General features: G+C 48.2%; 32 protein-coding genes, 2 tRNA genes and 1 pseudogene. 19 read left to right on the top strand and 16 right to left on the bottom strand.

The window, feature by feature from the left end; genetic code table 11:
• The 4 genes from BMW93_RS35220 to BMW93_RS20770 form a co-directional block, all read right to left on the bottom strand.
• A partial coding sequence (locus tag BMW93_RS35220; RefSeq protein ID WP_409013109.1) for a leucine-rich repeat domain-containing protein occupies positions 1-384 on the bottom strand: 384 nt, incomplete at its 3' end.
• 404 nt (positions 385-788) lie between these two features.
• Positions 789-2,879 (bottom strand): prolyl oligopeptidase family protein, encoded by a 2,091-nt coding sequence (locus BMW93_RS20780; RefSeq protein WP_090380829.1) that lies wholly within the window; start codon positions 2,877-2,879, stop codon positions 789-791.
• A gap of 32 nt (positions 2,880-2,911) precedes the next feature.
• Entirely contained in the window at positions 2,912-4,798 is a 1,887-nt protein-coding gene (locus tag BMW93_RS20775; protein WP_090380752.1) for a CocE/NonD family hydrolase, read from the bottom strand.
• A gap of 9 nt (positions 4,799-4,807) precedes the next feature.
• Positions 4,808-5,731, bottom strand: a complete 924-nt coding sequence (locus BMW93_RS20770; protein WP_090380749.1) for a PE-PGRS family protein — start codon at positions 5,729-5,731, stop codon at positions 4,808-4,810.
• Between the two features lie 92 nt (positions 5,732-5,823).
• Here BMW93_RS20770 and aspS point away from each other — a divergent pair, with 92 nt between their 5' ends.
• From aspS to BMW93_RS20705, 13 genes are all read left to right on the top strand, one after another.
• A complete protein-coding gene (gene aspS / locus BMW93_RS20765) occupies positions 5,824-7,593 on the top strand; it encodes an aspartate--tRNA ligase (protein WP_090380745.1) in 1,770 nt (589 codons plus the stop codon).
• 175 nt (positions 7,594-7,768) lie between these two features.
• Positions 7,769-10,144, top strand: coding sequence for an SLBB domain-containing protein (locus BMW93_RS20760; protein WP_229240623.1), 2,376 nt, complete (start codon positions 7,769-7,771; stop codon positions 10,142-10,144).
• Between the two features lie 6 nt (positions 10,145-10,150).
• Entirely contained in the window at positions 10,151-11,233 is a 1,083-nt protein-coding gene (locus tag BMW93_RS20755; RefSeq protein WP_090380739.1) for a Wzz/FepE/Etk N-terminal domain-containing protein, read from the top strand.
• Between the two features lie 123 nt (positions 11,234-11,356).
• Positions 11,357-12,814 carry a lipopolysaccharide biosynthesis protein gene (locus BMW93_RS20750; protein ID WP_090380735.1) on the top strand — a complete coding sequence of 486 codons (1,458 nt, stop codon included), beginning with the start codon at positions 11,357-11,359 and terminating at the stop codon, positions 12,812-12,814.
• Complete coding sequence (locus BMW93_RS20745; protein ID WP_090380732.1) at positions 12,811-13,962, top strand: glycosyltransferase family 4 protein; 1,152 nt, start codon at positions 12,811-12,813, stop codon at positions 13,960-13,962. Before BMW93_RS20750 ends, BMW93_RS20745 begins: the two co-directional genes overlap by 4 nt.
• Before the next feature lie 3 nt (positions 13,963-13,965).
• Entirely contained in the window at positions 13,966-14,697 is a 732-nt protein-coding gene (locus tag BMW93_RS20740; protein ID WP_090380729.1) for a glycosyltransferase family 2 protein, read from the top strand.
• Positions 14,687-15,994 carry a hypothetical protein gene (locus tag BMW93_RS20735; RefSeq protein ID WP_090380726.1) on the top strand — a complete coding sequence of 436 codons (1,308 nt, stop codon included), beginning with the start codon at positions 14,687-14,689 and terminating at the stop codon, positions 15,992-15,994. The genes BMW93_RS20740 and BMW93_RS20735 overlap by 11 nt, the downstream gene beginning before the upstream one ends.
• A complete protein-coding gene (locus BMW93_RS20730) occupies positions 15,987-17,063 on the top strand; it encodes a glycosyltransferase family 4 protein (RefSeq protein WP_090380722.1) in 1,077 nt (358 codons plus the stop codon). The genes BMW93_RS20735 and BMW93_RS20730 overlap by 8 nt, the downstream gene beginning before the upstream one ends.
• A 186-nt stretch (positions 17,064-17,249) precedes the next feature.
• Positions 17,250-18,317 (top strand): glycosyltransferase, encoded by a 1,068-nt coding sequence (locus tag BMW93_RS20725; protein ID WP_090380719.1) that lies wholly within the window; start codon positions 17,250-17,252, stop codon positions 18,315-18,317.
• 340 nt (positions 18,318-18,657) lie between these two features.
• Positions 18,658-19,659, top strand: coding sequence for a sugar transferase (locus BMW93_RS20720; protein WP_090380716.1), 1,002 nt, complete (start codon positions 18,658-18,660; stop codon positions 19,657-19,659).
• 37 nt (positions 19,660-19,696) lie between these two features.
• Positions 19,697-21,118, top strand: a complete 1,422-nt coding sequence (locus BMW93_RS20715) for a capsule assembly Wzi family protein (RefSeq protein WP_090380713.1) — start codon at positions 19,697-19,699, stop codon at positions 21,116-21,118.
• Positions 21,119-21,271: 153 nt separating this feature from the next.
• Positions 21,272-22,606: a capsule assembly Wzi family protein gene (locus BMW93_RS20710; protein ID WP_090380711.1), complete on the top strand. Its 1,335-nt coding sequence runs from the start codon at positions 21,272-21,274 to the stop codon at positions 22,604-22,606.
• Positions 22,607-22,713: 107 nt separating this feature from the next.
• Positions 22,714-24,198: a capsule assembly Wzi family protein gene (locus tag BMW93_RS20705; RefSeq protein ID WP_229240621.1), complete on the top strand. Its 1,485-nt coding sequence runs from the start codon at positions 22,714-22,716 to the stop codon at positions 24,196-24,198.
• Between the two features lie 3 nt (positions 24,199-24,201).
• On the opposite strand, the gene BMW93_RS20700 is transcribed toward BMW93_RS20705, so the two are convergent.
• A complete protein-coding gene (locus BMW93_RS20700) occupies positions 24,202-24,591 on the bottom strand; it encodes an HIT family protein (protein WP_090380708.1) in 390 nt (129 codons plus the stop codon).
• A gap of 126 nt (positions 24,592-24,717) precedes the next feature.
• Between BMW93_RS20700 and BMW93_RS20695 the strand changes: the two genes are divergently transcribed.
• On the top strand, positions 24,718-25,422 hold the full coding sequence (locus BMW93_RS20695) for a DUF1080 domain-containing protein (RefSeq protein WP_090380705.1): 705 nt from the start codon (positions 24,718-24,720) through the stop codon (positions 25,420-25,422).
• On the opposite strand, the gene BMW93_RS20690 is transcribed toward BMW93_RS20695, so the two are convergent.
• Both BMW93_RS20690 and BMW93_RS20685 read right to left on the bottom strand, forming a co-directional pair.
• Positions 25,417-29,415 (bottom strand): AAA domain-containing protein, encoded by a 3,999-nt coding sequence (locus BMW93_RS20690; RefSeq protein WP_090380702.1) that lies wholly within the window; start codon positions 29,413-29,415, stop codon positions 25,417-25,419. The two genes, BMW93_RS20695 and BMW93_RS20690, sit on opposite strands and share 6 nt — an antisense overlap.
• 25 nt (positions 29,416-29,440) lie before the next feature.
• Complete coding sequence (locus BMW93_RS20685) at positions 29,441-30,514, bottom strand: TerC/Alx family metal homeostasis membrane protein (RefSeq protein ID WP_090380698.1); 1,074 nt, start codon at positions 30,512-30,514, stop codon at positions 29,441-29,443.
• 380 nt (positions 30,515-30,894) lie between these two features.
• On the opposite strand from BMW93_RS20685, the gene BMW93_RS20680 reads away from it, so the two are divergent.
• Together BMW93_RS20680 and BMW93_RS20675 are read left to right on the top strand one after the other, a co-directional pair.
• Positions 30,895-30,967: transfer RNA gene (locus BMW93_RS20680), tRNA-Gly, on the top strand.
• A 64-nt stretch (positions 30,968-31,031) separates the two neighbouring features.
• Positions 31,032-31,117: transfer RNA gene (locus BMW93_RS20675), tRNA-Leu, on the top strand.
• Positions 31,118-31,913: 796 nt separating this feature from the next.
• Here the strand turns inward: BMW93_RS20675 and BMW93_RS35875 are convergent.
• From BMW93_RS35875 to BMW93_RS35870, 3 genes and pseudogenes are all read right to left on the bottom strand, one after another.
• A pseudogene (locus tag BMW93_RS35875) lies at positions 31,914-32,645 on the bottom strand (recombinase family protein); the annotation flags it as partial.
• 368 nt (positions 32,646-33,013) lie between these two features.
• Positions 33,014-33,571, bottom strand: coding sequence for an antirestriction protein ArdA (locus BMW93_RS20665; RefSeq protein WP_090380695.1), 558 nt, complete (start codon positions 33,569-33,571; stop codon positions 33,014-33,016).
• Between the two features lie 286 nt (positions 33,572-33,857).
• The gene (locus tag BMW93_RS35870) at positions 33,858-35,312 is read right to left on the bottom strand and encodes a HEPN domain-containing protein (protein ID WP_229240619.1); all 1,455 of its coding nucleotides are present in this window, start codon (positions 35,310-35,312) and stop codon (positions 33,858-33,860) included.
• 104 nt (positions 35,313-35,416) lie between these two features.
• Here BMW93_RS35870 and BMW93_RS20655 point away from each other — a divergent pair, with 104 nt between their 5' ends.
• On the top strand, positions 35,417-35,812 hold the full coding sequence (locus tag BMW93_RS20655) for a helix-turn-helix domain-containing protein (RefSeq protein ID WP_090380693.1): 396 nt from the start codon (positions 35,417-35,419) through the stop codon (positions 35,810-35,812).
• Positions 35,813-36,247: 435 nt separating this feature from the next.
• On the opposite strand, the gene BMW93_RS20645 is transcribed toward BMW93_RS20655, so the two are convergent.
• From BMW93_RS20645 to BMW93_RS20620, 6 genes are all read right to left on the bottom strand, one after another.
• Positions 36,248-36,514: a nucleotidyl transferase AbiEii/AbiGii toxin family protein gene (locus tag BMW93_RS20645; RefSeq protein WP_090380687.1), complete on the bottom strand. Its 267-nt coding sequence runs from the start codon at positions 36,512-36,514 to the stop codon at positions 36,248-36,250.
• Between the two features lie 107 nt (positions 36,515-36,621).
• Positions 36,622-36,783, bottom strand: a complete 162-nt coding sequence (locus BMW93_RS35715; protein ID WP_218147715.1) for a DUF6922 domain-containing protein — start codon at positions 36,781-36,783, stop codon at positions 36,622-36,624.
• Between the two features lie 104 nt (positions 36,784-36,887).
• Positions 36,888-37,361, bottom strand: coding sequence for a hypothetical protein (locus tag BMW93_RS20635; protein WP_090380684.1), 474 nt, complete (start codon positions 37,359-37,361; stop codon positions 36,888-36,890).
• Between the two features lie 54 nt (positions 37,362-37,415).
• Positions 37,416-38,261, bottom strand: coding sequence for a relaxase/mobilization nuclease domain-containing protein (locus BMW93_RS20630; RefSeq protein WP_090380681.1), 846 nt, complete (start codon positions 38,259-38,261; stop codon positions 37,416-37,418).
• Complete coding sequence (locus tag BMW93_RS20625; RefSeq protein WP_229240617.1) at positions 38,258-39,046, bottom strand: plasmid mobilization protein; 789 nt, start codon at positions 39,044-39,046, stop codon at positions 38,258-38,260. The genes BMW93_RS20630 and BMW93_RS20625 overlap by 4 nt, the downstream gene beginning before the upstream one ends.
• 153 nt (positions 39,047-39,199) lie before the next feature.
• Complete coding sequence (locus tag BMW93_RS20620) at positions 39,200-39,424, bottom strand: hypothetical protein (protein WP_090380677.1); 225 nt, start codon at positions 39,422-39,424, stop codon at positions 39,200-39,202.
• 115 nt (positions 39,425-39,539) lie between these two features.
• Between BMW93_RS20620 and BMW93_RS20615 the strand changes: the two genes are divergently transcribed.
• Both BMW93_RS20615 and BMW93_RS20610 read left to right on the top strand, forming a co-directional pair.
• Positions 39,540-39,827 (top strand): transposase, encoded by a 288-nt coding sequence (locus BMW93_RS20615; protein ID WP_090380675.1) that lies wholly within the window; start codon positions 39,540-39,542, stop codon positions 39,825-39,827.
• On the top strand, positions 39,824-40,669 hold the full coding sequence (locus BMW93_RS20610; protein WP_090380671.1) for an IS3 family transposase: 846 nt from the start codon (positions 39,824-39,826) through the stop codon (positions 40,667-40,669). The genes BMW93_RS20615 and BMW93_RS20610 overlap by 4 nt, the downstream gene beginning before the upstream one ends.
• Positions 40,670-40,951: the final 282 nt, after the last annotated feature.

The raw sequence follows: 40,951 nt of genomic DNA, 5'->3' as shown, positions 1-40,951 counted from the left end.
CAATGTTTTCAGCTTTGTAAATGTCCCGAAAAACGACGGAATCGAACCTAAATTTGTCGCAGTCGGAAAGGGATAGTCTTCTGCTGCCATCCGCAGATATTCCAGATTGATGAGGTTGGCAAAGCTTGCCGGCACGTTCCAGTAGGGCGTTATAGATAAATACTTAAGATTCGTGAGATTGCCTATAACTTGAATATTCGGCCCCGCTATCATGTTTTCGCTGATATCAAGGTATTCCAGGTTAGTTAGGTTACCCAGTTCCGCGGGCAGGTCTCCCTGGAACTGAGGGATCTCATCCCCTGCTCCCGAAAGGTCGAGATGCTTCAAAGCAGTCAGGCTTCCGACTGCTGCCGGTATCGGTCCATAAGCATCATTCTGTTCCATAATGAGACTGGTAACACGCCCGCCTTCACAACTAACGCCATACCATCCACATGGGTTATCCCCAGGGGTGCCGGGCACAACCCAACCTGTATTGTTATACCATTTACTACCACCAGTAGCCTGATAGTACGCCACCAGCGCCAGCCTATCGCTTTCCAGTGTCTGAGCGAATGAATTTATCGAAACAAAAAGGCAGACAAGCCCGAGTAGACATCTTGTCATAGCGTCGTGAAAAAAGAGTTGATAAAATCCTCGAAACGTTGAGCGGGTGCCGGGGCCGCAGCGTGATGCTGCCGGTACTGTAAGAATGTTGTATATACAAATGTAACCGAATGCACAATAAAATGTGCACCGGTTACAAAAAATTATTGAAGCTTAATATTGTAGAATTGGCTATCCGCTAATTACTTCCAGGTGAGGCCCATATTGCGGAAGAGGAATGCATAGATATCCGCCTGGGTTTCCAAAGCCTTTTTCGTGTTGCTCGCGCCGTGACCAGAGTTGGTGTCGATCCGGATCAGTAGTGGATTGGACGAGGTGCTGCCTGCTTTGGCCTGCAACTCAGCCGCGTATTTGAATGAATGTGCGGGAACGACGCGGTCGTCGTGGTCGGCGGTGGTGATCATCGTGGCGGGGTAATGGCCGCCTGCTTTGATATTATGCAACGGGGAATAGCCTCGTAAAACCTTGAATTCCTCCGCATTGTCGCTGCTGCCATAATCGGCGATCCAGTTCCAGCCGATGGTGAATTTGTGGAAACGGAGCATATCCATGACCCCCACGGCCGGGAATGCCACTTTAAAAAGCTCTGGACGCTGGTTCATCACCGCACCTACGAGCAGCCCACCATTGGAACCGCCCTGAATGGCCAGTCTTTCGGGTGATGTATATTTTTCACGGATTAAATACTCCGCCGCGGCGATGAAATCGTCGAACACATTCTGCTTTTTGAGCTTCATCCCCTGCTCATGCCATTTCTCTCCATACTCGCTTCCGCCGCGCAGGTTGGCTTGCACAAATACACCGCCCTGGTCGAAGAACGGAATACGGGTAGGGCTAAACGCAGGCGGCAGGCTTACGTTAAATCCGCCATAACCATAGAGAATAGTGGGATTGGTACCATCCAGTTTCAGTCCTTTTTTATAAGTAATGAATGCCGGAATGCGGGTGCCGTCCTTGCTCGGGTAAAATACCTGCTTCGTTTCGTAGTCCGACGGCTTGAATGCCACCTCGGGTTCGCGGAAAACATTGCTTTTTCCACTGGTAATGTCGTACCGGAATATCGTCGAAGGATAATTGAAAGAGGTAAACGTGTAAAACACGAAGGTATCTTCCCAATCCCCTCCAAAACCCGTCGCCGAACCAAGCCCCGGCATTTCGATCTCTCGTTCGAGCACGCCTTGCGGGCTATATACGTACGTGCGTGTGGTTACATCTTTCAAGTAGGATGCAAACAACTTCCCACCCGCCAGCTGCGCAGTTTCCAGTGGCTCCTCTCGCTCGGGCAGTACGGCGTCCCAGGTTTTTCCGGTCGTTTTGAAAAGCATTACCTTACCATTCGGCGCATTGTCGTTCGTTTCAATCAGGAAGTCGGCGCCGATGTTTTCGATGATGCGAAAGCTGGCGTCGGTGATCTCCTCGCGGATGGGTACGAAGCCGCTCTCGCCTTTTTTCAATACCCAAATCGCATTGCCATCCTTACCCTTCCCACGGTCGCTTACATTCAGGACTGCGTATTGCTCGTCTTCGGTAGTGCCCATAGTATGGAAACGTTGCGGGTTTGCAGGATCTTCGAATACCAGCTTGTCCTCCTCCTGTTTCGTGCCGATGCGATGAAAAAACACCTGGTGGTTTTCGTTTTTAGTCGCCAAAGCACTACCGTCCGGCTTCGGATAGCGACTATAATAAAAGCCGTCGCCCTGCCAGGAAGCGCCCGAAACTTTCACCCATTCCACTTTGTCCGCGAGCATGGAGAGGTCCTTCATATTCATGACCTGGTACTCCTGCCAGTCGGAGCCGCTTTTGGAAAAACCCAGCACCGCGTGAGCGCCATCTTTGGACAAGCTGAAAACGGTAAGCCGCGTGGTACCATCCGGTGAAAGCTTGTTCGGATCGATCACCACCTCGGGCGTGCCGTTCAGGCCTTTCTGGCGGTACAATACAGCCTGGTTTTGCAAACCATCGTTTTTATAGAAATAGAAATACTCCCCCTTCTTTTTAGGAGCCGAATATTTTGGATAGTTATAGGCTTTTTCGAGGTCTTCAAATATCTTTTCCCTGAACGGGATCGCATTCAGGTAACCGAATGTCACTTCGTTCTCGGCCTTCACCCAAGCCGCCGTTTCCTCGGAGCGATCGTCTTCAAGCCATCGATAGGGATCGGCGACTTTTGCGCCATGGTACTCGTCAAAATGCTCCTGCTTTCTTGTTTCAGGATATTTCAATTGCTGCGCATTACCTGGTCCCGACAATGCCGATGCGGTCATTAAAGTCATTATGAAAATTTTTGAATCCATGAAAACAGCCGTCATTTAATAATCTCCACTTCCAGAGAACTCGGTGCGTCGGCCTGGTGATAAATCGTGTGCTTGGCAGTGGTAAAATCCGAATCCTGCGCCTTGTAGATGTTTTCGACGTATTTCTGCGGGTTGCGGTCGAAAAGCGGGAATGCCGTGCTTTGTACCTGCACCATTATGCGGTGGCCCTTTTTGAAGGTATGCAGCACATCCTGCAAGCGGAATTTCAGGTCGGTCACCTTACCTGCCACTACGGGTTCAGGTTTTTCAAAACTGTTTCGGTAGCGGGCGCGCATTACCTCACTGCGCACCATTTGCTGGTAGCCCGCCAATACCACTTTCGGATCGGGCATGTAGGCGTGGTTCTTTTCGTCGTCGGGGTAGACATCGATCAGTTTTACGAAGAAATCGGCGTCCGTACCGGTCGTCGCAAATTTGAGCAATGCATTGATTTCGCCGCCAAGGGTAACGTCTTCGGTCAGAATTTCTGTTTCAAAAACGAGGACATCCGGGCGGGTAGCAGCGAAGCGCTGGTCTTCCGACATATATTCAAATGGCGTAAAGCCCGACATTTGTTTGTAATTCGCAGTATACGGCACCGGTTTCAACGGGTCGCTCACATATTCGGTTACCGATTTGCCTTCTTTCGGCGCTTCGAAATCCAGTTTGCCTTTTGAATGGAAATACAACTTGCGCTTCTCCGCATTGGCTACCGGCCATTTATCAAACGTCTTCCATTCCTTTTTACCCGTATCAAACAAATAAGCCTCCGGTAAGCCGGTCTTTCCATCGCCGGCTTCTTTCAAAAAGTGTTTGAAAAATTTAGCCTCGATATTGTTCTGGTAAAAAGTAGCGATACTGTCACCGAAATAAATATCGTTGTGCAAAGTATGCCCGGTTTCGCGGCTCCAACGACCGTGCCCGAATGGGCCCACCACCAGTGTATTGTACATGGAAGGGTTGTTCTTTTCCAATGTTTTGTAGGTATTCAAAGGACCATACAAATCCTCGGCATCGAACCAGCCGCCGACGGTCATGAATGCGTGCTTTACGCCTTTCAAATGCGGCAGGATATCGCGTTTTTTCCAGAACTCGTCTTTGTTGGGGTGGTTGACTGTCTCCTGCCAGTAAAAATTCTGAGAATAGTATTTATCAAAATTTTTCAAAGAACCCATTTCCAGGTTGAATGTATAGCCATCCGGCTTGGGCGTGAACATTTCGCCGGCAAACCACGAGTCTGTCGTAGGCTTGGGCGGCTTGATGCCGAACACCGGGAATGTGAGGTAATAGCCCTGCGTAAATGCGCCATTGTGATGGAAATCGTCGAAAAAGAAATCGGCGATCGGTGCCTGTGGCGACGAGGCTTTCAATGCGGGGTGCCCGGCCAAAGCACTGGCTGTCGTGTAAAAACCGGGATACGAAATACCCCATTGCCCCACCCTGCCATTGTTGTTCGCCACGTTTTTGAGCAGCCATTCGATGGTATCGTAAGTGTCCGATGCTTCATCGACGTCGTTCTTACCGTTTTTCTTGTCGATATGCGGGGTCATGTTCGTCCACGTTCCCTCGCTCAGGTAGCGGCCGCGCACATCCTGGTACACGAATATGAACTTGTCGCGCATCAATGCAGGGCTTGGGCCCAGGCGCGGCGGGTATTTGTCGGCGCCGTACGGAGCTACGCTATAACACGTGCGTTGCATTAAAAACGGATATTTTTTGTCCGTGGAAGCGTCTTTGGGCGAGTAAACAATAGTATGGAGCTTCACGCCGTCTCGCACCGGAATGTCGTACTCGGCTTTCGAATAATTTTCACGAATGTACTGTTCGTCGGAAGCAACTTGCCCATAAACGTGCTGGGCCAGCACGACGAGTGCTGCGCAGAGTAATTTTTTGATCATAGTTTGTGATTATTTTCTCTTATAGTAATTCAATGACACGCTGGCGGCGTTCCCCTTTTCGCTCAAAGTATAGAAACCCTTGCCTTCGCTTTCGAAACAGATCGCTTCGCCCTGCGGTTCAAGGGCCACTGTCAAAGTTTTGGTAGCGGATTTCACGAGCGTCTGCCCGATTGACGCTCCACTACTTCTTTTCCAATAATATACACCCAGATAGGTACGGACCACGATTTCAGTCCCGTCTTTGGAAATGCTTCCCGCAGTTGCCAGTACCACGCCCGGCACCGTCCCGATTTTTTCGGCCACGCTCACGTCCGAGGTCGATTGCGGAAATGCCAGCCGGTAAATATTAGTACCAGATACTTCCTTTGATAGCACAAAAATATCCTTCGTCACAGGGTCGACAATCAGCGCTTCCGCGTCCCGTGGACCATCAGGATAGCTGAAAGTGATCTTTTGCAATGCATTCTGGTTGAAAGAGCCATCGGTACCGCCGATTTCGGGAATGCGGTAAATGGTATTGGTGGCTGTTAAGGGCTGGTTGTTATTGCCGGTATCGGCAATGTAAATGTATGACATGCCATTATCCGGCCCCGGGCCTACCGCCACTTCTTCCCAATCGTGGTTCTGGGAGCCGGGTACATTATATTCTTTAATGTTTTTCCCATCCTTGCTGATCAGGTACACGGAATTCGGCTGGCCGGAATCCTGGATCGTCCAGAGGTAACCGGGCATCGATGCACTGGCCGCCAGGCCGGACGCTTCGTCGATAATGCCGGTAGCTATCGGGAATTGCTCGGGAGCTGTCTCAAACTGGTCGGACAGTCCGTTTCCCCCGGGTGCTGGCTCGGGGTCATTGCATGAACAGGTTACGCAAAAAACAAGTGAAGAAAGGACCAGGCTCACTCGTCCGCTCACGCTGTCATATATTTTCATAGAAAACACTTCATGTTAGATTTGCTAAAAATACGTACTTTTGCCGCATTTATTATCAGCGACTTTCATTATATCAGTATTAAAATAGTTATATGTTACGTACACATACCTGCGGGGAATTAAGCTTAGGACATGTAAATCAAGACGTTGTATTATGTGGTTGGGTTCAGCGCGTCCGCGACAAAGGAGGCATGATCTGGCTCGACCTGCGTGACCGTTACGGCATCACCCAGCTTCTTTTCGAAGAGGGCAAAACCCCCGCAAATGTGTTGGAAACTGCCCGTTCGCTGGGCCGCGAATTCGTGATTTCGGCCAAAGGTGCCGTGATCGAGCGTCTCTCGAAAAATGACAAAATCGCAACCGGCGACATCGAGATCCGCGTGGCCGAACTCAGCATTCTGAACCCGGCGAAACTGCCTCCGTTTCTGATCGAGGACGAGACCGACGGCGGCGACGATATCCGCATGAAATACCGCTACCTCGACCTTCGCAGGAATACGGTTCGTCAAAATCTGCAACTGCGCCACCAGGTAGCTCGCTATACCCGTGCTTACCTCGATAATTTGAATTTCATTGAAGTAGAAACCCCGGTACTGATCAAATCCACGCCGGAAGGCGCCCGCGATTTCGTGGTTCCGAGCCGCATGAACCCGGGCGAATTTTATGCATTACCCCAATCTCCGCAGACATTCAAACAATTGCTTATGGTAGCCGGCTTCGACCGTTACTACCAGATTGTGAAGTGTTTCCGCGACGAGGATCTGCGCGCCGACCGCCAGCCTGAATTTACTCAGATCGACTGTGAAATGTCGTTTGTGACGCAGGAAGACGTGCTGAATACGTTTGAAGGCATGATCCGTGAGCTTTTCGCAAAAGTGAAAAACATCGACCTGCCCGAAGTTCCCCGCATGACCTATGCGGACGCCATGCGCCTGTACGGTTCCGATAAGCCGGATATCCGTTTCGGAATGCAGTTCGTGGAACTGAAAGGCGATGACCGCGACCTTACGTCCGGAAAAGGCTTCGGCGTGTTCGACGATGCCGGATTGGTAGTGGGTATCAATGCCGCCGGTTGTGCAGGTTATACCAGAAAACAAGTCGACGAACTGACCGATTGGATCAAGCGCCCGCAAATCGGTGCCAAAGGCCTGGTATACGTTCGCTACAATACCGATGGGTCGATTAAATCGTCCGTAGACAAATTTTACACCGAAGAAGAGCTTAAAAAGTGGGTTGAAGCATTTGACGCCAAACCGGGAGATCTAATACTGATTTTATCGGGCCAGGGCGACAAAACACGTAAGCAGCTCAACGAGTTACGCCTCGAAATAGGTTCACGCCTGGGTCTGCGTAACCCTGACGAATACCGTGCATTATGGGTGATCGATTTCCCGTTGTTGGAATTTGGAGAAGAGGAAAACCGCTGGTTTGCGATGCATCACCCATTCACCAGTCCGAAACCAGAGGATATACACCTGCTGGATAAAAATCTGGGACTGGTAAGGGCCAATGCATACGATATGGTGATCAACGGCGTTGAAGTTGGCGGAGGTTCGGTAAGGATCTTCGAAAAAGAGCTTCAACGGAAAATGTTCGAGATCCTCGGATTCTCTGCCGAAGAAGCCCAGGAACAATTCGGCTTCCTTATGAATGCATTCGAATTCGGCGCTCCTCCTCATGCCGGAATCGCATTTGGTTTTGACAGGCTTTGCTCTATTTTCGGCGGCGCGGATTCGATCCGGGACTTCATTGCATTCCCGAAAAACAATTCCGGTCGCGACGTGATGATCGATTCTCCTTCGACAATCTCGGACGGGCAGCTTAAAGAGCTGGCGATCCGTGTGGAAGGCGCGAATTTGTAGTCAGAATTCGATCGATCAGACAGATCAATTAAATAAAATAAGATTTTGTAGATTTGCCCGGGCATAATTTAAACATAACCAAAGGACCGGCCGGAAATGGGCGGTCCTGATCACAATTCAACTACACTGCATGCATTATCAATCCTTTGCGAGAAATTATTTCAAAAATGCCTTCATGTTGTTGCTACTACTGGCCAGCATCGGGGGTTTTGCTCAAAACAATACTTCTCCTCAGCTTCCCACGGTAGATCCGACACAGCAGAAAATCGATCCCTCGCAGGTAACCAACCAGCAGGCAGTCGACTTCTATAACCAGGCCAAATCGGCGGGGATGTCCGACATGGACATCGAAAGGGCCGCTTTGCAAAGAGGCTATACACTGGATCAGATATCTGCCATGCGCAAACGGCTGCAACAGAAGCCGGACGAAAGAAAGGTGGAAGATCCTAACCGCGACGAACTGGATGAAACCAGGGAACAGGACGATACGGATGAACTGGATGACGAAGCCAACAACGAACGCGACTCCACCAGTGCGCGCCGTTCGCGGAACCGTCGGTTGAGCCGTACTTTCGGATACTCGTTCTTCTCCAGAGGCCGTTCCACCTTCGAGCCTAACCTGCGCATTGCCACGCCACGGAACTACGTTCTGGGACCGGAAGATGAAATCGTTGTGGATATCTATGGAAATGCGGTGGATAACTTCCGCATGAAGATCAGTCCCGAAGGAACCGTTAAAATGCTTAACCTGGCTCCGGTGTATGTCAACGGATTGACTATCGAGCAAGCCAGCGAGCGCATCATAAACCGCCTGCGCCAGGCCTATTCGACACTGAACCGTCCGGGCTCGGGAACGTATTCATCTATTACGCTCGGCAATGTACGCAGCATACACGTGATGATCACGGGCGAGGCGGCACGCCCCGGCACCTACACGGTTTCGTCGCTCGCTACGGCTTTCAATGCGCTTTCGATTTCCGGCGGGCCAAGCCTGAACGGTTCCTACCGTAATATCGAAGTGATCCGGAACAACAAGGTCATCCGCAAAATTGACCTTTACCGGTTCCTGGTCGATGCCGACCTGCGCGACAATATTGCTTTGCAGGACCAGGACATTATCCTTATCCGGCCATTTGAAACACGGATCGAATTAAACGGGCAATTGAAACGCCCGGGTATCTTTGAAGCGAAAACAGGTGAAAGCCTGGGGACGCTGATCCGTTATGCAGGCGGCTACACACCGGAAGCTTATACGAAGACATTCACTTACCAGCGCAACACCGGCACAAATTACATGATCGGTAGCATCGATTCCGTGCAGGTAGAAACTTTCGCTCCTAAAAACGGCGATATTTTTAATGTAAAACGAATACTGGATATCGTAGCTAACCAGGTGGAAGTGCGGGGCGCAGTTACATTGCCTGGCCCTTACGCATTGGAAGAACGCTGCAACTCGGTACTTAAACTGATCCAGGCGGCGCAGGGACTTAGCCCACGCGCGTTCCTGAACAGGGCTATCCTGGAAAGATCCAGCGGCGAAACACAGACGGGTATCGTAGCCATCGACCTCCGAAAACTCGTTAATGGCGAAATAGCCGATATTCCATTGCTCGCAGGCGATATCCTGACGATCAAATCGGTGGAAGACCTGAAAGAATTCACCTATCTGTCCGTTTCAGGCTCGGTCATCAACCCGGGTAACTATTACTATTACAAAGACATTACCATTGCCGACCTTATTTTCCAGGCCGGCGGCTATACCGAAGGTGGTATCCCCTACCGCATCGAAGTATCTCGCCGGGTGAAAAACGATACGCTCGACCTGCCTACATCGCAGAACGTCCGCATTTTCACAATCGACGTGGCCGATAACCTGGTACTTAATCCGGATGACCAGAAGTTCAAACTCCAACCACAGGATATCGTGGTGATACGCAAGTCGCCGAGGTATGAAGCCCAGAAATCGGTTACAATCATGGGCGAAGTGAGGTACCCGGGCAATTATACCATTATCAATAATTTCGAACGCATTTCCGACCTGTTCAGCAAAGTGGGCGGACTGCGGCCGGAAGCCTATCTGCCCGGCGCACGCTTTTACCGCGCCCAGGAGCTCATTGCGGTGGATATCGAAGCAATTGTGAACAAACCGTCGCTTGCATCCAACCTGTTGCTCATGCACGGCGATACGCTGATTATCCCCAGGCGGCTCGAAACCGTGCGGATACAAGGCGGTGTACACAATCCGTCGGTCATGAATTTCGATTCCAAGTTCGGCTACGACGACTATATTTCACAAGCCGGCGGTTACACCGAGCAGGGCTGGAAAAAGCGCGTATTTGTATCCTATCCCAATGGCCGGACGTACAGAACGAAGAGCTTCCTGTTTTTCAAATCTTTCCCTAAAATTGAACCTGGTGCGGTTGTGACCGTACCGGTGAAAGTAGCAGAGCCGGAGCGCCAGAGAACACCTGGTGAGCGTATTGCATTGTTCTCTTTCGTCGCATCCATTCTAAGTACGATCACCTTGGCGGCAATTAGCCTGAGCAGATAATTAATCATGATATCCCATCCAGAAAAAAAGCCGGAAGTAGGTGACAACAAGGAAAGTTCGTTCGATGCTTCGGAAATACGTTTTGCCGATATAATCCTGTTCGTAGGAAAGTATATCAAACTAATGATATTGGTCGCAATCGTATCTGTGATAGCCGGTGTAGCGTACAGTTTCCTGCTTCCCAGAAAGTATGAAGCCTCGGTAAGCCTGTTACCTGAATATGGCACTTCCAAAAGAGGGTCTTTCTCCCTGCTGGGCGCCGGACTTACCGGCGACGGTGCAGAGAAATTGCAACCAGAACTTTACCCGAACATCATGCAGAGCTCGCCCTTCGGCGAGTATTTGCTCAAACAGCCTGTGGTAGACCAGGACAACAAGCCGTATAAAACGCTACTGGATTTTCTGAAGGCGCAAGTGAAACCCGGGTTGCTGTCCGGGCTGTTCTCATCCAAGCCGGAAGCACCCAAAAAGGAAATTAAGCTGCAAAAAGACGGCATCCTCTCCTACTCGCGTCAGGAGCAATCCAATATTGCCAGCGCAATATCCCTGCTTTCGTCCGACGTAGACCAAAAAAGCGGTGTAATCCAGATCAGCGCGGAAACGATTGATCCTTTTGTCTCGGCAATCATCGTCGAAGCGGCCCAGAAATACCTGATCGATTACGTGGAAGATTACCGCTCGTCCAAAGCTGCGCAACGGGAAGGCTTGCTCGCCGATCGTGTAAAAGAGGCCAAAGCGAGGCTCCGCACGGCCGAGTACGCGCTCCAGAGCTACCGCGACCAGAACCGGAATATCTTTTCAAATACGGCAAAAATCGAAGAGCAACGATTGCAGGCTGAATATGTTTTGTCGGAATCGCTTTATAGCGACCTCGTGAGAAGGTATGAGCAGGCCAAAGTCACGGTGAAAGAAGAGCGCCCGGTTTTCAAGGTACTCGAACCGGTGAAAGTACCTCTGGCGAAAAGCAGTCCGAGACGGGTGCGTATCGGCTTGATCTGGGGCTTTCTCGGAGGCTTTTTTACCCTTTTATACATCTTGCTCGTTAAAGAAAAAGTAGTTCAGAAGATCGTTTCAGGCGCGAAAGAGTAAGTTACAGCGCGCCCATACTCAACCTTGCACACATGCATAGTATTTTGATTACCCCGCTGACCTCGCAGGTATCTGCACCACTCATTGCCACCAATCTGAAACTTCTTCAAATATAACTGGTCAATGAAAGTTCAGCAGGAAATCAAGAAAGGGGCGATCATCGTATTTATCACGAAGTACAGCGGAATATTACTGGGGCTGGTCGTAAACTCGGTACTGGCCAGATTGCTTTCCCCCGCCGAGTTCGGAATTGTTGGGGTTGTAACGGTTTTCATCACATTCTTCAATATCCTGAGTGACATCGGGCTGGGCTCGGCCATCATTCAGAAACAAGACTTTACCAACAAAGACTTTTCCGACATATTCAAGGTCAGCGTGCTGCTCAGCGTGGCGCTAGCAGTCGCATTCGCACTGCTTTCTTTCGCCATCGCATCGTTTTACGACGACCCGGTTTATGTACCAATCAGCCAATTACTCGCTATCCAGGTATTTTTCAGTGCCCTGTCGATCGTTCCCAAAAACATGCTCATTAAGGCTCAGGCGTTTAAAACCATCGGGTTTATAGACGTCGGGAGCGCATTTCTGACGGGTTCGCTGGCTATCGTACTGGCCTACCAGGATTTCAGTTTCTACTCCATTGTATGGCGTTCGATTGCCTTCAGCGTGCTCGTCTTTCTGATGTATTTCATCAAATCCGGATTAAAGATCCAGCCGGGCATTTCGTTCTCCGGCATCCGGGGAATCGCCAAATATTCTTCCTACCAGTTCGCATTCAACTGTATCAACTACTTTTCGCGCAACCTGGACAACATATTGGTCGGCAAGTTTATCGGCAATGCGGGTCTGGGCCTTTACAACCAGGCCTACCAGCTGATGATGTACCCGGTATCGAACCTCACACACGTGATCACGCCAGTGATCCACCCGATATTGGCCAAATACCAGCACGACAAAGCGGTTATTTTTCAGGAGTATATCAAAATAGTGAAAATACTGGCCATTCTGGGCTTGCCGATATCGATATTCATTTATTTCTCCTCATCGGAGCTCATCTACATATTCCTGGGTGAAAAATGGATGGAAGTAGTGCCCATTCTCAGGATATTGAGCATTTCCATCTGGATTCAAATGATCATGTCGAGCAGCGGTTCTATTTACCAGGCGGCCGGACGTACTGATCTCCTGTTTACTTCCGGGCTTCTCTGCGGCGCTATTATGATCCTGTCGATCCTGTTTGGTGTTTTGTATTTCAAATCATTGGAGCAAACTGCCATTCTGCTGGTCATCGCCTTTTACCTTAACTTCGTGGTCATATTTTACGTGCTGATCAACAAGGTATTGCAACAGAGTGTGCTCAAACTTTACGCATTGCTTGCGCGGCAGATCCCTTCGGTAATCGTTCTGACACTCGCCTACCTGGCCGAAGCGAACATGTCGAAGGATTGGGCTCCCGGGCCTTCCATGCTGATTATTTCGCTGGGTGTCAAACTTTGCATTATGGGATTGGTAACCGGTATTTTCAACTTCCCTCTGATTGAACCTTATGTCAAAAAGCTGAGCCATTTGAAAAGTAAGTCATGAGGACCGATAAGAAGCCCAAAATATTGTCATTCAGCCATTACGGCACACTTTACGGTGCGAACAGGTCCCTTTTAACATTACTCATCGCCACCCGCGACCAGATCGACTGGTGGGTAATATGCCTGGAAGACGGCGACTTTGTAAAAGAGCTGGCCAACAACGGCATTGAGTACAAGGTCGTTACATTTGCCAACGACATCCATAAAATCCCACGAAACCCGCAATGGTTTCACAGCATTAAGAGGTTCATATTCAATATCCTGACTGCATTGTACATTGCGTCACTGGTTATCAGAAGGCGAATCGACCTGATTCACACCAACTCGTCGGTGATCTTCTTCGGTGCGCTCGTTGCGCTCTTTTCGGGCCGCAAGCACCTGTGGCATATCCGCGAGTTCGTATACGAGGATTACCATTTAAAATACAACTTTGGTAAATCGTCGTTCCGGTTTTTTGCCAACAAAGCGGCACGCATTATTTGCATTTCAAAAAGCATTGCCCAAAAAAGGGTTATCGAAGCGGGCGTTACCGCGCCGCACGTGGTAATCTACAACGGGCTCGTTGATGAACTTCCGGCGAACCCCGCCCGCACGCCGGGAGAAACGCCTTTGACGGGCATCGTAGGCATCATCGACCCAGCCAAAGGCCAGATGACAGCCGTAAAAGCGGTGAATGCACTCGTTAAAAAAGGCGTTGCCATAAAATTGGAAATTGTAGGCGAAATTGGCGATCCAACTTATTATGAGGAAATTGCAGCCTATATAAAGGAGCAGGGAATAGGCGAACATATTCAGTTCACGGGGTTTACCAAAGACATTCAAAGCATTTACCGCCGCCTCGACGTGCTGCTCATGTGCTCGCCCAACGAGGCGCTGGGGCGCGTAACCATCGAAGGGATGATGTATGGTGTCCCGGTGGTAGCTTTCGATTCGGCCGGTACCAGCGAGATCGTCCGGCACGAGCAGACAGGCCTGCTGTTCCGGTCCGACGAGCATAGTCTTGCCGTTCAACTGGAAAGGTTACTCAATGATCGTTCCCTGTACACGGGCATAGCCGAACGTGGACGGGAGCATGTTTTCCAAAATTTCACGATTACAAAATATCGCGACAACTTTGTAAGGGAAGTAGAAAGTTGCCGCCAAATCTAAGTTATGCAGTATCCCAAAATCTCGATTATCACAGTTGTAAGGAACGGCGAAAAGGACCTGGAAAGTGCCATTAAAAGTGTCGTCAACCAAAGTTACGGCAATATTGAGTACATCATTCTGGACGGCCTTTCGACCGATGGGACACTGGATATCATCCGGAAATACGAGCATGAGATCGCCCTCTGGAAAAGCGAGGCCGACCGCGGGATATATGACGCCATGAACAGGGGACTTGATCTCGCAACGGGTGACTGGGCTTATTTCCTCGGCTGCGACGATGTGCTGGCTTCGCCGACGATCATCGAAGAAGTAGCCGCCCAGTTTACAGAGGCCGACAACATCTACTACGGAAATACTTATCTCAAAAAAAGGAACCGGCTTTATACAGGCAAGGCGAGCAAATGGAACATCTGCCTGCGGAACATTTCGCATCAGGCCATTTTCTACCCCAAGTCCGTTTATAAGGAAAAGAAATATAACTTACATTACAAACTGGCTGCCGACCATGTTTATAACGTGGAGCTATTCGGCCGCTTCGGGCCGCGTTTTACTTATATGCCCAAACTGATTTCAATATACAACGACCTGGGAATGAGCTCGACAAATGTTGATCAGGAACATAAGAAGGACATCGTCGGCATTGTTTATAATAATCTGGGCGGTGCGGTTGGCTCTTACTTCTGGTTGCGGGTGAAGGTTGCGAATTTTAAAAACAGCTTGATAGGTGGGAAATGAGCTTTTTGTAAGATCGATTCTGGATAACTGGCTCTATTTCGGAGCCATTTTTGCGGCAATCCTGGGCCTGTATCTGGTCCTGTACCGAAAAATCTACTGGGGTATCTTCGACCCCATGTTCGTTACAGTCATCAACATGACTGGCGGGGCGTTTTGCGTTTACTTTCTCTACTCCGACAATACCCTTAAACCCGTTTACGGCTGGTCATTTTTGGGGACCGAAATGGCATTGCTTATCGGACTTACGATCGCACATTATATCCCCGTTATTAAGCTCGGTGGCAAAACGAATAAGGTAGACGTCCAGGCCCGGGGTATCAGCGAATTCGATTTGTTTCTTTTCGTGGTTTGTATCGCTTATGTTCTGATTGAAATAATCAATTTAAAAACGGTCGGTATCGTACTTCTTAATACCGAGGAAAACCACGTTTCTGCCTACGAAGATCACGGAATTATCCGCGCATTCCTGGTGTCTTACCGGACATTGGTGATCATGACGCTCTACTACAAGCTCATCTATCTCAAGAAAAAGTTCAACCTCTTCGAGTTGTTTATCTGCTTCGTGTTGTTCATTGATATTGCCACTACCGGGTCGAAAGCCGCTATTATAGTCTTTTTCACCCTTTACTTTCTGATCACGTACCCGATGGTTGTCCAGGGTAAAATGAAAACGGTCAAACTCTCCTTGCCGCTTATAATTGCATTGGCGAGCTTTCCTGTCGCAATCGTGATGATTTCGGTGGGGGCCAACGCGTCCTCGGCGATTCAGCAGGTGGGCTTGCGGTTGATGGCCAGCGGCGATATTTTCCTACTAGGGTACTTCGACGAAGTCATGGACAGCATCCAGGAAACCTCATTCTTAAAATATGCCTTTTATCCTGGCTGGGGGACAATCCTGAAAAACCTCGGTTTCGATATTACGCCGCCCGAGGTGATCGGGGTGGACGTGTTTGCATATTATACCGGCCGCCGGACCTCCGGTGCAAACGGACGGTACAACTATTTGGCCTATCACTTCTTTGGTCTGTGGGGTGGCATTGCATATGCGCTGGTCGTCGGCTTAATCGTAGGCTATTTGCGTAATATGTTTAAAAACCTCAACGGCATGAATATGAACTATTACTGGTTCCTGTTCATGGTGGTACTGATCAGCTGCATAACGCGCCTTATCGACGACCTTTTGCTGTTTGGTAATACGTGCTTTTGGGCCCTCCTATTTCTGACAGTATCTTATGTGATAGCCAAAATCCTGTACATGGTGCTCCAAGTGGTCACCGGACCGAAATCGTATGCCTAATATTGTCTTTTTCATTTATAATATTTCGGCGATTGGTGGAACAGAGCGCGTAGCTTCGGTCATTATCAATGAGCTCTCCAAAAGAAATTACAATGTCCATGTGTTGGGCCTATACGGCGATCCGGAAAAGATTTTCTTTCCTTTCGAGCCGGATGTGAAGGTTACCAGTCTGCATATCGACCATCTGAAAGGCGTCCGGAAAATCCTTTATTCCCAACACAAGATCCGGCAATTCGTCAACAGCAATCATATCGACACATTTGTTACCGTTGAATCGATCATGGCTACCTATTCGGTGCCGTCGCTCGCTTTTACCGGTATCCGGCATGTAGTGTGGGAGCATTTCAATTTTAAAGTGAACCTCGGCCTGGCAGCCAGGTCGTTCGCGCGGCAGGTGGCGCTTTGCTTTGCGGACAGGATCGTGACGCTCACGGCCCGCGATATACAGTTCTGGAAAGAGGGAGGTTGGTACCACCATGCGCAATTAGTACACATTCCGAACCCGATGTTCCTCGAAGAGCAAAAAGTGAATGAAAATCCTTCCAAAACGGTCATTTCCGTCGGCAGGCTTACATTCCAGAAAGGTTACGACATGCTGATGGACGCCTGGGCCGGTCTACCCGCGGAGCTTCGGAAAGAATGGAAATTACTCATCATCGGCGACGGGGAAGACAAGCCCACGCTCGAAAATAAGATGACAGCACTCGGCATTCACGATTCGGTTGAATTGGTAGGCGCCACGAAAGCGGTTTTTTCCTATTTTGAAAAAGCAGCCATATTCTGCCTGAGCTCACGTTTCGAAGGCTTGCCGATGGTATTGCTGGAAGCATTGGCATTTCATCTGCCGATCGTCTCTTTCGACTGCGACACCGGGCCGGCCGAGCTTATTGAGAACGGGCAAAATGGTATTTTGGTAGAAGCAGGTAACGTCAACAAAATGACCCAATCGCTGGCTGCCCTCATGCAGGACGGCGACCTCCGCACGCGCATGCGAAACCACAAATCTAAAAACATTGAAAATCTCGAACTAGGTGGCATCATCGAGCAATGGCGCAGCGTACTGCAATAAGAAAAATTCGCCCATTTACCGGATTTTAAATCAGCCTCGCCATTGGGTAGTCATAATGTACAGTTTACGTTTCACCGGCGGATCAGTATCGTAAAAAACTTACCTTTGACTATAAACATCATCGCCGAGGGCCAGTAACGTGGCGATGCGCTGGGAAACGGTTCGTTAGGAGTTGTTATTGAGATTATGAAAATATTACATGTCATCACGCTTGCTGAACTCGGTGGCGCTCAATCCGTGGTGATCAATCTGGCACGGGAGTCGATCAACGATGGTCATGAGGTAATGGTAGCGTCCTCGGAGGATGGCGAGCTTTGGAAAGTACTCCCGTCGGAAGTGGCGCAATGGAAGATCAATCCTTTGCAGCGGTCTATCAGTCTTTCCAAAGAGCATAAGGTGGTAAACGAGCTGCGCCGCCTTTACCAGATCTTCAAACCCGATGTCGTTCACCTGCATTCATCCAAAATCGGGATTCTGGGTCGTCTGGCATTTCCACGGAAAAAGATTGTTTACACCGTCCACGGCTTCGATTCCATCCGTGTTGCATTCCGGAAATTTCTGCATTTGGAGCGCCTGCTCCAGATCAGGGCGAAACATATTGTTGGAGTAAGTAAATATGATTACCAGAACCTGTTGAGCGAAGGGATCAAAAAAAACGTCTCGTACATATACAACGGCATTACCGATTACTCGACCGATATTCCGGAGAGTCAAAGCGAAAGTTACCGCAGGCTAGCCGAGTTGATCCGTTCGAAATCAGGTTTCAAAGTAATGTGCATCGCGCGGATTTCACCGCAGAAAAAATTCGAACTTTTTTGCGAAGTAGCCGAATTGCTGAAAGGTCACGACATTCATTTTTTCTGGATTGGCAACAAAGACGAAATGGCGGACCTCCCGCCGAATGCCTATTGCCTCGGTGAAGCGGAAGACGCACACCGTCTCCTGAAATACGCTGATCTGTTCATGCTTCCTTCCAATTACGAGGGAATGCCGATGTCCATACTCGAAGCGTTGTGCTATTCCGTGCCCGTAATCGCATCTGATGTGGGCGGGATCGGAGAAGTACTTAATGGATTAAACGGCAGAGCATTAGCGAATACAGCCAGCGATTTTTCGGACCAGATTCTGCATTATGCCAACCATCCTGCCGAGTTGGCGAATGCAAAAACGGAAGCGAGAAAATCGTACGAACAATATTTTACGGTAGGTGCCATGTACCGGATGTACCTGTCACTCTACAAGTCGATAACCTGAACTTCACCTTGCGGGCACATAAGGCGAGGTGCCCATTATCGGAAATGTGATAAATCGGTCAAATCATTTGAAAGCGCCGGAAGTAGACAAAAAATGGAAAAAATTCTTTACAGTAAAATAATATTTTGTGCCAAATCCTTCCCTATATTTGCCGGTAGTAGTTTCATCCCTTCTCCGCCAAATATTAATTTTTAGCGCAAAAGCCCTTCTCTGCCAAAAATTATATTTGATTTGACCATGTTTATAATTTCATATTTCAAAAGTTTATTCCTAAACTTGTAGCTCTAACACGCTTATATTCTACAATCACACTATTTTCTAGTTCATAAAATACACACATATGGGCAACACTTACGTATCTGACCGCAAGTACATTCACCGGCTTCTAAGCAAAAATGCCGTTTCAGAAGAAGTCCTGATTGTAACCAGCTACGACTACTTCCTTCAAAAGCATGATCTGGCTCTGCTCCTTAAAAGATACAGGGAGATTATCCTGATCCCACATTCAGACAACGATGATTATCTTCTGAATCACACCGTTAGGCCACTACTCGACAGATTTGAAAAAATACACCTGGTTACCAATCCGCAGTATGACCGTCGTAACCGCGTAATCTACGAACTGGTTGTCAGAAAAAACAAATCGATACGTATCACCACCGTTTACGATTTCTGCGAAAGAGACCTCAAAAAAGTATATATCCCTGACGACGTCTCCGAAATCAATCCTAATCTTCTGACAGTCCCCACCTTCGGCAGAAGAGTTCGTTATCCCAAGAAAATCATCGACATCACGATTTCAATCATACTCTTCCTGCTCACTTTCCCGATCTGGATCCTCAGCTATTTCCGGATCAAATTCGAATCCCCGGGTCCGGTATTCTACTTCCAGGAGCGTGTAGGTATGGACAACAAGCCATTCAACTGTATTAAATTCAGGTCGATGAGGCTTGATGCAGAACAAAACGGAGCGTCATTCTCGAAAAAGAACGATTCACGGATATTCTCGTATGGCTCCTTCATGCGCCTCACACGTATCGACGAACTGCCGCAGATCATTAACATTTTCAGACGCGATCTGTCGCTGATCGGCCCGCGGCCGGAGCGTCCCGTGTTCACCGAAACATTTGACGAAATCATCCCTTACTACAACCTTCGCCACAATATCAAACCAGGTATCACCGGTTACGCGCAGGTAATGTACTCGTACGGAGCAGGCGTTTACGATGCGCGTCACAAGCTGATGTATGACCTTTATTATATCAAGAACTGGAACCTGGCCCTGGAATTGAAAATCATACTTCTGACAGCCGTCGTTATTTTTGGGAAGAAAGGCAGGTAATTCCTCTGGCACCTCGTAAATTCTTAATAGTCGTGGAATGCGGAAATTCTTTTACGTGCTGCTGTTATCGGCAGCACTTTGCGCTGAAAGCTACTCACAGGATTCCACCTTTTTCTATTCCGCCGGAATAAACGCGGCGGGCTCTACGGCTGGCGTTCCACTCTGGTTGTATGCCAATCAGCATGCGACCCTCCCTGAAAAGGGCTCATTTGTGCAAGGAGCGGCCAGTTTTCACCGGACTTACAACAAAAATAACCCCCGTTTCTTCCAATGGTCGGGGGGAGCAGAACTCGTAGGCTACGCGGGTAAAAAAACCAATGCTTTCTTTACCGATCTATTCGTAGCGGGCAAAGTCGGGCCCGTGGAACTCAGTGTGGGCCAACGAAAGGAATTTATGGGCCTGGGCGACAGCCTGCTCACAATGGGGCCGATTGCCTTGTCGCCCAATTTTCGCCCCTACCCCAAGATCCAGCTTTCGACACCCAATTTTGTAAGCCTCATTCCTGGCAACGATATTTTTTCCTTCAAGTTTTCGTATTCTGATGGCCTTCTTGGCTCGGCGGCCGTGCATTACGGCAATGTTACCAGCGTTCCCGAAGTTTACCTTCACCAAAAATCCCTGTACCTGAAACTGGGTAAGCGCACGCATCGCCTGAATCTGTTTGGGGGTTTCAATCATCAGGCCATGTGGGGCGGCGAGGATAAAATTTTTACCGGTGGGCTCAAAAGGGCCAAGGCATATGAGTATGTCATCTTTGGTAAGCCGTGGAGCCATAGCCGCGTAGGAAACCATTTCGGAACGATCGACGTAGCCGCGGAGTGGAAGGGAAAACGTTGGGACATTTTTCTGTACCGCCAAACGATTTACGAAGACGGCTCGCTCAGCAACCTGTCGACCGTATCCGACGGTTTGACCGGGTTGCGGTTTAAAAGAAAGCAAAAAAGCGAAATAGTTCCGGCATTCCGCTTTAACACCCTGGTATTTGAATTTCTCTATACCAAAAACCAGGGCGGCAATATTTTCGATTATTTCAACGGAATTTTCGGGAAGGATAATTATTTCAATCACTACGTCTATAACCAGGGTTGGTCGTATCGCGGAAGAAGCCTCGGAACTCCGATGATCGCCCCGCAGACAATGACGCGGGATAATCTCTATACAAACGAGACACTTTACACTGCTAACAACCTGGTCGTCGCCTATCACCTGGGCGCCGAGGCCTCGTGGAAAAAGGTAAATTTTCTGCTAAAAGGAAGTTTTTCACAAAATTCGGGTACGTACGATAATCCCATCCGACCGAAAGCAAACCAGACGTCCCTGCTGTTCAGGGTCGAAGCACCACTTTTGAATAAGAAAAATGATATTTTCGGTTTAAGCCTGGCCTCCGATTTTGGTCAACTGTATACACAAAACATGGCAGTAATGGTCAGTTGGAGGAAATCCGGGTTTATCTGGTAACTTTAAGCTTTTACATACACGGCTGAACTATTCCTCTTTTACTAAATGTCGTTTCCATTTACCCTAATACGCGTTTGCCCGATCCTTTATCTATTACTCATCGTCTTCGAATTACAGGCCCAGGACTCCACAGTATACTATAAGGCATCGGTAATGGCAGCCGGAGCAACGGCCCAGACTCCTTTTTGGGAACATGCCAATCAATATGGAAGTATCCCCCTGAACGGCAATTTCGGGATTGTCGATGCGGGAATATACAAGGTGTACAATCCCCATAATCCCCGGCTGGTGCAATGGAGTGCCGGTGTTCAGGGAATCGCCAGTTATGGAAAGTCTCCGAACGGTTTCCTCTCCGACTTGTATGCCGCGGTGAAAATCGGTAAAGTGGAGATTCTGGCCGGTCAGAAACGAATGACTGCCGGGCTCGTCGACACGACACTTTCATCGGGTTCTCTGGCAATGGCGGGCAATGCAAGACCGTACCCGCGGGTGCAGGTTTCGATACCCGACTACCTCCCGCTTTACTTCACCAATAATTTCGTCGCGCTGAAATTCACCTATTCGGACGGATACCTGGGTGCCAGTGGAATCAACTATGGCAGCGTTCCGCGGGTTTCCGATACCTATCTCCATCAAAAGCAGCTCTATTTACGCCTCGGCAACAAATCGCACCGGTACCGCATTTACCTCGGTGCCAATCACCAGGCTATCTGGGGTGGCGAGAAGGAAGTGATGCCGCTCTACAAACTGGATATGCTGAAAGCCTATTGGTATACTATTTCCGGTAAAACACTGGATTACAGGAAAGTAGGCAACCATTTCGGAACTTTCGATATCGGTGGCGAATGGCACGGAAAGGATTGGAATTTCTTCCTTTACCGCCAGAATATCTACGAAACCGGCTCGCTTTTCAAGATTACCAATTTTGAGGACGGCCTGAACGGATTGAGCGTGAAGCGCACCAAGCCGCTGCCCAAAGGCTCATCCTATTTTGCATTCCACTCTTTCCTTTTAGAAGTAATCGGAACGCGTAACCAGATCAATCGCTATCCGATATCCGAACTTACCGTGTTTCAACGGGCTAACTACTACAATAGCTACGTATATCAACGAGGCTGGTCCTATTTTGGCTCCGGAATCGGTACACCATTGGCCCCTGCCTCAGCCACGACCGACGGCAATTTACCCCGCAATAGTTCGGAATTTACCAATAATAATCGCTTCTGGGCGTTCCATACAGGAATAACCGCTACCTGGCTGCACCTGAAATTGTCGTTCCGCGGTACTTACACGCGGAATTCGGGTTCGCTTCTCACGCCTTTTGAAAGTGTAAGGCAACAAGTGTCCCTGTGGCTGGGTGCTGAAAAAAACTTAAATATCTTGAAAGGATGCAGTGTTTATTCGGCATTATCATCGGATATTGGCACGCTATATCCTAATACCCACGGATTATCGATAGGATTACGCAAAACCGGCTTCCTGGATTAATCCGATTAGCAATGAAGCGACGTATATGTTCAATATGATAATAGAAAAGTTATACTTATTTTTGTTGGCTATTATACACATTATGGACAACGCGTGAGGGCACAGTTATGAGATTTCTTTTATTCATATTGTTAGCGGTGCCCGTCCTTGGCTTTTCCCAATCTGAGATCAAGGAACCTGTAATCTACACCGACTCCACCACCAATTACGTAGAATTCGTGGGAATGGGCAGTACCAATGGGTATACGCCTTTCTGGATCCAATCCAACCAATACGGAATCGTCCCCAAAACTGGCCCGAACCTAAGCGCACGGGCAGGACTGGAACATTACTGGACCATATCACAGAACAAAACAAGGAATGAATTCCGTATAGGGGTGGGCGCGGAAGCGGTTGGTAATTTTGTACAAACGAAAAATTTCGTGCTGCCCCAGGCACATGCCACAATCCGTTACAAAAACTGGGAAATATATGCAGGCCGCAAAAAGATGGCGCTCGGCCTCGCGGATTCCACGATCGGCTCAGGTTCCTATGCGTGGTCGGGAAATGCATTGCCGATCCCCCGAATTTATATTGGAACAACCCGGTTTGTCCCCGTGCCATTTACCAAAGGCTGGCTTTCTTTTAATGCATTCTACTCCGACGGGTTATTTGAAAATAGCAGGCCTATCACAGAGAACCTGAAATTACACCAAAAGGCATTCTATTTACGTATTGGCAAACCGCATTCGGCGCTGAAACTTTACGGGGGCTTTAATCACCAGGTTCAATGGGGTGGAAAACTCAAAAAAAACCTGGGACTCACCGGCGAGTCGTTGCAAATGCCTACGGGCTTTAAGAACTATATCAATGCAGTCACCGGGGCATTAGGCGGTAGCGGCGACGATATTACCTATTTCGACAGCACCAGCCGGATTGGAAACCACCTCGGTTCGATAGACGTCGCGATCGAGATCGAGACTTACGAAAGCAGTATTTTGTTTTATAAGCAGTTCGTTTACGAGGATGGGTCGCTTTTCTACCTGACAACCCTCAACGATGGGCTATATGGCGCGAGAATCAAACGCAAGCATTCTTACGGGGCACTTTTTGAAATCAATGCGGCCGTGCTGGAAATGCTGTATACAAAAAACCAGGGGGGTGATAATTTTGATATAGGAGACCCGAAGAAAAGGGGGCACGACAACTATTTCAACAACCAACAGGTCCGCGATGGATGGGGATATTACGACAGGACTATCGGCACGCCGTTCATCCCGCCCACTTCGCAGACGAGATGGAAATGGCCCGACTACGCCGATAATTTTACCAGCAACAACCGCGTAATGATGTTCCACCTGGGTTTGGAGGGCACATTATTTCGAAAAATTCAATGGTTAGGCAAATTTTCCTTCTCGGAGAATAGCGGGACATATCTCGGCCCATTCGCTGGTACACCCAGGCAGTTCTCCGGAATGCTCATGATGCAGTCCAAACTCGACGTACTCGGCGGGCTCACCATAAAAGGTGCCTACGCAGCGGATATCGGCGATTTGTTCCGAAAAACTTACGGATTTATGCTGGGTGTGCGAAAAGACTTTTCGTTTTACTGAGCCTTATAAATTACTTCTGATCTTTTCAGCCAGCGTCGCGAGTTCTTCTTGCGACGTTTTTATTTTTTGGCCGAAATCGGCATCAGCCATGCTGTTGAGGGGAAGCAGGTGTACATGGGCGTGCGGCACTTCCAGGCCTATTACACTCACGCCGATCCGCAGGCAGGGAACCGTTTTTTCCAATGCGGGAACAATGCTTTTCGCAAATTGGAACAGACCGGTGTACAAATCGTCGTCGAGATCGAACAGGTAATCCACCTCTTTCTTGGGAATGACGAGCGTATGGCCTTTCGCAATGGGGAATGCATCGAGGAACGCGAGGAAGTCCTCTGTTTCGGCAATTTTATGGCAGGGTATCTCGCCCGCGACGATTCTTGAAAATATAGAAGCCATGTGGATAGGTTGTAGGATTATTTGAGCTACTCCCAAAAATAGGAGCCGCCAACTTTCGATCCAAATATGCCTTTGAAAACTCAAAAAGTACTTAATATTGTGGACTAAAACTTTAACAAGCGAAACATGAATTTCACAAATTGGAAGGCTTTCGGAAAAGCATCCGTTCTTGCCCTGGCTGCCCTGGCCTTTTCAAATGATGCAGAAGCCCAAAAAGGGAAGTGGGTTAGCCTTTTCGACGGCAAAAGCCTGAAAGGCTGGCATAGCTGGCAACAGGACAACGTTCTGCCACAATGGAAAATCGAAGATGGTGCAGTGGTACTCGCTGAAAAAGGAGGTAAAGACCTCGTTACCGACAAAGAATACGGCGATTTCGAACTCGAACTGGAATGGAAAATCTCCGAAGGCGGTAACAGCGGGATTATTTACCACGTCATAGAAGACAAAAAATACTGCTGCCCCTACTCTACCGGCCCCGAAATCCAGGTGCTCGACGACGTGAAGCACCCTGATGCCAAAGCCGGTAAAGACGGCAATCACAAATCAGGCTCTTTGTACGACATGCTGCCTCCCTCCGATTTCACTGCTGTAAAACCTGCCGGAGAATGGAACAAGGCGAAAATCGTGATCAAAGGTGGTAAAGGCGAAAGCTGGTTGAACGGTAAAAAAGTAGTCGAATTCCCTACTCAGGGTGCTGAATGGGACAAACTGGTTGCCAACAGCAAGTTCAAAACCTGGCAGGGCTTCGGTGCGTCTGCAAAAGGTAAGATCGCATTGCAAGACCACGGCAACAAAGTTTCCTATCGCAACATCCGCATTAAGGAACTATAATAACCCGTTTTTAAGGTTACCCGACCAATATTCGCGGCTATAAACCCGCCTGAACGGCCAGTTTTTCAACCGCAACAGAAGGGGCAGATAAGCGTGAGGCTCTTTGGACGATTTACTGTAATGGTACAGGTCATCGTCCGTAAGTACCAAACCCTTGTAGGCCCCTTCTTCTTTTATCGTAATGTCGCCAAAAGGAAGTTCTTTCTCAAATGCGGGATTTTGCCGCACCAGGCGCTCTTTCAGCAGCCAGTCGGAACGGAAATGCCCGGTAGCAAGCGGCACCGGCTCGAATTTCCCTTCCGACACCTGTAATGCGTAATCCATATAAGCCCGAAGCAGTTTCGGACCTTCGTTGGCCGTGTTTTCAGTTTGTAATTGTGAAGGCCAAAGGCTGGTAACAAAGTAAATCTTCTCCCGCGCGCGCGTGACGGCCACATTCAGCCGGTTCTCCCCGCCCTGCATATTCAGCGTACCGAACTGCATGGAAATGCGTCCTTTCTCATCCGGCGCGTAGCCCATCGAGAAAATGATAATGTCCCGCTCGTCGCCCTGCACGTTTTCGATATTCTTCACAAAAAGGCCTTCCGGCAATGCGATTTCCTTCTCCAATGCATCCTGAATGGCTGCTTGCTGGTAAAAATTGAAGGTTACCACACCAATGCTTTTACCACTTCCCGTAAGCTCACGGATAAGCCGCAAAACCTCCTCTACTTCAACCGCATTGGTATTGCTCCTCCAAATGCCGTCAGTTTTAATGTACTCGATACCCGGCTCCCGGTCGTTGATCTTATTGAAATCGGGCAGGAGTTTGAGGCTCTTTTTGTAAAAGTTTCTATTTGAAAAATCAATGAGGTCCAGAGAAAGGCTCCTGTAATGGCCCGTCAATTGATAATGATCCAGCGACTGCCCCGCGAGATCCAGTAACGATTCGATTTCGATGGCGGCCGAATATTCCTCATCTTCTGTCCTGTCGTCAAACCGCACGCGATAAAGATCGCTCGGGGAAAGCTGCTTGCTATCGCCGGTAACCACCCATTGTTTACCCCTGAATGCGGCCGGCAAGCTATACTCGGCATAGCATTGTGAAGCCTCATCGAAAATCACCAGATCGAACAACCCGCTTTCCATCGGGAAAATGGCCGAAACCGCCTCGGGAGAGGCCATCCAGCAAGGAATGAGGGCAAAAACTTCGTCGGCATAGTTTTCCAGCAATTTCCGGATCGGCCAGATCTTGCGCTTTTTCGTCACCTGGTGCCCAAGTTCACGGTAAGTCACACGATTCCCCAGCCGGTTCTTTTCGACATCCTCGTAAGTGGCTTCACGCAGTTTAATGCTAGTGATATCCGAGCTCAGTTTTTGTTTCAATGCGATGCTGCCCTGTACCTGGTCTTCCCATTGTTTCATTTTCAGCGACGTGACCGATCGCAATGCCGGGTACTTGCTTTCGATATGTTCTATCCAGGCCAGTTTAATGCTATTTTCGAAGAGGGCAACCACCTCGTTGACATTCTTAATGTCAAGTTCCGCGCCTTTCGCCAGCGTTGTCCGTGTCGCGCCCCGCTGCGGTTCGGTCATTTCCTCCCACAAGCGATCCATATCGGCCAGGGAGTCGAAATCGGCACGCAAGGCTTCCAAAAGCGTGCTGCTATAACCGGCGGGTTCTTCGATCAGCTTACTAACCTGCTCAGGCAAGAGATACGGCAGCATGGCTTTCTCCATGCGATCCCATACTTGCAGCCACTGCCCGAGATTTTGAATGATTTCCAAAAATCCGTCGAGCCGATCATTCGCTCCGACAATTTCATGAAATACCTTCGTCCACACGCCTGTATCCATACGCGCTACCGCGTCCGCGGCGCGCTCGGCGGACTTGAAAAAAGCCAGATATGCTCCTGCACGATCAGCCGAGAAATTATCGATGTATGCCGGTTCAAAACCCAGACTTGCGTGTTGCAGCCACGACTCCAGTTGCCTGCGGTTTCTAAGGCGCTCGTCAAGCCTCATCAGATGTTCGAGTGAAACCGTCAGGTCGTTGGCCGTCGCTACCCGCTCTATTTCTTTCTTTTCTTTACTAAAAACATCCCAAAAAAAGCCAGAAACGGCCGACTGCTTTGTTTCGAGTGACTTTTTAAGCATTACCTCAAATGCATTCAGTTGCGGCGCCGATAATGATACCTCAATGCCCCCTTCGGCTATAAACCCTTCCATCGCATCCACCGCCTGCCGTACCAATGCAAGCCGCTCGTGCGGATTCGTCTGCGAGCCGGTGTATTTTTTCACCAGTTTCCATGAAGCCTCCTCGGAAACCAGTTCCGTAATATCGCTCAACCGCTCCGTAATTTCCTTTCTGTTCCGGATAAATGCTTTGTCGAACGGCACAGATGCTATTTGCTCAAAAACGCGGGTTTGCTTTTCAAAAGCGCCAGGCCATTCCGACAGCATATTTTCCATCGTCCTTAACTCCGCCATTCCAAATGCAGCGAAACTCCGCCGTTTCCGCCACGGATGCGCAGAATGGATCAGGAATGCGTAATCGGAATAGGTTTTCAAATGTCGCTTGAAACCGTCCCATGTATCGATCCTGAACTGCCGGTAGTTGGGCCGCATATCGGCGTGTGGTGCATTGGGATCGCTGGTGAGGTAAAGTTCTTTGATGCTTACCCCGCATTCACTTTCGTCGAACAGTGCGGAACGGAAGCCATTCAGTTCTTCCACCGTCCTATCGATCGCGCGGCTTTCCTGGGTGAATTGCCTTTCCAGAAATACAGAGTCTAGACTGTAATTCTGCTGACGGTATGCTTCTACTTTCTCTATTTGCGACGCAATCTGGCTGTATAATGCCGATCGGTCATTTTTAAAATCGTGAATAAGGCCCGTAAAATCCTTCATACCGGTCGTCGCCAGACGTTGATATACCACATCCAGCGCCGCCCGTTTTTGACATACTAACAAAACACGCTTGCCTTTGGAAGTAAAATCCGCGATCAGATTACAGATCAGCTGCGATTTACCGCTTCCCGGAGGGCCTTGCACCACTACGGAACGGCCGGATTTAACGGCCAGGATAATTTCTTCCTGCGATTCATCGACCGAAAACGGCGTCAGCACATCCTCTTCCCTTGCCTGGCGGTTTTCACGAACGGGATTTTCGGGCTCGAAATCGCCAATCTCCCCGCCTTCTTCGTCAGCAAATCCAATGAGGGGAATTTTAAAATCCCCTTCTTCTTCCATATCCAGGAGGCTGTTGTAGTCGGGAACGAGGTAAGAGCCTGCCTGCGGAAAAATACCGAGCACAGCTTCCGGATAAAGTTTCAGCTCGCCGTTACGCTCATTTGCCACGAGCTCCGAGCTTTTTTCGCCGCTGAATGCGACGAGTTTATCTTCGAATAACTGCTGATTGAAATTGATCTTGAACGGCGTGGATTTCAGCCATTCATATAGTTGGGTCCGGAATTCGAGAAAATCATTTGGAAAGTCTTCGAATGACTTTTCGAGCACCTCATCGGGTATTTTCGCCTCGTTGAAATGCCCGTAGGCCAGTGCGAAGCTCTGATTTAAAGCCACATTGCTATCGTCTCGCTCGAAAAGGCACCATTGCTCACGGTCCATACGCAACGTCACCGGGAAAAACAGCAGCGGCGCGTGGATGGGCGTGCCATCCGACAGCTTCCCTTTCACGAACGGGTAGCCCACGTACAGGTCACGCGAGCCCCTTTCCTCTTCGATGAAGCGCTCAGTACGTGAGATTTTGCGCAACCGCTTGCTTGTCTCGTTGACCTTCTCGAAACGCGGATCGGCCACGTCGCATAATGCAACCCGATTGGCCCCCTGGATCACCTGTCTCAGCACATCCATAGACGGCTTCGACAACAGGAAATCCGTATCGTGGAAATCCAGGAACTGCTCGGCAGACAAGCTTGTGAGTAACAGCGACTTGTTGCGGGTACTAAGATTGGTAAGTCGTTTTAGATAGGCTTTAAGAATCCGGCTCATAGGTACTCAAAACGCTGCCCGACGCCTAACTATTGGATAATACCTCGTCCTCGACCTCCTTTTTTTCAGGAACGATCACCGATGCCAGAATGCTCACGGCCAAAATACCAATGATGACATACAGAGAATACACCGTTTTGAACCCGATCGATTCGAGGTAATGATGCGCAAGCATTTTCCCGCCGATGAAGACCAGCAAAACGCCCAATCCATATTTAAGGAAGCGGAATAACCCCATGATGTTACTCAAAAAGAAGAACATCGAACGCAGCCCCATAATTGCGAAGATATTGGAGAAGAATACCACATAAGGGTCTTTGGTAACCGAAAATACTGCCGGCACCGAATCGACCGCGAAAATAAGGTCGGTAAATTCGACGATCAGTACCACTACAAAAAGTGGTGTAACAAGCCATTTGCCCTTTTTAAGCACGAAAAAATGCTCATGCACATAGCGCGGGAACACGGGCAGGTATTTGGAAGCAAACTTCACAACCGGGTGTTTCGCCGGATCGATCTTTTCCTCTTCTCCTCCTTCGAAGAAAATCTTCCCGCCCTGGTAAACCAGCAACAAGCCGAAAATGTAGATAATCCACTCAAAACGCTGCATCAGCGCCGAGCCCACGAAGATGAAGACAAAACGCATGATGATCGCCCCTAAAACGCCCCAGAAAAGCACCTTTTTAAAGTACTTCGGCCGTACACCGAACGAGGAGAAGATCAGGATGATCACGAAAATATTATCGACTGAGAGCGCATATTCCAGCAAATAACCGGTAATGAATTCCAGCGACATGTTTTTCCGGTAGAGTTCGAGGCTTTCCTCAAAATCGCCCGGGATGAGCCGGAGGTGCGGCGCATACTTGTTTTTGATAGTTTCGAGCTCCCCGTAATTGTCCATTCCATGCACCAGGTCGCCATGCGTATTAATAACGAGGTAAAATGCCAAGGCGAGCGCTATCCAGGCTACGGTCCAGGCTGCCGCTTCGCCAAACTTGACCACATGGTCCTTTTTGTTGAAAACACCCAGGTCCAGGAGCAGCATTACACTGATCACCAGGATAAAACCTCCAAAAAACAGCACTTCGTTGGAAAACATGAACAAGCAAATTTAGTTTTGAATGAGCAGGCAGGACTCTCACTAGAACCGGGCCACCCCGGCGAGTCGCAGTCTATGCGGGTTAAAGGAGGCAAAGGTAAGCAAAATATGAAGCGGATAGGCGAAAACTGACGGACGGTAAATGGGCCTGACCATACAACTGTTTCGGGAGGATGAACTCATTTCAAATCCGAAATGCCCCAAATCACCTCCCGTAACGGTTTTGGCGTAAAAAAAATTTCAGTGATGATCGATTGATTTACAATTTGTTAATGTTTTTGTGAGATTTTTTTATCAAATATTTCTCCTAAAAACTTGCGTCAAATACCAGACGTCCCTACATTTGCACCACAATAATCGGAAACGGTTATGAAAAATACGCGAAAGTAGCTCAGCTGGTAGAGCGCGACCTTGCCAAGGTCGAGGTCGCGGGTTCGAACCCCGTCTTTCGCTCAGAGAGAGCAAAGCACCGGAGACGGTGCTTTTTTTCTCTTCACAGGTACCGGTACCTGGCTTTGCCGGGGTGGTGGAACTGGTAGACACGCAGGACTTAAAATCCTGTGGGCCGAAACGCCCGTACGGGTTCGATTCCCGTCCCCGGTACTAAACGGAACTTTGACGAATCTTCGTCGGTAGTTCCGTTTTTTACTTTAGCTAAATCGCTGTTTATCTGATAGATAAACGAAGCCACTTCATTGATTCTCCCGGTTCGATAACCATTTTCTGAAAATACGAGCTTTTCGGGGAATATCGAACCAATGATCTCCCGCTTCAATTTGATGTCGGCTCCAAGGTAGGTCTTATCAAGTCTGAAAAGCGCTGTAAGCGCCTTTTCGATCATCTTGTCAAGATCCTGAATACAGCCAGTATTGTTTGTCAATTCGGCTAACCTTGCTTCCAGTCTCGACAATTTGTCTTCAATCTCGGTTTTGATCGTTTTGTAATCTTTGGGATCTATGTCTGAGCTGAGCAAGAGTTCTCTGGCTTTGCCTAGCTTACTATTGAGGTTATCGATTTGATCGAGTAGTTGCCGCTTCTCGTTTTGAGACGTTTTAGTTTGATCTGAAAATTCATTGGTTACCAGTTGGCGGAATATTTCAGCTGTCGCTTTTCTCGGTGTGAACTTTTGCAATTCGCTAACAAAGGCGTCATTAACGGCCTCGGCTGGATAACGGCATCCACAGGATGCAACACAATGGTAGTAGTGGTAACGCCCGCTGCGGCCTTTCGACGCACTGGCGGTCAGCATACGGCTGCATTTGGGGCACCCTAAAAAGCCCCGGAGCGGGAACATTTCATTGGACAGCTTTTTCACGTTCGGCCTGTGCCTTTTACGTTTTCCGTCGATTGCGTCCTGCACATCATAAAATAACGTTTCTGAGATCAGCGCCTGGTGCTGACCATCTACCAGGCGGTATTCTTCATCTTTATAGCCCTTCACTTCGATCTTGCCAAAGTAAACCGGGTTCTCCAACGCGCGCCAGAAACACGTTTTACTGCATTTGAGACCTTGGCGGTGCGCCTGCCTTCTGATCTCTTCCACAGAATATATTCCTTTGGCTACCTCCTCAAATGCCCATTTCATCAGTCCAGCATATGGTTCGCGGATCGCTATGTATTTTTTCCCGTTTTCAGTGATCTTGTTCACATAGCCAACTGGTGCCACTCCCATATACCTCCCCTCCTTTCTCGCCCGTCGCATCCCATGGAACGTGTTCAAAGCCCTGCGATCATTCTCTACCTCGGGGGCAGCCAGGTAAAAAGCCAGCATCATCTTATTTTCAGGGACCGATAGATCCAGCGGCTGTTCGATCGCCTGCGGCTCGACACCCACTTTCCGCAGGATGTTGATCATCTGGTAAGCATCACCGGCATTTCGGCTGAAACGGTCCCACTTCGTAAAAAGCACCAAGTCGGTTTTACCTTTTGATTTTTTCAACTCTGCTAATAGAGCTGACCATTGCGGGCGATCGAAGGTCTTAGCCGAGTGGTCTTCATAAATGACCTTTCTGACATCTATCCGGTTGATTTCACAGTATTTCCTTAGCACTTCCTCTTGCCCTCTTTGGGAATATCCTTTGTCTGCTTGCTCGTCGGTACTGACCCGCACATAGAGATCCGCTGTTTTCATTGCTTTCAGTGTCGATGGACATTGTTATGATTACATTCCGAGACGGTTTAGCACCTAACCTTTCCGCCTAAGAACCTGGCCTACAGCTATTTTAGCCATTCTTTTCAAAAATTCCAAGATTGAGGCCGCCTGCTCCGCTGTAATTTCCAGGCCTTCCTCTTTATACAGCTGTATTACCTTCCACAAGGGAATCTCTCTCTTACCACTCTGCTCCATACCGCTCTCCCTGTTTATTTGTCTAATCGGGAAGCTAGCGATGGTTGGTCAGGAACTGGTTCTTATCGTTCCAGAGAGAATGTAAAGAATGTTTTTTTAAAATGAGAGAGAAAGAAAAAGGCCTGAAAAAATTCAAGCCGTTTGAAAGAGCCTTAATAGTCGGCGAATACGTGGCCTTCATATTCGCTGTAGCCATCCAAGAACAGGTCTTTTGCGAAGGCTTCGTAATTGAAATAACGTTCGAGGGCCGCTGGAACACCTGACAACAAGCCGGTCTCCTCGATATATTGGTAAGCATACTCAAGCTCTGGATCTTTCATCGATCCACCAAAGAATCCACGGTAGCTTTCCCGGAAAACTTCAAGTTGATCTTCTAGCTCGTACCCATTAGATGGCCAATAGTTAATCTGTTTACAGTAAATTTCGAATGCTTCGGCAGTCTCATCATCCATTTCACCGGTAGCCTCAAAGTAGGCGAACGCTTCTTTGTGAAGGCTGCATTCCGATATCAAAAAATCCGGGATGTTCTCCCAATCTTGGAACATCAGCTCAGGATCAAACTCATTACGATGAAACTCGTGGCAGTCTTGCAGGAACTCTTTGAGATCAGCATATTCGGTCAGGTCAAACCATTTTCCGAACAGCGATCCGCTGTTATACTGACCATAGGTTCCAACATAGATTTTTGGAGCATTTTCGAGATTTCTCATGATTGAAAGGCATTTTAGTAGCTAAGGCCCTGGCTTCGTGCTCAGAGCAATCGCTGCCTTCCACTCAATGAAAAAATGACGGGGCTCGCCCCCTTGGTTGCAAGCCCGTCCGGCGGTTTAAGGTGCGGCTGGCTAACGCGGGTTCAGCTAAAAAGCCGGATGACGAAGTGCAGGCTTGTAACCGTCATTTTTTACTTTGTAACTTTCGTTTGCACTGAACGCATCTTTTCATGATTCTTTTCAGCAATCCGAGCAACTTAAAAAAGGCATGTAGTCACCTCTCCCACTAAACTCTAATTGCAGCTATTCGATCTTCGAAAACCGCTTCGGCTAATTCTAGCAAGCGTAACACCCGGGAAGAAATTGAATGAACTTCTTGTTCGCTGATCTGATAGTCCGGACTGTATCTGGCTTCGAGATATGCGTCTTCCAAAAGGTGCAAAAGCTTTTCCTCATCCGGAGAACCACCAGGAAAGATGTCATTCAGTTGGGGTGTTAGTCTATGATTAAACCTTTTGAGTGATCTGATGGAATGGGTGCGCCGCTCGCTTCCGTAGAGCGCAATTGCAGTGCTACGAAATGTAGTTTCAGCAGCTTGTTGCAGCATAAACATCGATAGCGCATACTCACTTACTTGTTGGTAATACGCTGCTCCGTCAAAGAACTTTCTGGCTTTGCCCATTCCGGTTGCAAACGCGCGCTTTGATTTGTCGATCAATTGGCTGAGGGCTTCGGGGAGCATTTTGGGTAATGGCGTAATACTCCGTTGGTACACCAGGTTTTCAGTGGTACAGGCCAAAGAGAAATATACTTGCCCACTGGTAAGCGCCTGGTGAATGTCCGACAATTTGTGAACCGAGCAGCAGAGCTTTTCATCACCGGCACTGAATAGCTCAACGATGGGCTGATGCTCTTTGAACGGCTTTTGATTATCATCGGCAAACACAATCAGCAGGTCCCTGTACGGCTTTTGCTCCGTTGACTCAGGCGCGGGATGCTTGACCTCAAATATCAGAAGTGGGTCGAGTGCTCCTATTAGCAGTTCTATAGTTGCCTTGTTACCCGCCAGCTTCCCAAGCCGACGTTTTTGAAATGGAATTCCTTGATCGCTTCTTGAAATCAGGTAAACGGCTTCGAGAAGCGATTCCAATAACTCGTACTGGATGATTTCAACACATTCGCCGGTAGCTTCACAGATACTCACTTTGCTTAATCCGTATTCCACCCAGTCTTCCAGAATCTCTTGCCATCGGTCATAGCTATAAGTATTAAAAACGCGCTTGATCGCCAGAAGAGGCTGCTCGGTTTCGGCGAGCGACAACCTACGGATCATTCCGCCATGCCGGTCGTTGAGCTCCCTAATATCCCGCATATACTGTCGATCGGCCTGAATTTGCGCATGACTGAAAGGCTGAAAATCGCCCGCATGCAGATCAGTCCCGCCATCTTCGGCAGCATCTAATAGCAGCCTACATGCCTTAATGATGTTTTGTAAATGTCTTTGCAGACAAAGTACCGTCGATGGATCGCCTAAAAATGAAAAGGGTTTTTCTGTGGTCACTGCTTTCAGGAATTGCCACAGTTCGACGCGTATGAAATCCAAGTCAGTCGCGTGAAAGAATTCTGCGATCAACTCACGGGCGTCGGCAGGCCTTTGCTCGCTCGAACCCTGATTCTCGTTTGTTATTAAGTTTACAGCCTCGATTGCCTTCTCTTTTTTAGACAAAAGAGAAGCTGCCAATCCGCGTATCGAACCACGACAAGTTGTATACTACCATAGATCATTGGTAAAACACTTCCTTCCGTCTGTTGACCTTCGCGTAGATATTTCCTTTATTTGTAACCATGAGCACAGCAACAAAGCCAAATCACATCGGTCACAAGATCGGTCGCATACGTGAACTTCGCGGTCTTAAGCAGGAAAGCCTTGCCTACGAGCTGAAGGTCAGCCAGCAGACTATATCCAAAATCGAACAGAGCGAGACAGTTGATGAAGAGTTGCTAGATCAGATTGCCAAAATTCTTGGGGTTACGCCAGAAGGAATAAAAAATTTCAGCGAAGAAGCTGTGTTTAACTATTTCAACAACTTCAGCGACCACAGTATAAACCAAGGCCCCATCGGCTCTTATAATGTCTGTAATTTCAACCCGCTGGATAAAGTTATTGAATTATACGAACGGCTATTACAAAGCGAACGCGAAAAGGTCGACTTGCTTAAAGCAAAGAATGATCAACCGTAAACCTCTGAATTGGTTGTCTGATATGCTCACAGCCTTGGCCGCTTTCCCCGTTTCAGCGATTGTTCGGGCTGTTCATCGTCAAATGTAATCCACGGTCTGTGAACAGTCTGGCTTAGGCGCATACTTGTCTCATTCCAATCAAATTCTGTATCTATTAGTTTGACGGGTACCGAAAAATCGATGTCCTGATGATACAGTAGGCTTGCCTTAGCAATCTGTGAAAAGGCCTGAGGATATTTATCAGTATAGGCCTTTATTAGCAACCCCAATGGTAACTTTTCCAAAAGAGAATAGACATCGATAAAATCTTTGATTCGGCTTCCGTTTTGTAGGATTGCCGAAAGCTTCATTGCACCGAATCTTCCAGGGAAAGCATTCTGGTCCCACTCGTCAGCTCGATAGGTTTAACCAGTGGATATTGATGACTGATGAAATCTACCTTGACGTCGTCGATAAATCCGAAGACGACATTCTTGACCGTTTTTCGTTAGTCAATCTATACATGGCTTTAAGGTGTTCACATACGAAAGCGGAGTCAAAATCTTTACCGATGAAAAGGTCAATATCGATCGAAATCCTGTGGCCTAACTTTAAGAACAGTGCTGTTCCACCGACAAGATAAAAATCCGCAAGTTTTTCATCGGCCAATAGCTGACGGATCAAAGCCAGTGTGCTGGCCTCGACTGTTTCTTCGTGTAGCATAGCATTTCCTCTTTTTTAATAGGAAAGTATGTGCAGGCCTCTTCAATGGCATAATCCGGCAAAAAGACAATTTCGTTTTTAAGGGTGTCAACGACTTTTCGAAGCCCTTAGAAACGGACCAATTCTTGCCATTGCGGCTGCTTACCGCGCTCGATGATCCGCGCGATAACCGTTTTATAGGATGCCTGCCAGTCTATCTTCTCATAGTCCAAATCCCATAACCATTTGGGGCCAAAATCAGGATTTTCAAGTGTTGTTGGCTGTTGCATGATCGTCAAGATAAGAGATGCCGGAACCTTTTGGGCTAAAAGTTAACGAATCTATCGTGAAATCAGCCGCCTGTAAGCAAATAGCTGCTCGCAGGTGACTGGATTTATTCCGAGTCAGTCCCAGCTTTGGCTTTTCTGCCACGGGGCTTGCCAGTGTATACTGGCTTTGGTGCTTCTGTCTCAATAGCCAGCTCATAACCTTTGGTAGCCTGATCGAAATCAAAAGTCGATATTTTGAAAACCAGCTTTTGGCTTTCGAAATCAACTCCACCTTTTTTCAATATAGTAGCAAGCGGAATTACGTGCCCCCGGCCGCTTTTCTCGAACGAAAATGTCTGATCCGAATTTGAAGCCGGAATAAGGTATACCGATTTGATTTTTCGCTTTCCTTCCGGTATACCGATTTTAAAATTGGCAGACTCTTGATCAATTACTAAGTCGCCAAGCGCTGCAGCCGGAAAAACAAGCTTGCCCGAATTAGAAATGTAACCGGTCGGAAGCGGCGCTGCTTTTGGAGTGGTCTTGACTTTGGGAACGTTTTCCTCTGGGGAAAAGAATTTGATAGCTTTCAGTTTCATGGTGTTATGGGTTATTTGCGGCTAAAATAAGTCATTCTCCCTAGAAACTGGCATTTAAATACCCAGGCCCCGTTTTTTCTGCCTTTTTTGCTTCTGCTGCAACTGATCTTTAACCCGTGTTCCGATGTTTTGAGCCAGCCGTTTTTCAATCCAGGCAAGCGAATAGCTCCGGCCTAAGTCAGAGCCCTTAATCTTGATATTCTTGCGCATATGATAGAATGCAATTCCCCTCCCAATATAAGTCTTGTACCCTTGGGTTAACAATTTCGCTTTGAGCTCCTCGATCGATGCTGCCGTATTTAAAAGGTGGTCAATAGATGATTTGAGCTTCAGATGCTGCTTGTCGGTCAGGACATTTTCAAGCCCCTGCCGCTTATTGATCCTCATTTCCGGTGCCTGGATTAATTCAAGCCGTTGTTCCATTCTTCGGCAGAATTCGCCCGTTCTGGCGTAGTTATGAAAATGCTTTGAGGTGTTTTTACCATTCGAATTAATGCGGTTGGCAACGATATGAAAATGCAAATTGGTGCTATCCTCATGTTTGAAAACCAGCATCTGATTCTGTTCAAACCCAAATTCCCTTGCAAATTCCGTAGAGATCTCGACGATCGTTTCGTTGCCAGGCTTTTCGCCTGGTGCGAAGCTAAATGACTGGTGCCACATGAATTTTTTCAGGTTCGTATTCTGCATATGATTACTGTTAAACTGGTTGATCAAATAGTCCAGGTCTAACTTCCCGTCTGCCTGCATTTTTATACCCAGGTTCTGGATGTAAACTAATTCCCCTCGGACATCCTGCTTATCCAGGCTTTGCCGCATCTTTGCGGAGACATGCTTGTCGTAATGGCAATATTCGATCAGCCCTTTGGCGTAGCTGCCAAGGCTTGCTTTTCCAATCATAGCTTCATCTTTTTCATGGTTGCACTTAAAGCTTTTTCAATCTCCGCGTGGACGGAAAGTGCATCGGTTTCACCCGATTTCCAGAGCGGCGTTAGCTCTTCAAGTGGCTGCGCATAGTAGGCCTCATATTTTTGCTGCAAATCGCCGATCAGTCGACCGGTCGCACTGCATCTTAGCAGCAGCTGATGTTTGCCTTCGGTTTCAGGTAGCATTTGAGAAAGGTAAGAGCTGAGCTCATTTGACCAATTAAGCAGTTCTTCGAATGCTTTCTTCATGCTACGGATCTCAAAGCTTTCAAACACCCAAAGCGCGATAAGATCGGCGAGCAGCCTAACCGGCAGGCTACTGTGCTGCCACTGGTCTGTAAGCATCTGGTGTCCCTTGGTTTTTAGAACTGCGAGTGATAAAACGCCGGAAAGTTGTTGGAGCACCCTGACCATCTCGGCAGTTGCCTTGGGCAGCGCCCTTTTTTGTGGTCTCGTAAAAGGCACATCGAGCGCCAAGGTCAAGAAATATTGACTGGCTGAAAGCCCGCTTTTCTCTATGAGCTCTTTAATCTGTCTTTTCTGATCGGCGCTCACCCATACTGAAAAGTGTTCCCTTTTGGCAGTACCCTTTTCTTTGGGCGGTCTGCCTTTTTGTTTCTGATTTTCTATGTGTCTTTTTTGATTAGCTATGAGCCGGAAGGCGAATAGCAGGGGTCCAGGGGTTTTCCCATGGCCAGCTCCCGCCGGGGAGTCGCTTTTTGCGACGTACCGGCGATAGCTGGCTGTGGAGGAAATCACCGCGCAGGATCTTTCCTGACCTCTTATGGCTCAATTTTTCCTTTAAATGATTTTTCTGGATTACTTTTTGACTCTTTGGAGCACTTTCTGACTCTAAACAACTATTAATGCTCCTTTGGGAGCGCATTTAGACTTTGTTGCACCGTTTTTGGATCAATTTTTCCTCTGCAAAGGCACTTTGACCAATTTTCGTCGCGAGTCGAATTTGTAAGACTTGCCGAATACATATTTGCCGCGTTTCGACGGCGAAAGAATCAGATACTTGATGCCACCTGACATTTCCGTCTCACCTTCGCGGATCAAGGCCACATAGTCCGTTGCATTTTTGTAAGCCGAAACGAAGTCCTCGATCCGCTGGTAATCCACATACGCGCTCATGTATACGTAATATAAGATTCCAAGAACAAGTGCAGTAATTGAGTACGGCAATCCCTTACTATAATACTCCCAAAAATCTGGACAGCTGCTTAAATTTCTAAATTAGTAGCTGACTATGAAAAAGGAACGCAGAAAATTCAGTGCAAGCTTCAAGGCCAAAGTGGCTATCGAAGCGATTAAAGAGGATCAGACCGTGCAGGAGTTGGCCTCCAAATACCAGATTCATCCAACACAGATAGCGGCCTGGAAGCGAGAATTTCTGGAAAAGGCTCAATTAGTTTTCAGCAAAGAAGCACCCGCCACTAGTAATGAATCCGAAAACACAAAGGAGAAGGAATTGTATTCCAAGATCGGTGAACTTCAAGTCCAAGTCGATTTTTTAAAAAAGGTCTTGGGGAAATGAGTGTTATGGAGAAACGCGGACTTGTTTCCCCTGAGTACCCCGAGCTAAGCGTTTCGGCACAGTGCAAATTAATTGGTTTACAGCGCAGTAGCTATTATTTTAAACCAAGAGGTCAGTCTCTGTTAAACCAGCGATTAATGAAGGCCATTGATCGCCAATTCCTAGACTGCCCGTTTTACGGGGTAGAACGCATGCGTGATTACCTGATCGGACTGGGATATCATGTTGGTGTGAAGCGGGTAAGAAGACTTTACAAGATTATGAATTTGAAGACTATCTATCCCAAACGTAATCTGAGCAAGGCCAGCCCAACTGACTACAAATATCCTTACCTGCTGAGGGGCTTGAAAATCGAGCGGCCCAACCAGGTTTGGCAAGCGGATATCTCGTATATCCCAATGTTCAGAGGCTTTATGTACATGTTCGCTATCATCGATGTTTACAGTCGTCGGATTGTGGGATGGAGTATATCTAATACGATGAGTATGGAGTGGTGTAGGGAAACACTTTCGGATGCTACACGTACTGATGGGAAGCCCGAAATATTCAACACCGACCAGGAGAGTCAATTCACAAGTCAGGGCTTTATCAAGCCGCTCTTAGAGAAAGGGATACAAATCTCAATGGACGGAAAAGGACGGGCCCTGGACAATGTTTTTATCGAAAGATTTTGGAGGTCGCTCAAACAAGAGTACATCTATTTAAATCCTCCAAATGGTGGAATGGATCTGTATCGAGGAGTAAAAGCATATGTAGAATTTTACGACCGTCGGCGCAAACACACGGGGACCGGGTACATTCCTGACGAATTGTTTTTCCAGATCAATGCAAAAGCATCCTAATTAAACTTAATTTCATTCGTACGCTGTCCAGCGAACAGGGAGTATTTCAGTCTGCGGTGCCCCCGAACGGACGGCTGTCGCTAATCCAGTACCCTCCCGGTGTCGGGAATGCGGGTTCGGCAATGCGTTTTATATGAAGTCTGATTTTATAAAGAATCTCTGCCCCTCCTCCACTGGATGGTTGGTACAAGTAGGCCAGACTTCTCGGAAGTACTATATCATGGCTGGAAGGCGTAATTGTAGCGAAAGATGCGTCATTCGAACTTTGCCGCATGAAATCTA

This window comes from Dyadobacter sp. SG02 (assembly GCF_900109045.1).
In the GTDB taxonomy this organism is placed as follows: Bacteria; Bacteroidota; Bacteroidia; order Cytophagales; family Spirosomataceae; genus Dyadobacter.
Note: the sequence above shows the minus strand (reverse complement) of the source record. Positions and strands in the feature narration are given on the sequence as shown.

What these genes read in the sequence shown, in the direction of transcription:
- BMW93_RS20780 (WP_090380829.1), bottom strand. Translation starts at nt 2,879, where the DNA reads ATGACTTTAATGACCGCATCGGCATTGTCGGGACCAGGTAATGCGCAG.
- BMW93_RS20775 (WP_090380752.1), bottom strand. Translation starts at nt 4,798, where the DNA reads ATGATCAAAAAATTACTCTGCGCAGCACTCGTCGTGCTGGCCCAGCAC.
- BMW93_RS20770 (WP_090380749.1), bottom strand. Translation starts at nt 5,731, where the DNA reads ATGAAAATATATGACAGCGTGAGCGGACGAGTGAGCCTGGTCCTTTCT.
- aspS (WP_090380745.1), top strand. Translation starts at nt 5,824, where the DNA reads ATGTTACGTACACATACCTGCGGGGAATTAAGCTTAGGACATGTAAAT.
- BMW93_RS20760 (WP_229240623.1), top strand. Translation starts at nt 7,769, where the DNA reads ATGTTGTTGCTACTACTGGCCAGCATCGGGGGTTTTGCTCAAAACAAT.
- BMW93_RS20755 (WP_090380739.1), top strand. Translation starts at nt 10,151, where the DNA reads ATGATATCCCATCCAGAAAAAAAGCCGGAAGTAGGTGACAACAAGGAA.
- BMW93_RS20750 (WP_090380735.1), top strand. Translation starts at nt 11,357, where the DNA reads ATGAAAGTTCAGCAGGAAATCAAGAAAGGGGCGATCATCGTATTTATC.
- BMW93_RS20745 (WP_090380732.1), top strand. Translation starts at nt 12,811, where the DNA reads ATGAGGACCGATAAGAAGCCCAAAATATTGTCATTCAGCCATTACGGC.
- BMW93_RS20740 (WP_090380729.1), top strand. Translation starts at nt 13,966, where the DNA reads ATGCAGTATCCCAAAATCTCGATTATCACAGTTGTAAGGAACGGCGAA.
- BMW93_RS20730 (WP_090380722.1), top strand. Translation starts at nt 15,987, where the DNA reads ATGCCTAATATTGTCTTTTTCATTTATAATATTTCGGCGATTGGTGGA.
- BMW93_RS20725 (WP_090380719.1), top strand. Translation starts at nt 17,250, where the DNA reads ATGAAAATATTACATGTCATCACGCTTGCTGAACTCGGTGGCGCTCAA.
- BMW93_RS20720 (WP_090380716.1), top strand. Translation starts at nt 18,658, where the DNA reads ATGGGCAACACTTACGTATCTGACCGCAAGTACATTCACCGGCTTCTA.
- BMW93_RS20715 (WP_090380713.1), top strand. Translation starts at nt 19,697, where the DNA reads ATGCGGAAATTCTTTTACGTGCTGCTGTTATCGGCAGCACTTTGCGCT.
- BMW93_RS20710 (WP_090380711.1), top strand. Translation starts at nt 21,272, where the DNA reads ATGGCAGCCGGAGCAACGGCCCAGACTCCTTTTTGGGAACATGCCAAT.
- BMW93_RS20705 (WP_229240621.1), top strand. Translation starts at nt 22,714, where the DNA reads ATGAGATTTCTTTTATTCATATTGTTAGCGGTGCCCGTCCTTGGCTTT.
- BMW93_RS20700 (WP_090380708.1), bottom strand. Translation starts at nt 24,591, where the DNA reads ATGGCTTCTATATTTTCAAGAATCGTCGCGGGCGAGATACCCTGCCAT.
- BMW93_RS20695 (WP_090380705.1), top strand. Translation starts at nt 24,718, where the DNA reads ATGAATTTCACAAATTGGAAGGCTTTCGGAAAAGCATCCGTTCTTGCC.
- BMW93_RS20690 (WP_090380702.1), bottom strand. Translation starts at nt 29,415, where the DNA reads ATGAGCCGGATTCTTAAAGCCTATCTAAAACGACTTACCAATCTTAGT.
- BMW93_RS20685 (WP_090380698.1), bottom strand. Translation starts at nt 30,514, where the DNA reads ATGTTTTCCAACGAAGTGCTGTTTTTTGGAGGTTTTATCCTGGTGATC.
- BMW93_RS20665 (WP_090380695.1), bottom strand. Translation starts at nt 33,571, where the DNA reads ATGAGAAATCTCGAAAATGCTCCAAAAATCTATGTTGGAACCTATGGT.
- BMW93_RS20655 (WP_090380693.1), top strand. Translation starts at nt 35,417, where the DNA reads ATGAGCACAGCAACAAAGCCAAATCACATCGGTCACAAGATCGGTCGC.
- BMW93_RS20645 (WP_090380687.1), bottom strand. Translation starts at nt 36,514, where the DNA reads ATGCTACACGAAGAAACAGTCGAGGCCAGCACACTGGCTTTGATCCGT.
- BMW93_RS35715 (WP_218147715.1), bottom strand. Translation starts at nt 36,783, where the DNA reads ATGCAACAGCCAACAACACTTGAAAATCCTGATTTTGGCCCCAAATGG.
- BMW93_RS20635 (WP_090380684.1), bottom strand. Translation starts at nt 37,361, where the DNA reads ATGAAACTGAAAGCTATCAAATTCTTTTCCCCAGAGGAAAACGTTCCC.
- BMW93_RS20630 (WP_090380681.1), bottom strand. Translation starts at nt 38,261, where the DNA reads ATGATTGGAAAAGCAAGCCTTGGCAGCTACGCCAAAGGGCTGATCGAA.
- BMW93_RS20620 (WP_090380677.1), bottom strand. Translation starts at nt 39,424, where the DNA reads ATGAGCGCGTATGTGGATTACCAGCGGATCGAGGACTTCGTTTCGGCT.
- BMW93_RS20615 (WP_090380675.1), top strand. Translation starts at nt 39,540, where the DNA reads ATGAAAAAGGAACGCAGAAAATTCAGTGCAAGCTTCAAGGCCAAAGTG.
- BMW93_RS20610 (WP_090380671.1), top strand. Translation starts at nt 39,824, where the DNA reads ATGAGTGTTATGGAGAAACGCGGACTTGTTTCCCCTGAGTACCCCGAG.